Below are 56,431 nucleotides of genomic sequence, written 5' to 3'. Positions count from 1 at the left end.
CCGCCGCCTACACCACTCCCGCGCTCACCTCGGTGCGCAGTTCCATGGCCGACCAGGCCACCGCGACGGTGCGCCTGCTGCTGGCGCTGATCGAGGGCGGCCCCAGGAAGCCGGTGATCATGCCGAACGAACTCGTGGTCCGCGAGTCCACCTGAACTGCCGTACGGCGGTTACGTACAGCGCGCATGTCGTCGCGCAGGGTGAGACCCTGGATGTGGAGCCGAGCAGCGAAGTTACGCGCGACGTAGCGGCGACGAGACAGGGCCAGGGGCGGCGCATGGCCCCGCCCCTGTGGTTCCCACCTGCCTCTTCGGCCGGTTGGTGAGACGCCCCGGCTCTAGAAGAAATGCTTGCGTCCACCGACCGCGCGACCGGTCGCACCCAGAATCCACAGGATGGCGCCGACCAGAATGAGGATGCCACCGATCGTCGTCAGCAGACCCATGCCGACGAGCAGGCCGATGATCAGCAGAATCAGCCCAAGAATGATCATTTCAAAACCCCATCGTCATTTCCGGCTCAGGCACGTGCGCGTACTCGCTCCACGAGGGCCTGAGCACGTCCCTTCGTTGGCAGGTCCCGCCAGCTCTGGCTGCCAGGACCTCGGTGCGATAGCCCTTGTGCCCGGCCACACGACGTTCACGCACTCCATCGAAACTTCGTTCAGTACACCCTTCCCTCGACGGTACTCCCGGAGGCGCTGGGCGGCAGCCCCTACGGGGACGGGACCGCCCGTCAGTCCGTCTCCTGGGCGTGGGGGGTGGCCGCGGGCGGCTCGGCCGGGCGGTCCCGTCCGCCGTCCCGGCCGGACACCACCACGATGACCAGCCCGACGACGACGGCCCCGGCGATGACGCGCCCGACCGCGCGTGCCCACCAGGCCGGACGGGCCGCGCCCGTCGCCCCACTCGGCGGGCCCAGCCGTTCGACCCGGCGGGCGGGTCGCAGCAGACGGAGCAACAGCAGGGCGGCGACGGGCAGTTGCAGCAGCCACAGGACGGTGCGCGGCCACTGCCCGTACCAGACGTTGGTGCCGTAGAGCAGGGTGTGCCACACGCTGAGCACGTAGACGACGATCACGAAGCGGTGCAGCTTGCGCCAGGTGTTCGCGCCGATGCGGTGGCGGACGTAGAACAGCAGGCCGAGAGGGATCGCCAGGTAGAGGGCGCCCTGTCCGAGCGGGATGGCGATCCGGCCGGTGCCGGAGTCGTACCAGCCGGGCACGAAGGTGTCGGCGAAGCCCACCCACAGCCGCTCGGCCCAGTCCACCTTGGTCTCGTAGCGTACGAGTTCCGCGGCGAACATCAGCGCGTGCGCGAACATCAGCGCCATCGTCGTCAGGCTCGTGGTGCGGTGCCAGCGCTCCAGTACCTGCCGGGAGGCCGGCAGCCGGGCGGGGCGCGGCCCCGACAGCAGCAGGCCGAGCATGACCGTGCCCCACGCCCACAGCAGCCCCGACCAGCCGAAAGCCTGGCTGAGCAGATACATCCAGTAGGTGTGGGCATCGTCCATGAACGGCATGACCGCGACCGTGTCCGAAGCACCCGACTCCATGCGCGTCCACAGCAACGCGAACACCAGCGCCGTGACCACCACCGCCGCGGAGGCGTCGGGCAGGGCGGAGCGCAGATCGTCGCGCAGCGCGACGCGGTCACCGGGAGGCCGTCGCCGTCCGGGCGGGACCGCCGTCCCGTCCTCGTCCGGCCTGGTGTCTGACGGCATCGGTCGCCTCCCGGGCACGGGCCACCGCGGCAGGGGTGCGCGTGTGTCGTGGGGCGACAAGTCTGACTGATGCGGCGGCGGTCCCCAGAGGTGCTAACCGGCCAGACCCGCCCGTCACGGCAGTCGCGGGCGGGACACATCTGATTCCGCCTTCCCTCCACTTTCAGGACAACCGCCGAAGCCCCTCTGTCGCAGGAACCAGAGTGGCCTTACCCTGAGGCACGCAGTCGGTTCACGCCTCCCGTCCGCACGGACGGCCGACGGCGTGGCGCAAGAGGGAACCCGGTGCGAGTCCGGGACTGTCCCGCAGCGGTGAGTGGGAACGGAAGCCGTCGATGCCACCGGGCCCGCGTGCGGGCCGGGGAAGAGACGGCCGGTAGGTGTCCGCCCTCCCGGCGGACGTGCCCACGAGTCCGAAGACCCGCCACCGTCCCCGCGTCCCGCGTGGGCTGTGCACATGACCTCGTGGTCCGGGTCGGCGATGTGGGCGGTCGTACGTCGTGTGGGTGGCCGCGCCTCCCTCCCTGTCGGTGTTCAAGGCCCGGTACGGAGGAGGACGGTGTGCGGGACCCAGCCGCTTCGGGACGGCCCTTCAGACCCCGGGCCGGCGTGCCGTCCGACGGACCGGCGCGGACGGTCCCCGGGCCCGCCGCGGGCGTCGCATGGGCACGGTCCGTCCCCGGAGCCGCCGCGGGCGCCCCGCCGGAACACGACGTGTCCCGCGGCACCGTGTCCGGTGTCTGCCACGGCACCCTGGGCGAGCTGTACCAGGGCCCGCTGCGCGCGGGCCCCGACCCCGAGATCGCGGTGGTGTCCTTCCCCGTGGACCGTCACTCCTGGGTGTACTTCACTCCGGGCGCGGCGGCCGGTCCCGCACCGCCCGCGCCGCCGCTCGGGGAGAAGTCGGCGAAGGCGGCCCGGCTCTTCCTGGACCACTACGGCCTCGCCATGCCCCCGGGCGACTGGCACACCCACTCCGAACTGCCGGTGGGCGTGGGGATGGCCAGTTCGACGGCGGACATCGTGGCGACGCTGCGCTGCCTGTTCCGCGTCTTCCGCCTGCCGTACGACCGCCACGTGGTCCTCGGCATCCTGGCGGACATCGAGCGCGCCGACAGTGTCTTCCTCGACGAGTTCGCCCTGTACCTCAGCGGCCGGCACCGGGTGGTGCGGCGACTGGGCCCGGACATCGGATTCCACACCGCCTTCGTCACCGAACCCGGCACGGTGGACACCGCCGCCGTCACCCCCCTGCTGCTGGACCACTACCGGCGCCGCGGCGACGAGTACCAGCGGTGCCTGACCGACCTGGTGAAGGGCTTCGGGTCGGGTGACCCGGCCGCCGTCGCTCGCGCCTCGACGGTCAGCGCCGCACTGTCCCAGGAGGTGCTGCCCAAGGCGACCTTCGGCAGCCTGCGGGCCCACCGTGAACGGTTCGGCGCCGACGGTGTCTTCGTCGCCCACACCGGCTGCCTGGCCGGCTACCTCTTCGCCGCCCGCCCGCCCGCCCGCGTCAAGTCCGACCTCTCCGCGTTCTTCCACTCGCTCGGCCACCAGTGCACCTTCGCCCAAGGAGGTTACGGGTGATCCACCCCCACATCGCCGACGCCCTCAAAGCCCCGGACCTCGTCCGGCTCACCGGCGGCCTGGTCCTGCTGCGGTTCGAGTCGATGAAGATCTACTCGGCCCTGGCCGCCGTCCGCCATCTGCTGGAGCAGGGCACGGTCCGTCAGGGGCAGACCCTGATCGACAGCTCCAGCGGCATCTACGCCTTCGCCCTCGCACTGGCCTGCCACCGGTACGGCATGCGGTGCCACATCGTCGCCTCCACCACCGTCGACACCACCACCCTCGTCCAACTGGAGATCCTCGGCGCCACGGTGGAGCAGGTCGGACCGTCGCGGAGCCTCAAGCTGGACCAGGAACTGCGGGTACGGCGGGTGCGCGAGATACTCGCCGAGCGGCCCGGCCACCACTGGATGCGCCAGTACCACGACGACGTCCACTACCTCGGTTACCAAGAGGTCGCCGACCGCGTCGCGGCGGAGTTCCCCGCGACACCGCTGACCGTCGTCGGCGGGGTCGGTTCCGGGGCGTCCACCGGCGGCATCGTGGAACGCCTGCGCATCCGGGACCCTTCCGTGCGGCTGGTCGGCGTCCAGCCCTTCGGCAGCGTCACCTTCGGCAGCCAGGACCACCACGATCCCGAAGCGATCATCGCCGGCATCGGCTCCTCGATCGTCTTCGACAACGTCCGCCACCACCTCTACGACACCGTGCACTGGCTGGACTTCAGCCACGCCATGTCCGGCGCCGTCGCCCTGCTGCGCGAGCACGCGGTGTTCGCCGGACTGTCCACCGGTGCCGGCTACCTGACGGCGACGTACGAGGCCCGCCGCCACCCCGACCGGCTGCACCTGGTGATAGGGGCCGACACCGGACACCGCTACGTGGAGCGCGTGTTCGCCCGGCACGCGGAGGCCCTGGACCCGGTCGCGCTCAAGCCCGTCGAGGTCCGCGCCCCGCAGGAGATGACCATGCCCTGGTCGACGATGACGTGGCGGCGCACCCCCTGCCCGGCGGACCGGAAGGAGAGCGCCGCATGACCGTGGCCTGCCTGGAGTCACTGACCTTCGGCCTCGGCCACCTGGTCCGCGCCGCCGACCGGCTCGGCGAGCGCCTGCTGCTCCTCACCCGGGACCCCGCCTACTACGCCTACGAACTGGACCGGCTGCCCGCCGGCGCCCTCGACGTCGTCGTGACCGACACCTTCGACGTGGCGGGGACCGCGGCCCTGCTCCGGCGCACCCCGGGGCTGCGCGGCCTGATCAGTTCCACCGACACCTGGACCCTGGCCGGCGCCGCCCTCGCCGAACGCCTCGGTCTGCCCGGCCTCGATCCGGCCGTCCTGCGGCTGACCCGGGACAAGGCCGCCGTACGCAACCGGCTGCACGACGCCGGTCTCACCCGTGCCAGGGCCGTCGAGAGCGCCGGGCCGGACCGTGCGGCACGCGGGCCGCTGCTCAAGGAGGCGGGGCTGCCGCTCGTGCTCAAGGACACCGCGGGCACCGGGAGCCAGAACGTGTGGCTGGTCCGTGACGAGGCCGAACTCGACGCGGCGCTGGCGGAGGCGTCCGGCCGGGAGCTGAAGGGGCGGTTGTTCGCCGAGCCCTACTTCAGCGGCCCGGTGTACAGCGCCGAGACGCTCACCTGGGCCGGCCGCACCAGGCTGCTCGGCGTCTCCAGCCGGCTCATGTCGCCGGAACCGCACTTCCGGGAGGAGATCACCGCCTTCCCCGTCGCCTTCCCGGGCCCCCAGCGGACCTCGCTGGGGCGCTGGCTGGACCGGGTGCTCGCCGCCGTCGGTTACAGCGACCGGTTCGCACACGTGGAGTTCGTGCTGACCGCCGACGGCCCGGAAGTGGTGGAGGTCAACCCCCGCATCGGGGGCGCGCTGGTCGGGGAGGGCCTGTGCCGGGCGCTCGGCGTCAACGTGTACGAGGCGATGATCGAGGCCGCGCTCGGCCGCCGCCCCGGCCTGATGAGCGCGGACCTTCCCGGCGGTCCGGCCGTCGCCTTCGTACTCGGCTACCCGGCCGCCCCCGGCGTCTTCACCGGCGTGGCCGGCCTGGACCGGCTCACCGGCATGCCGGGAACGCCCGCCTGGTACCCGGTCAAGCGGACCGGCGACCTGATCGAGCACCTGGGCGACAGCCGCGGGTACGCGGGCATCGTGTACGCGGAGGCGGAGACCGCCGAACTCGCCACCCACCGCGCGGTGGCCGCGGCCGGCGCCCTGCGTGTGCTCACCGACCCGGCCGGCCCGGGGGCGTCCGGTGGGTGAGCGCGGCCCCCGGGGACCGGGACTGCGGGCCTCGCTGTTCCCGCTCACCGGCCCGCTGCGGTTCCTCCTGCTCAGCTCGTTCCTGATCCCGCTCGGCAGCTTCATGGTCCTGCCGTTCATGTCGGTGTTCCTGCACGAACGGCTCGGCATGGGGCTCGGCACGGTCGGCGCCGTCCTGGCCGTGGCCTCGCTCGTGCAGTTCTCCGGCGGCGTCGTCGGCGGAGCCCTCGCGGACCGGATCGGGCTGCGCCGCACGATGCTGTGGGCCCTCGTCGTACGCACCGCCGGTTTCGCCGGGCTGCTGGCGGCCCTGCGCTGGCCGCCCCTCGCGATCTGGGCGCTGGTGCTGACCTGCTGCGGTGCCGCGCTGTACCTGCCCGCGAACAAGGCGTACCTGGTGCACGGCGTCGACGACGAGCGCCGCCCGGCGTTCCTGTCGGCGGGCAACGCGGCCCTCAACGCCGGGATGGCCGTGGGCCCGCTGATCGCCGGGCCGTTCGTCCTGTCGTCGCCCGGCTGGCTGTTCGCGGCGGTCACGGCGCTGTTCCTCGCGGTCACCGCGGGACACGCGCGGCTGCCCGGAACCGACGGGGAACACCCCACCGCGCCCGCGGAGACGACTCCCCCGGGGCTGCTGTCCGGCGTGGCACTGCTGCCGTTCGCCGCCAACGCGCTGGCCTTCTACCTCTACTTCCACTTCCAGCACTTCCTGGCGGTGTACGCCGTCGAGCGTGCCTCCGGCGCGTTCTACAGCGTGGTGCTGCTGCTCTGCTTCACGCTGGTCATCGTCGTACAGCCGCTCGCGTCCGGCCTGATCCGGCGGATGCCGTACGCCCTCGCCCTCGCGGTCGGCTTCACGGGCCTGGCGGCGGGCCTGGCCGTGCTGGCGGCCGGCGACCGGGCGGCACTGCTGGCGGGCGGGGCGCTGATCACCCTCGGGGACATCGTGCTGTTCCTCAAGAACGACCTGGAGGCGCTGCGCCGCAGCTCCCGCTCCGACGCCGTGGTCTTCGGCCGGCAGCGGCTGGCCGCGGGGCTCGGCGCCTGCGCGAGCGGCGTGCTGGGCGGGCAGTTGTACGGCTTCGGCGAACGGGCCGGGAACACCGGCTGGTTCTGGCTGCTGGCCGCCGCCCAGTGTCTGCTGCTCCCCCCTCTGCTGCTCACGCTGCGCCGCCGCACCGCGCGGCGCCCCGCCCCCGGCGGCGACCACGAAGGAGCACTCGCGCGATGACACGTACGGGCGGATTCCAGGACGACGGCTTCTGGACCGAGTTCCATGACTTCCTCTTCTCCGAGCAGCGCTACCGGCAGGCCGAGGAACTGCTCGACACCTCTCCCCTGCTCGCCCTCCCCGACGGATCGCGCGTGCTGGACCTGTGCTGCGGGCCGGGGGTGTTCACCGTGCCGCTGGCCCGCCGCGGCCACCGGGTGACCGGAGTCGACCTGAGCCCGGCCATGCTGGACCGGGCACGCGAGCGGTCGGCCGACGCCGGTGCGGCGGTGACGTACGTACGGGCCGACGCGCGTCAATACGAGGCACCGGGCGGTTTCGACGTCGTCCTCAACATGTTCACCTCCTTCGGGTACTTCGAGGACCCCGCCGACAACGCCCGCGTGCTGCGCACCATGCACACCTGCCTGGTGCCCGGCGGCACGCTCGTCCTGGACCTCGCCGGGAAGGAACTGCTGGCCCGCAGGGTCACCCCGCCCAAGGTGGTGCGGCGGGGCGACGACGTGATGGTGCAGACCGACACCGTGCTGGACGACTGGGCGCGACTGCGCAGCGAGTGGGTGCTGGTCCGGGGCGAGCGGGTGACGCGGGCCACCCTGACGTGGTTCGTGTACAGCGCGGTGGAGCTGCGCCGGATGGCCGAGGAGGCGGGTTTCGGCCGCGTAGAGGTCTTCGGCGGGTTCGACGCACGGCCCTACGACGAGAACGCCGAGCGGCTCGTCCTGCGGGCGGTGCGCGAGACGTGACGGCGGCGCGGGGAACGCGGCACGGTCCCCGGACCCGGCCTGGTCGGAGTGACTCAGATGTCCCAGGCGGGGCTGGTGTTGGGGGGGTAGGAAGAGCTGGAGGCGTCGTTCACCCAGTCGTCCACGTCCCGGCCGTCCCATTCCAGCAGTGTCCCGGCGTGCCGGACGCACATGTCGTAGTCGAGGCTCCCGAAGAGGCGGCTGACGTCGATCTGCTGATTGAGCTGCTGGTACCCCTTGCCTGTCCGGTATTCCATCTGGATTCCGGTCCGGAGCAGCCCGAGGCGCAGATCCCCGTTCACCACGGTCAGGACGCCCTGCTGCATATTGCTGTCCTTCTCCTGCCGCCCCTCGTTCTGGACCGCCAGTTGGCCGATCTTCTTGACGGAGGTGACGATGCCGTCGAACGCGTCCATGGGCACCACTCCGTCGAATTCGATCGAGTAGTAGATCGCCTCGATGGCCGGCCACAGGGAGAGGGAGGAGATGGACGCGTACCTGCTGTCGTCGATGATGTCGGCGAGGAACGGCATGTCCGCGAACTGCCATCCGAGGCTGATCCACTCGCACAGGTCGAATTCCGTGGACGACTGATCGAAGCCGACGGAGTCCTCGGCCTTGCGCAGGATGGTGGAGGCCACGGACTGCCATGAGCCGAAGGACGCCAGCGGACCCAGGTCGGGCAGCTCACTGTCGTCCGCGCCATAGGAATTGCCCACCCCTTTCTCCTGGCCGCCGTAGTCGAGTCCGCGCTCGCCGGAGCCCGGCGGCCCGAGCTTCGCCAGCACCTCCCGTGGCGGCGCCTGCCCGCCCCGCGCCCACATGGCGATCCGCGACGCCTCCCGCCGCAACCGCTCTCCGGCCGGGGTGCTCACGGTCGTCCTTCGGCGCACCGGGTGCGGCCGGCGTACCGCTCGCGCGACTCGCAGATCAACCGCTCGATGTCCCGCACCGTGCGCACCTGGAGGATGGCCTCGAAGCCCAGGTTGACCCGGAAGGCCAGCTCGACCGCGCCCAGCAGCCGGAAGAGCTTCATGGAGTCGACCCCCGGCAGCTCCGTCACCATGGTGGTGTTCTCGATCTCCTCGGGACACTCCGCGCCGCCGAGGTCCAGCTTCTCGCGGATCAGGGAGTACAGATCCTGTTGCTCTCGCGGGGTCAGACGGGTGGTCATGGCCGCTCCTCATCGGGTGCGTACGGATGGTGTTCAGCTAGCCCGGGGCGCTACGCCGTGGAGGGCTCCCTGGAGATATCGCTGCCGTGTCGTGCTCCGCCTCACCTTGCCGCTGGAGGTCTTGGGCAGTTGCCCCGGTACCAGCAGGAGGACCTCCGCCACGGGCAGGGACAGCTTCGTCTGGACGTGGCCGCGGACCTGCCGCGCCACCGTGGCGGCGTCCCCGCCGCGGAACTCGGCGACGATCACCACCTCCTCGGTGGCCCGGCCCGGCCGGGTGAAGGCCACGATGCTGCCCTTGCGCAGACCAGGCACCTCGGCCGCGGCCCATTCCACCGTCTGGGGGTCGTGATTGCGCCCGTTGACGATCAGCAGGTCCTTCTTGCGGCTCGTCACGTGCAGGACGCCTTCCGCCAGGTATCCGCAGTCCCCCGTGCGCAGGCCGTGAGCCGTGAAGCTCCGCCGGGTCGCCTCCGCGTCGCCGTGGTAGCCCGCGGCCACGCTCGGCCCCTCGAAGACCACCTCGCCGATGTGCCGCTCCGGGAGCGGCTTCCCCTCGTCATCCACGATGAGGATTCGGTGACCCGCGACGGGACGTCCGCAGGGCACGAACGCCACCTGCGACCCGGGGTCCTCGGCCGCCGAGGCGGGCCGCGCGAGGCCGCACGTGAGGTAGGGCTCCTTCTGGATGACATCCAGGGCGTACGGGACTGCGGTATCGCCGACCGAGATCGCGAGCGTCGCCTCCGCCATGCCGTAGCACGGCACCAGTGCCCACGGCCTCAGCCCCGCCGCCGCGAAGTGCGCCGCGAAGGCGCGCAGCGTCTCCGGGTGGTTGGGCTCGGCGCCGCAGCCCACGACCCTCAGGCAGGACAGGTCCAGCCGCTTCGCCTCCCGCGCGGTGGTGTGCTCGACGGCCAGCGCCAGGCCGAAGTTGGGCGCGAAGGTCACGGTCGCGCGGTGGCGGCTCACCGTCTCCAGCCAGAGGCCCGGTGAGCGCGCGAAGCGCAGTGTCGGGAGGAAGCTCACCGGGCAGCGCGCGATCAGCGGCGCCAGCACGAAACCGACCAGTCCCATGTCGTGGTACATGGGCAACCAGCTCACGCCCCGGTCCCGCCCGCGCCGGAGGCGAAGGGCGCCGATGACGGCCGCGCAGTTGGCGAGCACGCAGGCGTGCGTGACCCGCACTCCCTTGGGGGTCCCCGTGCTGCCGGAGGTGAACTGCAAGAACATCACATCCTCCGGGAGGATCGCCTCGGGCTGGGGCGCACTCCCCACCAGGGGCCCGGCGAAGAACTCCTCCAGGACGACGGTCCGCAACCCCTCGACCGCCTGGAGGAGCGGGGCCAGCGGGTCCGCCAGGCTCCGGGGCATCACGACAGCGCGGGCTCCCGCCGCGCGGAGGATGCCGGCGGCGTCCTCGCGGTACGCCTCGAACCTGCCGAAGCTCATGGGCGGGTACATGGGGACCGGGACGACGCCCACCGAGACCGCGCCCAGGAAGGTGAGGACGAACTCCCGCTCCTCAGGGACGACGAGCGCGACGCGCTCTCCCTTGCGCAGGCCGTACCGGAGCATCCGGCGCCCCCGGCGCAGGGCCTCCCGCGACACCTCCGACCAGCTCATGAAGTGCTCGCGCCCATCCTCCTGGATGAAGGTGCAGCCACCGTCCGAGTGGCCGAGGTTGTCGGCGAGGATCTGGGTGAAGGTCGAGGCCGTCGCTCCCTCGGGAGGCAGCACCGCTTCGGAGCACATGGAACCTGCCTGGGGTAAGGGGCTGTCGGTGCGAGCGCCCGTGCGAACAGGCTGTCCGCCCGAGGGCTCACACCGGGAGTCCGGCGGATCACAAGGAGGTTCTGACGGGCTCAGTTGTCCCAGGCGGGGCTCTGGTTGGGCTGCTGCGAGGCGCTGGCCGTGTCGTTCGTCCAGTCGTCCACGTCCTTGCCGTCCCAGTCGCGCAGCTTGTCGGCGGAGCGCTTGCACTTGTCGAAGTCGAGCACGCCGTAGCCCCGGTAGACCTGAAGGGTCTGGGTCAACTGCTCGTACCCCTTGCCCTTCCTGTGCTCCATCGACACCGTGGTCCGGACGACTCCGAGGTAGAGATTGCTGGCGTGGACCGACAGGCACCCGATCTGCTGGTTGCTGTTCTTCTGCGCCCTGCCTTCGGTCGAGAGCGCCAACTGGCCGACCTTTTTGACGGATTCCACGATGCCCAGGTAATCCTCCGGCGACATGAAGCTCTTGACCAGGTCGTCCACCGCGTCGAGGGCGCTCTTGAGGGAGAGCGAGGAGATGTTCGCCTCGCGGTAGTCGTACGTGTACCGCAGGCACAACGGAACCGTGGCGAACTTCGTGAGGAATGTGTTCCAGGACTGCAGATCGAAGGTCGTGCTTCCCGGGTCGAAGCCACTGATGCTCTCGGCCTTGTGCACGATGGTGGCGGCGACGGACTCCCACGAGCCGAAGTCCGACAGCTCCCCCAGGTCGGGCAGCGTGCTGCCGTCTCCCACCGCGTTGTTGCCCACTCCCTGGTCGTCGCTCCCGGAGTCGAACTGCGAGAGCAGGGACATGGTGGCGGCGTCCCGCTGGGGGGAAGCCATCTCCCACAGGGCCAGTTCCGTGGCCGCTCGGCGCGACTGGAACTCACTGATCTCGGTCATGACTGCTCCTTGTGTACGGGTGAGGTGAGCTGGTCCGGCGCCGTGGGGCGGTCAGATGGGCCGTGGTCCGGGTCCGTCGCTGGATACGCCTGCCATCACTGCTTCTCCCGTCCGAGGGCGCGACACATCGGGCGCGGGGGTGAGCCGCGCCGGATGAGAGGGGGATGCACCGGAACAAGCGGGAGCCTAACCGCCGTACTCCGGTGACCCTGCACATCTCTTCCGGACAATGCAGCCAAGACGGAAATGGCACCCTTGCCCCGTTGCGGCAGATATCAACTGGCCCTCGGACCCCGGGCGGGGACCGGCACCGGTGCCGTGTCGCGGACCCCGTATGTCACAGGCATACACGGCGGGATACTCCCGGGGTCACGCCCACCCGGGTGACCGCCGGGGTCCGCTGCACGGAATCCGCCAGGAGCGGCCGAGCGGCGACACGGAGGTGCCCGGCCCGGTGGCGGGAACATGGTGTCACCCCGCCACCTCGCACTCGTAACGGTTCAGGACTCCTTCAGAGCCGCTGCCGCCCTCCGCAGTTCCTCCAGCACGGCCAAGATCCGGAAGAGTTCCCGGAAGGAGGCGATGATGCGCCTGGTGGGCCGGCGGAGCGCGCGGCTGGCGGAACCCAGCGTGCCGACCAGGGCGATGCCTTCCTGATAGGAGGCCGCCGAGGACTCCGCCTCCCAGTGGGCCGACACCATCTGGTCCAGCAGGTCCACCGCCCCGTCCGGCCAGTCGGAGCGCGGCATGCCGGCGGTCCACTCCAGGAACCCCCTGAGTGCTCCGACGCCGACCTCCAGATGCTCCGCGAGGCGCTCGGTCGCGGCCCCCAGTTCGTTCGCGGGCCCGTCGATGGCTTTGGCCAGGCGATTCAGCACGGCCATGTACGTACTCGGGGGCGCCCCCGGACGACTGGTGCGGTCCGCGTCCGCCAGGACCAGCGCGGTCACCTCGTTCAGTACTTCCAAGGCGGCTTCCACATCGGCCATGTCGGCTTCGAGGGCCTCCATATGGGCCTCGGCGTCGACGATCAGGTCGAAGAAGCCGGGGCCTTCCTCCGTGTCGTCGTCGGTGGAGTTCTCCGTGGCGGGCCGGAGAGGCGACGGCACCGGCGAGGGCGGCGGACCGCTCTCCCCCGGTGCCCCCTCCTCCGCCGCCAGCAACTCCGTCAGACGCTGCCGCGCGGCGACGGGATCGCCGTGCTGCGAGGGAAAAGGGACGCACGTCACCGGTCCGGCGGCCTGGGGTTCGTCGGCTGCTCCGGTGACGTGGACGGTGGGCCGGCCGAGCGCGTGCCGCATGCCGAGCCCGAAGGACAGGTCGCCGTCGGCTCCGCCGAGGTCCGCGACGACGAAGTCCGCCTCGGTGAGCAGCCGCAGCAACTGGTCCCTGGGCAGACCGGCGTCCGTGAGCCGGTCTGCCCGCAGGAAGTCGAGACCGAGCTGTTCGCACGCGGGGCGGACGATGTCCTCGTAGATGACGGTGGACCGGTGCCGTCGGTCCGGGAGGGCGGTGCCGGGCGGGTCGGCGCCGATCACGGGGGTACAGACGGCGAGGCACGTGGGCATCGCGGACTCCTTCACGGAGAGAGGTACGGGGGTGGCCCCGCCGGCGGACGGGGTGCCGGCCGGGGAAGCGGTCAGTCGAAGAGCGTGAGCGCCACTCCGTCGGCGACCTCGTCGGCGAAGACCGGCCGCTCCTCGATTCCCAGGGCGGCGAGCAGGTCCACGGTGCGGACCCGGTGGCGCCGCCCGACCCGGATCGTGTGGCAGGGGAACGCCTCTTCGCCGACGAGTCGGTAGGCGGTGGCCAGGCACATGCCGAAGGCCCTGGCCGCGGTGCGCAGGTCGACGCTCACGGGAAGGTCGAAGATCTCCCGGAAGGTGAGGGCGGTGTCGTCCCGGCCGGTCATCGGGTCCTCCCGGCGCGGCGCAGGGAGAGCGTGGCGACCTGGCGTCCCCGGCCCGAGTATCCGACGCCGGCCGCCGTGTCGGCCAGGCCCCAGGACCGCGCCAGCGCGCCGAGCCGTACGCCCTCGACCCGGTGGGCGGGGACGGTGATCCGCAGGGTCGCCGACAGGCCGTGAGCGCCGGGCGGCGGGTCGTAGTCCGCCTGCCAGAGGTGCTCGCGGTCCGCGGCGACGGGCGTGCCTCCGGCCCGGTCCACGTCCTCGACGGCCCTCTCCAGGTACGTGGTGCGCCAGACGGCCCAGGCCCGTGTGCACGCCGAGCGCAGCACCGTACGGCCGGGGTCGGCGTCGTGCGGGTCGACTGCCGAGAGGGCTTCGAGGTAGCAGGTGGCCAGTTCGGCTTCGACGTCCGCGCGTTCGGCACCGAAGCGCGAGGTGATCCTGAAGGCGGTGCGGCGGAGTCCGGGCAGTCCCAGCCAGAGCACCGTGGTGGGCCAGTCGTCCCGCCCGCCGGAGTCCAGGTGGACGCGCTCGGCGATCTGATGCCACAGGGCCGTCCGCGTCCCGGGGTGGGCGGAGCGGTCGTAGAGCAGGCGCCGGGCCTGTGCGGGAGTCAGGGGAGTGCCGGACGGCCGGGGTCCGTCGGACAGGCGCAGCGGGGGCGCCGGGTCGCCGTCGGCACACCGGTGTTCGACGGTGGCGAAGAGGCCGCCGGAAGACGGGAAGGTCATCGGTCCTCCTGTTCAGTCGGTGTTCGAGGCGGCGGTGTCGCCGCGCAGTTCCGCCAGGGCACGGGCCGCCAGGTCCTTGCCGGGCAGACCGTCGGGGCCCCGTCCCATGGCCAGCAGCCAGCGAAGGAAGCCGGGCCGCCGGGCGGCGACCAGTGCGTCGAGCAGTCGGCTCAGCGCCCGTGCGCGGTCCTCCGCGCCGTCCGCTTCGCAGGCCCAGCCGATGAGCGTGTCGCGCATGGCGGGGAAGGCGGCCGGTTCGTCGAGGGCGTGTCCCACCAGCTCCGCGGCACACGACGCCTGCTCGGCACCGGAGAGCACCTGTGCGCACCACCACGCGAGGTCGGCACCCGCCATGTTGGGGCAGACGAGGGCGGCCACCAGACCGAGGAGGCCGTCGGACCGGGCCCATTCGAGGGTCCGGCGCAGCACGTCCGTCCTGGTCGTGGAGTCACCGGTCTCGAAATGGCGTACCAGCGCCGCCATCACGACACCGATGAGCGACATGTCCGCGTCGTGGCGCTGCGTCTCGACGAGGTGACGCAGCAAGGGCACGGCCTGGGCGGCCGGGACCCGTCCGCAGTCGGGGTGGCAGGCGTGCGCGGCCGCGCCGCGCAGCGGTTCCTCGGCCGCGACGCTCCACCGGTCCAGCAGTTCGGCGGCCGGCCGCCCGGCCGCCGGGTCACCGGCGGCCGTGCCCAGGCACCACGCCGCCACGAGGGGCGCCGCCTGCGAGGCGGCCGACGCCAGGTCGGGCAGGTGCTCCAGTGATCGTCCCGCGGTGGCCGCCGCCATGGCCGCGGCGCCCCGGCCCGCCCGTTCGGCCTGTTCCGCTTCGTGGCCGGGGTGCGCGAGCCAGAGGTGCAGCAGGGGCAGCAGGTCGGGGCGGTCGCGGCAGAGGGCTTCCCAGACGGTCTGCGTCACCGCGGGCCAGAAGAAGGAGACCGTGTCCGCCTTCTCGGTGCCGGGGCGCCGGACCCGGTGCGCTCCGAGGGCGCGCAGTGTCCCGGCCGGCGAGGGACGGACGGGGTCGCCCGCGGCGAGGCCGCGCGGGTCGTGCGGGCCGGGTTCCGGTTGCTCCGACGGTGTCAGCAGCCGCAGCAGGTCCGCTGCCCGCTCCTGCACCACGCCCGCGGACATTCCTCCGTAGACGCAGAGGGCGAGCAGGTGGGCGAGGAGGGCGGGGTCCGTCTGGGCCCGTGCGAAGATCTCCGGGCCCTCGGTCCGGGCCAGGTGCCGCGCGACCTCGGCGCCGGAGACTCCGCTCGCGACGCCCAGACGCAGTACGGTCCGGGCCGCCCGCGCGGCCTGGCGCGGCGGCAGCCCGTCCGGCAGCAGTTCGCCGTGGTGCCCCTGCTCCAGCGACCGCAGCCACGCGGTGCACGCCCCGGCATCGGCACAGCCGTCCGACAGATGAGCGCCGAAGACCTGCCGCGGGTCCGGCGGCAGATGACGGACCACGGGCATGCCCAGGTTGTCCTCCAGGGCGGCGGCGAGCCCCGGAGCGTCCGCCAGGACGAGGACCAGGCGGGCTCCCACCTCGGCCAGGCGTCCTTCGAGGCGGGACATGTCCCATGCCCGCAGCGCGAGGGGGTCCGGGGGTTCCATCACGAGGTATCCGTGCACGCCGTGCCCCCGCGGTCCCCACCGGGAGATGTTGACCGCGCCGTCCACCTGGACGAGCACGGGCTCCTCGCTGCCGTGCGCCAGCAGGTTGAGGGCGTGTGTCTCCCGCCCGCTCCCCGGTTCCCCGACGAGCACCACGATGCCCGAGTCGAGCGCGGTCAGGGCCTCCTCGAAGCCGGGAGGCGGCACGAAGCACCGCCGGGCCGACTTCAGACGGCCGGCCCTGACGGGGCCTTGGCGCATCGGTGCCGCGGTCCCGCCGCCTTCGGCCGGGCCGGCGGTGGTCTGCCGCTGCCCGCCCGACACCACCCCCGTGTTGACGGTGCCGTGGGGAGCCACCACGACCATCTCCCGACCGGCCAGGGCCGCGAGGACGGCGGTCAGCTCGTCGCTGCGCAGCGGTTCACTCGTCATCGTCCGCTCCGGCGTCCGACGGGCCGGCGAACTCGACGGTGGTGACGTGCTGGCCGCCGTGGACGACGCCGGTGTTGATGATTCCGTGTTCGGCGTTCAGGACCGTCGCGGGCTCGGTCCCCGTCGCGCGACGGGCTCCCGGCGCCGTCGAACGGGGCGCCGGGGGCGCCACCGCTTCTCCTGGTGCACGAAAAGCAACGACATTGTTCGTGTTGCGGTCTTCTTCTGCTCGCATCTCGACCTTCGATGAACTGAGCGCCCTGGGAGATCGGGCGTTCGCCTCGTGGACATGTCGAGATTCCCGCACACCGGTCCGCCGGTCGGTTCCCGAGGACCGGAAAGGGAGTGAGCGCAGTCACATTCCTGAAGCGCTCCGGAAAGCACCGGAAAGCACACCGAAAGGCGAGGCGCCGCCTTGACGGCGGCGCCTCGCCTTTCCGGCCCATTCGCCGGTCGCGATCTCGGGGTCAGAATTCTCCGCCGGGGACCGGGCGGCCGAGCGATGCGATCCGATCGCGCAGGAGGCAGGAGAGCTCCTTGCGCTCCTGCTCGGTCAGCGCGCCCAGCAGCGCGGCCAGCTCCTCCTGCCAGTCCGTGCGCGGAGGGCTGAGCAGGTCCTGGTGGTCGACCGCCCAGTCGAGCACCTGGGGCACCTGGTCCGGGTGCCGCAGAAGCCAGAGCGCCGCCAAGGACACCGGTCCGGCGTGGAGCGCCTGGAGACAGAACTCGTACTCGCCCCGCCGGCTGGTCGTCCACGAGTAGCGGACGCCCGCGCCTTCGTCCTGGCCGAGGAGCAGTTCCTCCCCCGTTTCCCGGAGCCGGACGTCGAACACCCGGAAGCTCAGGCCCGTGTCCGTCAGACGCTGCGGGACTCCCAGGTGCTGCATGATCTCGGGGGCTCCGAGTCCGCTGCCGGCGACCGCCTGCATCTCCGCCAGCCGGTGCAGTGCGCCGGTGAGATGTCCGCGCACCACGTGCCAGCCGTGCACGGTCCTCGTACGGACCAGCCGCACGGGATCGTGGACCCACCAGGACACCCACAGGTCGACCGACTCCGTGCCGTAGACCGTGGGAAGGCCGACCGCTCGGGTGTCGACGTGTTCGGTCGTGTCCACCCGGTAAGCCTCCGCGTAGTCACCGCCCAGCCTGGGCGGCGCCGCCTCGTCCGGCACGGGCAGATCGGCGCCGCCGCCGTCGGGGTCGCCTCGGCGTCCGAGGAAGCAGTAGCTGCCGTCCGTGTCCCTCAGCACCAGCGACCACTCCTGTGCCGTGGACCAGCGATGGCTGAGGATCTCCCGCCAGGGCGGCCTGGCGACCCGGTGGTAGAGGGGTTCGGTCGTTCCGTCGCTCACGCTGCCTCCCGCCGTCCGCCGGAGCGCCATCCGTCCAGCGCGGTTCGTGCCGCGTACTGTCCGGCCCAGCCGTCCGCCCCTCTTTCCTGCAATTCGACGAAGAGCCGGAACTCACCCTTGCGCATAGCGCCGGCCAGGGCCGCGAACAGGTTTTCCACGGCCCGGCGCGGCAGGTCGTCCCACTGCCCCCGTTCGGCCCAGCCGAGCAATTCCGTGCACGTCGTTTCGAACACCTCCTCGGAATTCAGGGCGCGGCGGGTCATGTCGGCGATCGCGGTCGCGTCGGGACCCCATACGGCGAGCCGGCGTACGAACCACTGCGGGGACCGCAGCAGATGACCGAAGAGGGCGAGCACCTGGTCCGTGTCGCACCGCCCCTCTTCCAGCCAGGCGACGAGCCGGCCGAACACCTGGGCCTCGTGACCGGCCTGGAACAGGCTCATGACCGCGACCCGCACGGCGGCCAGGACCTGATCGTTCCCGTCCGTCCCCGCGCCCGCCGGCCGGTCCCGGACACCGAGCAGGAGGGTGCGCAGGAGCCGCAGCGCGAGGTCCGGCCGTGAGACGCCGAACTCCGAGCCGCAGGCGTAGGCCACGGTCGTCCGGCGCTGGGCGCCGGCAGCCCGGCTCCAGTTGTCGAGGCGGTAGCGCACCTCGGCGACGAGGACGGGGTCCTGAGCCGCGATGCCCAGCGCTTTCGCCGCGATGACACGGCTGTTCACGCGCTCCGACCCGGCGAGCGTCTGGATGTGGCGCAGCGCGCCCCGCCCGCCTCCCCACTTCGCCGCGTTGCCCATGAACCTGCCGGCCGCGGCGGTGAGTTCGTCGGTCCGGTCCACCTGCCGCAGCCACTCCACGAGCAGCTCCGACAGCCGTCCGTACTCGCGCCACACGTACCTGAGTACGGCCTCCGCCTGCCGGTGTCTGACGAACGCGATCGCTTCCACGCTGTGCGCGTACGCCCCCGCCGTGTGGATTCGGCGCTCCAGCCGGACCGCGCGGACGGCGTGCAGCAGTTCGGTGAGGGAGCGCCGGAAGGCGAACTCCGGGTTGGGGCGTCCGGTCGTCCCCTCCCCTTCGGCACCCGTTCCCGGCAGCATCGCGGCCAGACGGCCCCGCGACAGCGTCAGCAGCCTGTCGGCTTCCTCCTGGACGAGCCGGTGGTCCAGCCCTTCGAAGACACAGGCGGCGAGCAGGAACGCCAGGGTGTCCGGATCACCGCGCAACCTCGCCACCAGGTCGGGGACCTCCCGCTCGGCCCGGTAGCCCAGCCGCTCCCGCAGATCGCCGAGAGCCCCGGGGTCCCCGTCCGCCGCCACGACGGCCGTCACCAGTTCCACCACGTCGGCCGGGACCAGCTCGGGAGCCAGCAGGTCGCCCAGCGCGTGGCGTCCGTCCAGCGCCGACAGCAGACGCTCCCTCTCCCACCGGTCCGGCACGACCGCTTCGAAGTAGCTGCCGAACACCATGGCGGGCGGCGGCGGTACGCACATCATGGGTGTGACGTGCAGGTCCTGTTCGAGCCGGCGCAGCAGTTCCCGGTCGTCGGGCAGGACGATCACCATGCGCGCCCGGACGCCTTCCAGCAGCTCTCGCACATGCCCGAGCACACCGGGGCCCAGCGGCCGGGACGGGAACAGACCGTCCATGAGGTAACCGCGTGCCGACGCGTCGGTGGGCTGCCAGCGGTCCAGTTCGACGACGCTGTCCAGCGCCCGCAGCGGAGCCTCCTTCCCGCAGCTCTCGCGCAGCAGGTTCAGCGCTGTGGTGCGGCGGCCGGTCCCCGGGCGTCCGGCGAGGAAGAGCGGCCCCCGGTCCAGCATCCGCAGCGCCTCGCCGAACCAGCCGGGCCGTGCGAACCCGAACTCGGCCGCGCGCACCTCCGCCTGTGGAATGGGCCCTTCGCGCACCCGCCCTCGCCGGGGCGCCGGTCCGTCGTGCACGGACGCGTTGTGGATGCGCTGCCCGCCGTGCACGGAACCGGCGTTGACGTTGCCGTTCGGGGCGTACACGAACGGACCGCCCACCCGCGCGGCGCCTCCGATGGCGTCGATCAGCTCGGACAGCTTCCGTTCGCCCTCGTCGCCGCGGGACGGACCCTGCGACGGCAGGCCCGGGACGCCGGGCGCACCGCCTTCCGCCCCGACCGGCGGAGAGTCCTCTGCGGGGGTCATCGCCGCCCCTGGTTCTTGTCGCCGCGGACCTGGTCCCCTTGGAAGCCCCGGACCCGGCCGGCCTTGTTGCCCTCGACGTGATCGCCGGCGACGTGGTAGTTGCCCACGCTCTGCCCGCCGTGGACGGTGCCGGTGTTGATGTTCCCGTTGGGGGCGCTGTTCCGCACCTTCCGGTCCGCCTCTCCCCCGTTCACCGGTGCGGGCGCGGCGTCGGGCACCGCCGGCGCGGCGGCCCCGGCGCCGGCCGGCTCCTCGTACAGGGGCCCGGACGGCTGCGGTACGTAGATCCACGCCCGCTGGGAGAACGGCTTGCCCTCGACGGTCGCGGCCACCTCGACGAAGTGGTCGGGGTGGCGGCCGGTGTAACCGCCGGCGACCGCGTCCTCGTAGCAGCGGTCGGAGAGGATGGCCGCCACATGCGTGACGTTCTCCTTGTGGGAGGCGAGCACGGCCTTGACCGGGCGGGAGTCCAGCAGGCGGTGCGTGTCGTTGCGTGCCGTGCCGTTGCCGCCGAACTCGTCTCCGGTGTCCGGCAGCGGGCCGATGTGCAGGCTGGCCCGCAGCCTGATGGGCAACGCCCCGTGGGACAGCACGTTGTAGTCGGCGAGCACCTCCTGCAGCGTGAACAGCAGGGGGTGGACCACGAACGGCATCCGCGCGGGATCGAACCCGAAGACGTAGCCGTCGCCGGTCGAGGCGGGGAACCTGCGGTCGTCCCAGAGGTCGCGCAGCTCCGCCCTGGCCAAGGCCGTTTTGAGGAGTGCGGGTACGGCACGGCTGACGCCTTCGTGCTCGATCGCGGGGCGTCCCGTGAAGTCCTTCGCGTCCACGGCCAGGACGCCCCGGTAGGGCGGCAGCGGGCGACTGCGGGTGTAGGGACCGGCGGGCCGCTCGGGAAGGTCACTGCTGGATTCGCGCATGTCGCTCCTCGGTGAAGCCCGCCCGTTCCGCGAGGGTCCGGGCGGGGACGCTGATGCGTGCGATGGCGTGCACCAGGGAGCTTCACAGGGAGGGGACGGGCGTTCCGTTCCGCAGGCCCCGATGGAGAGTGACGCGCGTCACATTGCGGTCACGCGCTGTCCCGCTCTCGGACCAGCCGCCGCAGGTTGTCCTCGTCGACCACCGTGATACGGCTCTTGCCTGCCCGCACCGTGTCCGCGCCCAGTTCCTCCAGCGCCTTGGTGACGGCCTTGCGGCCCACGTTCAGATGCTGCGCCAGGTCGTCACGCGTCAGGGAGAAGGTGGGCGTCCGCCCGCCTGACGGGTCCGGCCCGCCGGAACTGTCCACGAGGCGCAGCAGGGCGAGAGCGAGGCGTTCGCTCACGGTTCCGTCGTGGATCTCCGTCTGCTCCCACAGCCGGTGCGAGGCCATCACGGCGAGACGGCCGGCCAGTTCGGGGCGTTGCACGAGCCGCCGGAAGTCCTCCGCGAGGACCACGGATGCTTTGCATATGCTCATGGCCCATACGCTGGCCGTCCGGATGCCGCCGCACTGGACCGCCATCTCGCCGAGGATCTCGCCCGCCCCCCGGAAGGCGAGCAGCCGCCGGCGCCCGTCCCGGTCGACCCGGACGACCTTGACCAACCCGCACTTCAGGGCGAGTACATGGGTTCCCGGGTCTCCCTGGGTCAGCAGGGCGGTACCCGGCAGGTAGGTCTGCAGCCGATACGCGGTCAGCCTGTCCCACTCCGCACTCGACACCAGCGCGCGAAACGGCAGCACCAAAGGGGTGCGATCTTCCCTCATGCGATCACGCTAAGCGCAGGGCGCGTCACCCAGGTACGGAATGCCGGATTCCGCACCAGTGGACGCCCAAAGCGGCCGGATTCTTACCACTCGGACGCCCCGCCCCCGACAGCGTCGGCCGGGCCGCGCCGGTCACCGGCTGCACGGACATGCCGGCCGGCGTCCCCCCGAACGAAAATGACGTCCGCCCCGTCCCAGTGGTCACGGGATCGACCGGGCCCTCGGCCAGGGGGACGTCCCGGCACTCCGCACCATCCACCAGGAGGAACGATGAACCGGTCGGGGCGAACCACGCTACTGCCTCTCGTGGCGGCCATGATGACGGTGCCGGCTGCGGCCTGCACGTCCGGAAGCATCAGCGGTGGAGGCGAGCGGGCGAGCGCCTGCGCCTACCGTGTCGTCTTCCAGGACCGCACGTACCAGGATGTCGCGAACGTGGAGTTCACGGCGGGAGACGAACTGGGTCCCGCCACCGTCCCGCCGTGCGACGACACCGGCGGCCAGGACGAGGCCGAGGAGTCCGAAGAGGCCACGACCGCCTACGCGGTGGACGGCATCTCTCCCGAGGTGGCCGTGGCCGTCGGTGACAGTCCCGACGACGTCGTCTTCGTGGCCGCCTACTCGGGTGACGAACTCCCGCCGGAGGTGCAGGACCTGGTCGACGGGTCCTGACGTCGGACCCGCCCCGACCTGGGAGATCTCGATCATGCATCTTTCATGGTCATGACATCCATCGGGGTGTGAAGATCCTCCTCGCGAAAACGATCTATCGATGGAGATGCGATGAGGACTGCCCGCTTCAAGAGGAAGACCGCCGCCTGCGCCGCGTCGTTCGCGGCGCTGGTGGGTGTGCTGGCGTCCGGCGGGCCCGCGGACGCCGCGGAGTACACCGTCATGGACAACTGCGACGTTCCGTGGATCACCTGCTCGTACGGTGACCTCTGGCTCTTCTACAACTCCAAGGACATCGCCGTCCAGGACGGCTACTACAAGTCGGCGTTCACGACCTTCTACAGCAATGTCTCCGACCACTGGGGCACCAGCCAGTACCAGGGGTCGTCCCTGTCGACGTACCGGTACGTCTTCGGCAACGGCGGCAACGGCAACGGCCAGTACATGAAGAACAACGCGGCGTCCGTGCAGAACTGCGCCCGGGACGACAACTACCGCGTGTACTTCAACTCCGGCTACGGCGGCACCTCCCAGTACTTCGCGAAGAACGGGCCGTACGGGGACTGCAACATCACCGACCTGATCACCGCGCTGAAGAACAACAACGCCTCCTCCCACTTCGCGTGATCCGCCCACTCGCACAAGGACACCTCCCCGTGACGCACATCAAGCGGACCGCCGCCGCGGTCGCCCTGGCCGCCTCCGCCCTCCTGCTCAGCGCCTGCTCCTCCGCACCGGCCCCGGACACCGCGGCCAACGCGGCCGACGGCAGACCGGTCGTCGACAAGGACAACTGGCCCGAGAAGGTCCCCACCCACGGCCTGACCAAGAACCTCACCCTGCCGCTGGAGGCGTACATGGCCTCCTACGAGGACCAGGTCACCGTCGAGCAGGCCGCCAACGACCTCCAGTCGTCCTGCATGAAGGATTACGGCATCGACCTGACGCTGCCGCGTGCGGGCGCCAACCCGCCGCCCAGCGACAACGACGCCAACATCGAACGCCGTTACGGTCTCACCGACCGGGCCGGCGCCGAGAAGTACGGCTACGAGCTGGCCCCCGCGCTGCGGGAGCACACCCGGCAGACCATGCGCGAGCTGTCCGGTGCCGAGGTGGAGGTCCTGACCGGCCACACCAAGCCCGAGCCGGTCAAGGCCGCGAAGATGGGCGAGGCGTTCGTCGGGCCCGGTCAGGGAACCGAGCCCGCCCGGACGGAGTTCAACGGGAAGAAGGTGAAGGCGGGCGGCTGTATCGGCTGGTCCAAGGCTCAACTCGGGGCGCCGGCGGCCGACCCGGTGCTCGTGGCGGAGCTGGCCGGGGAGAGCCTGACGCGATCGATGAAGGACGAGAAGGTCGTCGCGGCCATCGACGCGTGGTCCTCGTGCATGGCCGGCAAGGGACACGCGGGGCTCGCCGATCCGTACCGGGCGATGGACCAGGGTGTCACCCAGGACCAGCAGCCGACGCCGGAGTCCATCGCGCTCGCGGTCGACGACGTCGACTGCAAGCAGAAGACGGACCTGGTGAAGATCTGGTTCGGCGTGGAGTCGGCGATCCAGGACCGGCAGATCGCCGACAACCAGGACCGGCTCACCGGCATCAAGGAGCAGCACGGCAAGGAAGTCGCCGTCGCGCGCCGGCAGATGACGGCCTCCGCGCAGTGAGTGCCGGTCCGGTGAGGCGCCGGGGGCCGGCCGGTCCGGGGCCGCGTGGGGCGGCTCCGGCGCGGGTGGTGTGCCTGGTGGTGGCGGGGGTGCTGGCCGCCGGGTGTACGGCCGGGGCCGCCGACGGCGGGGCTTCCGGCGGCGGCGCGTCATCTCGGCGGCCGGCCGGCGTGAGCGCGAGCGCGAGCACGAACGCGAGTGCGAGCACGAGCGCGGCGCCGGGCGGTGCGCCGGCGCGGCCCTCACCGGTTCCTTCGGTGCACTCCGAGGGCCGCACACGCGTCCTGGAGTACGGCGACCTGGTCGTGCGGGCCACGCCGGACGGCGACGGGGTGCGCACCGAGATCGAGGTGGTGAACACCTATGAGCGCAAGGCGACGTACTCGGTCCAGATCACCATCGCCGACGGTGCGGGCTGGACCGCGTACGACCGGTTCTGGCTCCAGGGCGTCCCGCCGGGCGGGACCCGGCGGGACGAGGCGGTGATCGGCTCGGCGGAGATGGGTCCCGCTCCGCGGGTGCCGAAGATCTACGTCGACGAGTTCACCCCTCTCGTCGACCGGAAGTAGAAGGGCGGGCCGGCCGGGGGCGGGCCGGCCGGTGGTCCGGGCGGGGCGCCGGGAGCGGGTTCCCGGGCGCCGGGTCCGCCACGGGCTCGTGCGCGAGGGGCCCGTCCGCCGGGGGTCCGTGCGCAGCCGCCGGGGCGGGGGCTTCGCCGAGGAAGCCGCCCGACTGGTGCTGCCACAGCTTGGCGTAGGCACCGCCCGCGGTGAGCAGTTCGGCGTGGCTGCCCTGCTCGATGACGCGGCCGTGGTCGAGGACGACGAGGCGGTCCATGCCGGCGACGGTGCTCAGCCGGTGGGCGACCACGAGGGCCGTACGTCCCTCCATCAGCCGCCACAGGGCGTCCTGGACGAGGAGTTCGCTCTCCGAGTCCAGCGCGCTGGTCGCCTCGTCGAGCAGCAGGACCGGCGCGTCGCGCAGGATGGCGCGGGCGAGGGCGACGCGCTGGCGCTGGCCGCCCGAGAGTTTCACGCCCCGCTCCCCCACCAAGGTGGCGAAACCGTCGGGGAGTTGCTCGGCGAACTCGGTGACGTGCGCGGCCGCGGCCGCCGCGCGCACCTCCTCGTCGGTGGCCCCGGGCCGGGCGAAGGCGATGTTCTCCCGCAGGCTGCGGTGGAACATGGCGGGTTCCTGGGGCACGTAGGCGATCAGTGAGCGCAGGTCCCGCTGGCGCAGTCGGCTGATGTCCTGGCCGCCGATCAGGATGCGTCCGCCGTCGAGGTCCGACATCCGCAGCAGGAGCCGGGTGAGGGTGGTCTTGCCGCCGCCGGACCTGCCGACCAGGCCGAATCGGGCGCCCGCGGGCACGTCCAGGTCGAGTCCCCGGAAGATCGGCTCCGCCCCCGCGTGGGCGAAGGTCACGCCCTCGAAGCGGATGCCGGTGTCCTCGGGCCCGAGCGGTTCGGGGTCCGCCGGGTCGAGCACGGTGGGCGGGTCCAGCAGCAGCTCCGTGAACTGCGCCGCCTCGGTCATCGAGCTCTCCAGCCGCCGGTAGATCTGGTTGAACTCGAACATGATCTGGGTGGCGTTGGAGTAGTAGGTGAACGCGACGACGACCTCCTCCACGCCCTGACCCGAGCCGCCGAACGCGATCGCGACCAGCAGTCCCAGTACGTTGGTGAGTACGGACATGGGGGCGATCAGGGTGTCGACGCGCAGGTTGCCGTAGTCCCACGACCTGAGTGTCAGGCGCCGGGAGTCCGCGACCCGGCTGCGGTGTTCGTCGGCCTCCCGCCGCTCGGCCGCGAACGCCCGGATGGTCTCCATGTTCATCAGGCTGTCGGCGACATGGCCGGAGACCCTCGCGATCGCCGCCTCACGGTCGTCGACCAGCCGCTGCCGGCGCCGGATCAGCGGGGTGGCGACCGCCACGGTCAGCGCCATCATCGCCAACAGGCCGACGACGAGCATCGGTTCGTAGCCCCACAGCACCACCGCGCCGAACAGCAGCGGGACGAGACTGCCCACGATCCGGTACGTCACCGTGTCGACGAAGTCCTCGAAGCGCTTGCCGAAGCTCAGTACCCGCTTGGTCAGGGAGCCGGCGAAGTTGTCGTGGAAGAACGCCGCGTCCTTGGCGAGGAGTTCGTCCATGCCGCTCACGTACAGGTGTTCCATGCCGAGGGCGTCGACCCGGTTCAGGCAGTGCTGCCCGACCCGCCACACCGCCTCGGCGGCCAGCAGTGTCACGCCGAAGCCCAGGACGTACGGCAGGGCCGCGGCGAGGGTGAGGCCGCCGTCGCCCGCGGCCTGCCCCGCCAGTTTGGCGATCAGCAGCGGGGCGATGTAGCGGATGCCGATGTTGCCCACGGCCGGCAGCAGCAGCGCGGGCAGGGCCAGCCGTCGTAATCGCCTCAGTTCCCGGCCGTAGTGGCGCAGTGCCAGAACGACCGCGCTCCTGCCCGGCGTCGGTCCTCGTGTATCGGTTGCATCGGTTGTCCCCATCACGCTCCCGAAGGGTCTTTGGACATCTCCGTAGGTCGAGAAATCGGAAGTGTCCCGTCAGGGGGGATCGCCGGTCCAGGCATTTACGGCGGACCGGCGAGAACCGGGCATCCGGGCGCGGGGCATCCGGCCGCGGAGCATCCGGCCGCTGGTCAGGGGCGGGGCGTCCGGGGCTCCGGGGCAGAGGTGGGTGCCGGTGCCGTGCGGGGCGTTCACTCCTCCGCGGGTGCGCCCAGGCCGGTGAGGGCGCCCACCGGGTCGAGGTCGGGGGTGCCTCTGGGCCACCAGTCGTCGCGGCCGGGCTCGGACTCGTAGGCGTACCACAGGCCGTCCTGGCCGAGCCGGAGCTGGACGTGGCCGCGGGGGTGGGTGAGGCGGTTGCGCCAGGGGCGGAAGGCGGGGAGGTCGGCGGCGAGCAGCAGCGGGCGGGCGCGGTCGAACCGGCCGGCCGGCGGGTCCCACGGCTCCTCCAGGACGCCGAGTCCCTCCGGTCCGCCCTGGCGCCAGGCGGCCACCGCGCGGGCCAGGTCGGCCGGGGAGCGGCCGGCCGCCCCGGCGAGGGAGGAGTAGAGCGCGCGGGTGCCGGCGGTGAGGCCGGAACCGGGGCGGGCCGCGGCCAGCCGGACCGCGTCCTGCCACAGCGTCAGCCCGCCGACCGGATCGCGGCCCGTGGTGAGCAGGGCGTGGGCGCGGGCGGCGGCGTCCGTGGCGAGCTGGTCCAGGGCGAACGGGTCGGGGCCGCCCGGGGCCGCCGGATACGCCGGGGGCTGCTCGGGGTGCGGGGGCGCGGGCAGCGGCGGCGGAAGGGGCGGGAGGGTGCGCGGGGCCAGGGCGTCGGCGGCCCGTACGCCGGGCAGGGTGCCGGGGTCGCGGTCCTGGGCGGCGCGGGCCGCGCGGGCGGCGCTGAGCCGGGACAGCGCGTCGAGCAGCTCGCGCTCGCCCCGGCCGCGCAGCAGAAGCAGCACGAACGGGTCGGCGCCCAGCAGCCGGGCGGTCTGGTAGCAGAGCGCCGCGGCGTGCTTGCAGGGGTGGCCGGAGTCGGGGCAACTGCACTGCGGGGCGAGGTCGCCGGGGCCGGGGAGCAGCGGGACGCCGCAGTCGGCGAGGGAGTGCGGCAGCTCCTTGTCCAGCAGGGCGGCGATATGACCGGGGCGCTCGGCGGCGGCGTCGAGGAAACGCTCCCAGTCGGTGTCGTCCAGCGTGCGCAGCCGCACCTGCACGCGGTACGGCCGGGCGCGGCTGCCCTGGACGTAGGCGAGGACGAGTCCGGGCGTGACGGTGATGGCGTCGACGTGTCCCCGCTCGGCGTACCCGCGCCCCCGCGCCAGCCGCTTGGGGTCCAGCGCGCCTTCCTCCAGCGCGGCGACCCAGGCGTTTCCCCACCAGGTGTCGGCGAACGCCTCCCCCGCCGTCGCTCCCGCCGACGGTCCGGCCGGGAACGCGGGGAACGTCCGGCGCAGTTCGCCGTCGCGCTCGGGTGCGGCCATGGAACGGGGGGTGGTGGTGCGGGAGGGCCGGTCGGGGGCGGGCTCGGGAGCGGGGCGGGGCTTCGCCGGGGCCGGGCGGGGCCGGGGCGGCTGCTCGGCGGGGTCCTCGTCGGCGGGGAGGCGGAACGCGCCCGCGAGGAGGTCGCGCACGGCGGTGGCCCGAGCGGCGGGACTCCCGGGGCGGGCGGCGGTCGGCGCGGGGCGGACCGGGCGGCGGACGGCACCGGTGCGCTTCGCGGGCGCGTCCGGCCGGGCCCGCAGCGCGGCCCGCAACGCCTCACGCGCCCCGTCGCCGGGGCGGGGGGTGGCGTCGGGGCGAGGGGTGGCGCCGGGGCGAGGGGTGGCGCCGGGGGCGGGTTCGCTGCGAGGGCTGGAAGGCGGGGGCGGGTTCTCTTGGGCGGGGCGGTCTCCGGCGGGGGTGTCGGGGGCAGCGGGGGTGTCGGGGGCACTGGCGGCGCCGGGGCGCGTGGTGGGGGTGCCGGTGTCCTTGCCGGGGGCGTCGGTGGGCCTGGCGAGGGCATCGGCGGGCCCGGTCGGGAGGACATCGGCGCGCCTGATCGGGAGGGCATCGGTGGGTCCGGCCGGGAGGGCTTGGGCTTCGGTAGGCGTGGCCGAGAGCCCCGTGCCCTCCTCGGTCGGCGCGTCGGCCTCGCTTGGCGCGCCGGCGTCCGGAGGTGCGCCGGCGTCCGGAGGCGCGCCGGTCCGCCGGGCGGACATCGCGCGCCGCAGCGCCGCACGGGCGGCGTCGCCGGGGCGGGGCTCGGAACGGCGGTCGGACCCGGGGCCTTGCGGGGCGTCGTCCGGGAGGTGTTCGGACGCCGATCGCGCAGACGCGCCGGCGGGCACCTCGGGCGGGGGCGCCAAAGGGGCGCCCACGGACTCCGGCTCCCCGGGCGCCGACGACGCGGACGCGCCCGCGGACTCCCCGGGCGTGCCCGCGGGCTCCCCGGCCCTCGGCGGCGCACCCCCGTGCGGGGGCTCCCCGGCCGCCGACGGCGAAGGCCCGGCCTCCGTCGGCTCCTCCCCCGTCATCCCCCGTCGCTCCCGGGCCGCTCGCAGGGCGCGGCGGGCCTCGTCGGACGGGCGGGGGGTCATGCCGGCCTCCGGAGGGAGACGAGGTCGGACAGCTCGCGGTCGGTGAGTTCGGTGAGGGCCGCCTCGCCGGTGCCGAGGATCGCGTCGGCCAGGGCCCGCTTGGACCGGAGCATGTCGGCGATGCGGTCCTCGACCGTGCCCTCGGTGACGAGGCGGTGGACCTGGACGGGCTGGGTCTGGCCGATGCGGTAGGCGCGGTCGGTGGCCTGTTCCTCGACGGCCGGGTTCCACCAGCGGTCGAAGTGGACGACGTGTCCGGCGCGGGTGAGGTTGAGGCCGGTGCCCGCCGCCTTGAGGGAGAGCACCAGGACCGGGGTGGCGCCGTCCTGGAAGCGGTCCACCATGCGCTCGCGCTCCGCCACCGGCGTGCCGCCGTGCAGCAGTTCGACCGGGACGGCCCGGTCGGCGAGGTGGGCGGTGAGGATGCGGGCCATGCCGACGTACTGGGTGAAGACGAGCACCGAGCCGTCCTCGGCGAGGACGGTGTCCAGGAGTTCGTCGAGCAGGGCGAGTTTGCCGGAGCGGTCGGCGGCGGCGCGCGGTCGGCGGTGGTCCTCCTTGAGGTACAGCGCGGGGTGGTCGCAGATCTGCTTGAGGGCGGTGAGGAGCTTGAGGACCAGGCCCCGGCGGGCCATGCCCTCGGCCGTCTCGATGGCCAGCATCGACTCGCGGACCACGGCCTCGTACAGCGCGGCCTGTTCGCGGGTCAGCGGCACCGGGTGGTCGGTCTCGGTCTTCGGCGGCAGCTCGGGGACGATGCCGGGGTCGGACTTGCGGCGGCGCAGCAGGAAGGGGCGGACCAGCCGGGCGAGGCGGGCCGCCGCCTCGTCGTCCTCGCCGGACTCCACCGCGCGGGCGTGCCGGGCGCGGAAGGACTTCAGGGGGCCGAGGAGTCCGGGGGTGGTCCAGTCGAGGAGGGCCCACAGCTCGGAGAGGTTGTTCTCCACCGGGGTGCCGGTGAGGGCGACGCGGGCGGGGGCGGGGATGGTGCGCAGCGCCTTCGCGGTGGCCGAGTAGGGGTTCTTCACGTGCTGGGCCTCGTCGGCGACGACCATGCCCCAGGGCTGTCCGGCCAGGGTGGGGGCCGCCGAGCGCATGGTGCCGTAGGTGGTGAGGACGAAGCCGCCGGCGAGGCCGTCCAGGGTGCGGTCGGGGCCGTGGAAGCGGCGGACGGGGACGCCGGGCGCGAACCGGGTGATCTCCCGCTGCCAGTTGCCCAGCAGGGAGGCGGGGCAGACCACCAGCGTCGGTTCGCGGCGGGCCCGCTTCAGGTGGAGGGCGATGAGGGTGACCGTCTTGCCCAGGCCCATGTCGTCGGCGAGGCAGCCGCCGAGGCCGAGGGAGGTCATCAGGTCCAGCCAGGCCAGGCCCCGGAGCTGGTAGTCCCGGAGGGTGGCGGCGAGGCCGGGCGGCGGCTCGGCGGGGCGCGGACCGGCGGTGAGCCGGTCGCGCAGGGCGGCCAGCGCGCCCACGGGTACGGCCTCGACGCTCTCGCCGTCGACCTCGGCGGTGCCGGTGAGGGCGACGGACAGCGCGTCGACGGGGTCGAGGAGGCCCAGGTCGCGTCTGCGGGCGCGGCGGACGAGGGCCGGGTCGACCAGCACCCACCGGTCGCGGAGGCGGACGACGGGGCGGTGGGCCTCGGCGAGCAGGTCCATCTCGGCCTCGGTGAGCGGGTCGCCGCCGAGCGCGAGCTGCCAGCCGAACCGGAGCAGGTCCGCGCTCTCGAAGAAGCCGGTGCCGTCCGTGGCCGAACCGGGCGCGGGCCGGACCACGGCGGTCGCGGTGAGGTCCTGGGCGAGGTCGCGGGGCCAGTGCACGGCGACGCCGGCGGCGGCGAGGCGGGTGGCGGCGACGCCGAGCAGGTCGGTCACCTCGTCCTCGGACAGGGCCAGCACGTCGGGCACGTCCTGCTCGGTGAGCCGGTCCAGCGGGGGCCAGACCCGGGCCGCGCGGCGCACCGCGAGGGCGGTGTCGACGCGCGCCCGGGGGCCGAAGGCGGGGTCGGCCGTGCCCGACCAGAGGTCCGCGACGTCGGCGACCAGGGTGGGGTCGGCGAGGCTGTGCACCTGGACGACGGCGGCGCCCGCGCCGCGTCCGCGCCCGGCGTCGCCCTCGCCCGGGGCGTCGAACAGGGCGAACGCCGACAGGTCCAGGCGGAGCGAGATCCGTACGCCCGCGTCCATTCCGGCGGCGACCTCGGCGGCCCAGTCCTGGGCGGCGGGCAGGTGCTGGGCGGTCCGGGCGGCGAAGGGCCGCCCGGAGGCGTGGGGCGCGGCGGCGGTGCGCGGCAGGGTGTCGGCGACCGCGTCCAGGAAGGCGCGCATCAGCGCGCGGGGCTCGGGGAGCCGGACGGCGCCCGGTCCGTCCAGCGGGACGGCGTGGCCCTCGGGCGGCAGGGCGGCGGCGACGGCCCGCAGGTGGGCGATGTCGTCGGGGTCGAGGGGTCCGGCCCGCCAGGCGTCGTGGCCGGTGGCGGTGAGGCCGGGCAGCAACCGGCCCCGCGCGGCGAGCCGCAGGGCGTGCAGGGTGGCGGCGCCCCAGCAGGCGGTGGCGGGGTGGGCGGCCGGGTCGTGCCGGGCGGCGGTGAGGACGGGCAGCGCGTCGCCGAGGGGGAGGATCAGCGCGGGGACGCTGCGGCGGCGGACCCCGGCGCCGTGCCGCCGTACCACCGTCAGGGGTGCGGAGCCGGCGGGCGGCTCGCCGCCCTCGGGGTCCCAGAAGGCGACGCGTCCCTCGCGCGGGAGCGGGGCGGGCAGGAAGACGGCGGCGAGCCGGACCGGGACGGGCCCGGCGGGCTGCCCCTCTTCCGTCGTCCGCTCGGCCACCGCGGCCGTGTCACGCATACGTCCTGCCACCTCCCGCCCATGAGCCGGATCACTTGTCTTCGACTCTACGGGCGGGGTCTGACAATCGGCTCCGGCCGTCCGCCGGGGCCCGGTCAGGGGACCGTGCGCGAGACGACGTAGACCATCGGCAGGCCGGGGTTGGCCAGGTTGACGACGATGTCCTGGGTCGGGGCGGGGTTCTTCTGCGGGTGGGTGAGGCCCCACCAGGCGCCCGGTCCGGTGAACCGCCAGCCGGAGACGTCCTGGTCGCGGTCGCTGATGGTGATGCTGCCCCGCTCCAGGTCGCTCCGGTCGACGCCGACGCCGGCCAGGAAGGCGTCCAGGCCCGCGCCGGTGGTCTCGAACTGGGCGTAGAGCCTGCTGGTCTTCCAGTTGTTGGTCTCGTAGTACGCGACCTTGCCGGCGGGGTGCGGGATGGGCACCTGGAAGATGCGGCGCTGCACCTTGGAGGGCCAGGCCGCGCTCAGACCGGTCGCCGAGTACTTCATCTCCTTCTCCCGGCCGCTGCTGCGGCTCTGGTCGGCGGAGATCATCAGGTATCCGGCGGGGATGCCGATGAGCAGCACGATGGTCAGCAGGGTGAGGGTCCGGCGGCGGATCATGTGCCGCCGGTCCTCGGTCGGCCGCCTCGCCTCCCCGGGCGGCCCGACCTGGTGCGGGAGGGTCTCCGTCACAGCGCCTCCCGGTCGGTGCGGCGGGACTGGGTGTACCGCTCGTAGCGCTCGTGGCGCTCCACGCGGCGCCGGTTGGCGCGGCGGAAGCGGCGGGCGACCAGCCGGGCCAGGTCGGCGGCGCCGACCATGCCGGCCTCGGGGCCGAGCTGGGCGCGGACTATGCGGGCCTCGGGCCGGTAGCCGCGGCCGGTGAGCTGGCGTTTGAACGCGTCGCGGGCGGGTCCGATCAGCAGGTCGTCGGCGGCGCTGACCCCGCCGCCGATCACGAAGCAGGACGGGTCGAGGGCGGCGGCGAGGTTGGCGATGCCGACGCCCAGCCACTGCCCGATGTCCTGGAGCAGCTCGACGCACATCGCGTCGCCCTCCCGGGCCAGCTCGGTGATCATCGGCCCGGTGATGTCGCCGATGCTGCCCTTGACGTGCTCGATGATCCCGTACGCCACCGGCGAATCGGCCGCGGCCATCTCGCGGGCCTCTCTGACCAGCGCGTTGCCGGAGCTGTACTGCTCCCAGCAGCCGCGGTTGCCGCACGGGCAGCGGTGGCCGCCGGGCACCACCTGCATGTGTCCGAACTCGCCAGCGACGCCGTACTTGCCGCGCTTGACCTGGCCGTCCTCCAGGATCGCGCCGCCGATGCCGGTGCCGAGGGTGATCATGACGAGGTGGTCCTCGCCGCGGCCGGCGCCGAAGCGCCACTCGGCCCAGGCGGCGGTGTTGGCGTCGTTGTCCACCAGCACGGGGACCGCGAGGCGTGCGGCGATGCGGTCGCGCAGGGGTTCGTTGCGCCAGGACAGGTGGGGGGCGAACAGGACGCGGTTGCGGTCGGCGTCGACCCAGCCGGCCGCGCCGATGCCGACCGCGTGCACGTCGTGCCGGTCGGACAGGTCCAGGACCAGTTCGACGATGGTGTCCTCGACGACCTTGGGGCTCTTGGACTTGTCCGGGGTCTCCGTGCGGAGCTTCTCCAGGATGTTGCCGTCGGCGTCCACGACCCCCGCCATCACCTTGGTGCCGCCGATGTCGATGCCGACGGTCGGCACGCGGGGAGCCGTCAGGTGCGAGCGGCGTTCCCTCGTGCCGACGGTGCGCAGGACCGGGGCGCGGCGGGAGCCGATGGGGGCGGTGAGGTCGCGGTAGGTGCTCATCGGCGTCGATTGTGCCGCACGGCTCCGCCGGGTGCCGAACGGTGTCAGCGGTTCGTCGTCGGGTGCGGGTGTCAGGTGGCTGGTCGCGCCCACGCGGCGGAGCCGCAGACGACACGGCCCCCGCGCCCCCTTCGAGGGCGCTGCGGTTCGCGGAGCGGACCCTTCAGGGACGCTGGAGTTCGTGGCGCAGGTCGTCCAGTTCGTTTCCGCCCGCCATCTGCCTGGTCAGTTCGTCCAGGGTGATGTCGGCGCGTTCGTGGTTGCCGACCATCGTGCCGCGCTTGAGCAGGACGAAGCGGTCGCCGACCAGGTACGCGTGGTGCGGGTTGTGGGTGATCAAGATGACGCCCAGGCCCTGGTCGCGTGCCGCGGCCACATATTTCAGGACCACACCCGACTGCTTGACGCCCAGGGCCGCCGTCGGCTCGTCCAGGACCAGCACCTTCGCGCCGAAGTGCACCGCGCGGGCGATCGCCACGCACTGGCGTTCGCCGCCGGAGAGGGTGCCGATGGGCTGGTCGACGTCGCGCAGGTCGATGCCCATGCGCAGCAGTTCCGCGCGGGTGGTGCGGCGCATGAGGTCGACGTCCATGCGCTTGAAGGGGGCGACGCCCTTGCGCGGCTCGGAGCCGAGGAAGAAGTTGCGCCACACCGGCATCAGCGGGACGACCGCGAGGTCCTGGTAGACGGTGGCGATGCCGCGGTCCAGGGCGTCGCGGGGCGAGGAGAGCCGGGTCTCCTCGCCGTCGAGGGCGAGGGTGCCGCCGTCGTGCTGGTGCAGTCCGGAGACGATCTTGATGAGGGTGGACTTGCCGGCGCCGTTGTCACCCAGGACGCAGGTGATCTCGCCCGCGCGCACGGTCAGGGAGACGCCTTCGAGGGCGCGGACGTTGCCGTAGTGCTTGCTGACGCCGGACAGCTCGACGAGGGCCGTACGGTTCGGGGTCTCGGTCACTTGGTGGCCTCCGCGCGCTTGCGGACCCAGGCGTTGAGCAGGGTCGCGAGGAGCAGCATGGCTCCGAGGAAGAACTTGAACCAGTCGGGGTTCCACTCGGCGAAGACGATGCCCTTGCTGGTCATGCCGAAGATGAACGCGCCGACCGCCGAGCCGACGGCGCTGCCGTAGCCGCCGGTGATCAGGCAGCCGCCGATGACGGCGGCGATGATGTAGATCAGCTCGTTGCCCACGCCCTCGCCGGACTGGACGACGTCGTAGCTGAACAGCAGGTGCTGGCCGGCGATCCAGGCGCCGAAGGCGACGCCCATGTAGAGGCCGATCTTGGTCTTGGCGACCGGGACGCCCACCGCGCGGGCGGCGTCCTGGTTGCCGCCGACCGCGAAGATCCAGTTGCCCGCGCGGGTGCGCAGCAGGACCCAGCTCGCCACGGCGACCAGGGCGAGCCACCACAGGATGGTCACCTTGAACCCGACGCCGCCGACGGTGATCGTCGAGGCGAAGACGGCGCGGGCGGAGGGGAAGCCCTCCATGTCGGCGATGGTCTTGGTGGAGACGGTGCCGCCGATCAGCTTGGTGAAGCCGAGGTTCATGCCGGTCAGCATCAGGAAGGTGCCGAGCGTGATGATGAAGCTGGGCAGCCTGGTGCGGGTCAGCATGAAGCCGTTGAAGGCGCCGATGGCGAGGGTGACCAGCAGGGAGACGCCGACGCCGACCCAGACGTCGGCGGTCATCTGGTAGCTGAACATCGAGGAGATCAGCGCCGAGGAGGTGACCATCACGCCCGCGGACAGGTCGAACTCCCCGCCGATCATCAGCAGCGCCACGGGGACGGCCATGATGCCGATGGTCGAGGAGGCGTACAGGACCGTGCTGATGCTGGAGGCGCGCAGGAAGCTGTCGGCGGCCACGGCGAAGAAGACGAAGACGGCGACGGCGCCGACGACCGAGCCCAGTTCGGGGCGGCCGAGGAGCTTGCGCAGCGGGGAGGTGCGCAGCACCCTTTCGTCGGCGGTGGAGGCGTCGGTGGCGCTCATCGGGTGCCCCGCTCGGTGTAGTCCGCCAGTTCGCCGGCGTCGTCCTTGGTGATGATCTGCGGCCCGGTGAGCACCGGCCGGCCGCCGCCGAGGACATCGGCGTTGTACCTGTTCAGCCAGAGCAGGTCGACCGCCTCGTAGCCCTGGAGGTACGGCTGCTGGTCGACGGCGAACCCGAGGGTGCCGTCGGTCAGGCCGGCGGCCACCTTGGCGTTGAGGTCGAAGGTGTCGATCTCGGCCTTGCTGCCCGCGCCCTGCTTGGCCTTGACGGCGGTGTCCGCGTACGGCGCGCCGAGCGTGACCACCGCGTCCACCGACTTGTCGGTCTGGAGCTTGGCCTCGATGGCGGACTGCACGTCCGGCATGCTGGTGCCGTTCACGTAGAGCCGCTGGACCTTGCCGTCGAAGGTCTTCTCCACGCCGTCGCAGCGCTGCTCGTGGCCGACGTTGCCCTGTTCGTGCAGGACGCAGAGGGCCTTGTGGCGGCCCCGCTCGTTCAGTTCCTCGCCGACGGCCTCACCGGCGATGGTCTCGTCCTGGCCGATGTGGGTGAGCGCGCCGAACTCCTTGGACTCGGCCGAGCCGGAGTTCACGGTGATCACCGGGATGCCCGCCTTGACCGCGCGGGCGACGGCGGCCTTCATCGCGTCGGGCTTGGCCAGCGTGACGATGATCCCGTCGACCTTCTTGTCCACGGCCGCGTCGACGAGCTGCGCCTGCTGCTGGGCCTCGTCGTCGTGGGAGTACAGGAAGTTGATGTTGTCCTTGACGGCGGCCTGCTCGGCACCGCTCTGGACGATGTCCCAGAAGGTGTCGCCGTCACCCGAATGGGTGATCATCGCGAAGGTCCAGCGGGGCGTGTCCACCGCCGCCCTGCCCTGGGCCGCCGCGGCCTTGCGGGCGTCCTCGGCGCGCTTGCCGCCGGTGCTGCTGCATCCGGCGAGGGAGAGTGACAATGCCCCTGCCAGCGCGATGCCTGTCCAGGTCCGAAACCGTGCCACGAGGCGGTGCCCTTCTTGCTGTGTTCTGTGCTGGTTCTGTCCTGCGTCGGAGCCGGTGGCGTCACCGACTCAAACGCCCCATTGTCGGGCACGCGCGCCGGGCGCGCCGCGCGGGGGGCCGATGCCGGGCGTCATGTCCGGACATTACGACGTGGCGAGGCGCGATCTCAGGACCGTACGAGGAGCTGGAACTCGAACGAGTAGCGGGACGGCCGGTAGGTGTGGGTGCCGAACTCCACCGCGCGCCCGGTGTCGTCGTACGTGGTGCGCTCCATGGTGAGCAGCGGGGCGCCGGTCTCCTCGCCGAGCCGCTCGGCCTCGGCGGCGGTGGCGGCGCGGGCGCCGATGGCCTGGCGGGCGCTGTGCAGGGTGATGCCCGCGCCCCGCATCAGGCGGTACAGGCCGGTGGTCTCCAGGGGGCCGGTGTCCAGGTCGAGCAGGCCGGGCGGCAGGTAGTTGCACAGGCAGGCCATCGGCTCGCCGTGGGTCAGCCGCAGCCGTTCGATGTGGTGGACGTCACTGCCCTCGGGGACGGAGAGCGCGGCGGCGATCCCGGCGGTCGCCGGGACGACGGTGTTGACCAGGACCTTCGTGGCCGGGTGCTGCCCCGCGGCCGCCAGGTCGTCGTAGAGGCTGCTCAGCTCCAGGGGGCGCTTGACCTGGCTGTGCACGACCTGGGTGCCGACGCCGCGGCGGCGGACCAGCAGGCCCTTGTCGACCAGCGACTGGATGGCCTGGCGGACCGTGGGCCGGGACAGGCCGAGCCGGCCGGCCAGCTCGATCTCGTTGCCCAGCAGGCTGCCGGGGGTGAGGGCGCCGTGCTCGATGGCCGCCTCCAACTGCTGGGACAGTTGGAAGTACAGCGGCACCGGGCTGCTCCGGTCCACGCTGAGGTCGAGCGTCACGGTCGGGTCGGCTTCTGGTTTCGGCACGGGGCGAGCGTAGCTCCGTGCGCTGTTGACGGGAAGTCGTGTAGTCCGGTTGTCAGGACATACGGATTGACAGCGGGGTGCGGGGCGCTCACTTTGATTCCATGCGCATCGGAGTCATCGGTACGGGCCGGATCGGCACCGTCCACGCCCACACGCTCAGCCGCCACCGCGACGTCGGCTCCCTGATCCTCACGGACGCGGACGGGGCGCGGGCGCAGGAGCTGGCCCAGCGGCTCGGGGAGACGGCGGCGCCGGGCGTGGACGAGATCTTCCGGTGGGGGGTGGACGCCGTGGTGATCACGACGGCGACGCCGGCCCATGCCGAGCTGATCGGGCGGGCGGCGCGGTCGGGGCTGCCGGTGTTCTGCGAGAAGCCGATAGCGCTGGACCTGCCCGGCACGCTCCAGGCGATCGCCGAGGTGGAGTCCGCCGGGACGGTTCTGCAGATGGGGTTCCAGCGGCGCTTCGACCCGGGCTACGCGGGGGCCCGGGAGGCGGTGCGGTCCGGGCGGCTGGGGAGGCTGCACACCGTGCGGGCGGTGACCGGCGACCGGGAGCCGCCACCGGCCGCGTATCTGCCGCTGTCCGGGGGCCTGTACCGGGACACGCTGATCCACGACTTCGACCTGCTGCGCTGGGTGACCGGGCGGGAGGCCGCCGAGGTGTACGCCGCCGGGTCCGACGCCGGTCCGCCGCGGTTCCGCGCGGCGGGCGACGTCGACACGGGGGCGGCGCTGCTCACCCTGGACGACGGCACGCTGGCGACACTGACCGCGACCCGGCTGAACGGCGCGGGGTACGACGTCCGGATGGAGCTGGCCGGGGAACGGGACCAGATCGTCGTCGGCCTGGGCGACCGGACGCCGATCGCGTCCACCGAGCCGACCGGGCCGCCGGCCGCGGACAGCCCCTGGACCGGTTTCGTGGAACGCTTCGGGCCCGCCTACGAGGCGGAACTCTGCGCCTTCGTCGAGGTGGTGCGCGGTGAGCGCTCCAACCCGTGCGACGGCCGCGAGGCGCTCCAGGCCCTGCGGATCGCCGAAGCCTGCGAGGTCTCCCGGCGCGAACACCGGCCGGTGAGGCTGGCGGAGGTGCCGGGGGCGGTGGAGTTCTCGGCGGGGTGAGGGGTGGGGCCCGGCGCGCCGGGGGCGGGCGGAGGCCGGTGCCGGGCGGGCCGGAAGCGGAACCTCGGGGCCGGGGCGGGGCGCCCCCGGTCACCAGCGGATCGGCAGGCTGCGTACGCCCCGTACGAGGCGGCCCGGGAGCCAGTCGCCGGGCGGGCCGTCGAGAGCGAGGGCGGGGGCGCGCTCCAGCAGGGAGGCCAGGGCGGTGCGGGCCTCCAGGCGGGCCAGGGGGGCGCCCAGGCAGTAGTGGATACCGTGGCCGAAGGCGAGGTGGCCCCGGGTCTCGCGGCGGATGTCGAAGCGGTGCGGGTCGGGATGGCGGGCGGGGTCGCGGTCGGCGGCGGTGAGGCAGACCATCACCGTGTCGCCCTTCCCGACGGGGACGCCGTCGATCTCCAGGGGCTCGACGGCGTACCGGAACGTCGCGTTGCCCACCGGGCCCTCCCAGCGCAGCGCCTCCTCCACCGCCCCGTCGATCAGGCTCATGTCGGCGCGCAGGGCGTCGAGTTGGCCGGGGTGGGTGAGCAGGGCGAGGACGGCGTTGGTGAGCAGGTTGACCGTGGTCTCGTGGCCCGCGACGAGCAACAGGTAGGCCATGCCCCGCAGTTCCTCGGCGGAGAGCCGGTCGCCGTCCTCGGAGGTGGTGCGGATCAGGTCGCTCAGCAGATCGTCGGCGGGGCCGGCGCACCGCTTGTCCTCGATCAGGTCGGTGAGGTAGGCGGCGAGCCGGACGATGGCGTCGTGCTCGCTCTCGGCGTCGGACGGGGCGACCACCTCGGTGGACATCTCGCGGAACGCGGCGCGGTCCAGCTCGGGCACGCCCAGCAGTTCGCAGATCACGGTGATCGGCAGCGGATAGGCGAAGGACGCCACCAGATCGGCCCGGCCCAGCGGGAGCATCGCGTCGAGCAGTCCGTCGGTGATCCGGCCGATCCGGGGCCGCAGCGCCTCCACCCGGCGCGCGGTGAAGGCACGCGTGACCAGCGAGCGCAGCCGGGTGTGCTGCGGCGGGTCGGTGGTCAGCAGGTACTTCCCTATCAGCTCGTCGTCGAGGAAGGTCAGGCCGATCCCGGCGGGGTCCTTGGACAGGCGTGGGTCGGCGAGCGCCGCGCGGGCCGCCTCGTACCCCACCACGAGCCAGGTCTGGTGCCCGGGTTCCGATCCGAGCGGGCGCACCCGGTGCACCGGTCCGCGCTCCCGCAGTCGCGCGTAGACCGGGTGCGGGTCCCGGCTGAACCCCTCGCCCAGCTCCACCAGGTCGATCACGTCCGTCATGGTCCTCCCCCGTCGCGGCGAACGCCCCACACCCGTCACAACGGCCGGCCCCGCCGATCAGTGCCCGTCCTCACGGAGTTCGTCCAGGAGTCCGGCCTCGTGGGCCAGCAGGGCGATCTGCACCCGGTTGTCGAGGCCGAGGGCGGCCAGCACGCGGGAGACGTGGGCCTTGACGGTGGCGACGCTCAGGTACAGCTCCGCGGCGATCTCGGCGTTGGCCAGTCCCCGGCCGACCGCGACGGCCACCTCGCGTTCGCGTTCGCCGAGCCCGGCCATGCGGGCACGCGCGCCTGCCCGCCGGGCGTCGGCGGCGGACCCGGCCACGTGCTCCATCAGCCGGCGGGTCACGGCCGGCGACAGCACGGGGTCACCGGCCGCGACCCGGCGCACGGCGTCGACGATCTCCGCGGGCGGGGTGTCCTTCAGCAGGAACCCGGCGGCGCCCGCGCGCAGCGCCCGCAGGACCTGCTCGTCGGCGTGGAAGGTGGTCAGCACCACCACCTGCGGGGCGTCCGGGCGGCCGCGCAGGTGCTCGGTGGCCGTCAGCCCGTCCACCCCGGGCATCCGGATGTCCATCAGGACGACGTCCGGGCGGGTGCGGTCGACGAGCGCGGCGACCTCGCCGCCGTCGGCGGCCTCGCCGACGATCTCGATGTCGGCGGCGCCGCCCAGCATGAGCGACAGCCCGGCCCGCACCAGCGGGTCGTCGTCGACGAGGAGCACTCTGATCGCGGTCATGGGCTCACGTAATCATGCTCGGTACTACGGGCGGGAGTCGGCGGGCGGTCACCGGTTCAGCCCCACGGCAGCCAGGCCCGTACCTCGAAGCCGCCGTCCGCCGTGGGGCCGTGGGCCAGGGTGCCGCCCGCCAGGCCGGCGCGTTCGGCGAGGCCGATCAGACCCTGCCCGGAGCCGGGGACGGGCGGTGCCTCGCGGTCCGGCGGGGCGTTGCGCACGGTCACCGTGAGGCCGTCGCCGGGGGCGCCGGTGACGGACACGCGGACCTCCGCGCCGGGGGCGTGCTTGCGGGCGTTGGTCAGCGTCTCCTGGGCGATCCGGTAGGCGGTGCGCCCGGCGGAGGCGGGGACGGCGGCCGGGTCGGCGACCCGGCCGGCGAGGGTGACCCTCATGCCGGCCCGGCGGGACTCGGCGACCAGGGCGTCGAGTGCCGCGAGCGTCGGCTGCGGGCGGCCGGCGTCTTCGGAGTCGGCCGCGCGGAGCACGCCGATGATCTCCCTGAGGTCCTGGAGGGCCTCGTGGGCACTCTCCCTGATGACGCCGGCCGCCCGTGCCACCTCCGCGCGGGGCGCGTCCGGCCGGAATTCCAGGGCGCCCGCGTGCACGCTGAGCAGCGACAGCCGGTGCGCGAGGACATCGTGCATCTCACGGGCGATGGCCTCGCGGGCCAGCCGCTGCGCCTGCTCGGCGCGCAGCCTGGCCTCGGTCTCCGCGCGCCGGGCCCGGTCGCGGAGGCTGACCAGCAGTTGCCGTTTGGACCGGGCGAGCATGCCCCAGCTCGCCACCGCCCCGATGAGCAGCATGCCGAAGACGACGACGCCGGGGTACGGCAGGTCCGGGTCGGGGCGCAGCCAGAAGTACAGGGGCTGGAGCGCGATGGTGATGCCGCCCGCCCAGGCCACGTACCGGAAGGGCCGGTGGACGGCGAGGGTGAACAGGGAGACCAGCGCGGCGCCGCCGGCCGTGGCGGAGAGGAAAGACACGGGGACCATCGCCACGGCCAGTTCCACGGGCCGGCGGCGGCGCAGCCAGACCGCGGCGACGGCGGCGGCGCCGATCCACTGGTCGGCGGACGCCATGGCGTCCGACAGGCCCGGTTCGCTCTCCAGGCCCTCCGCGGCGAGCAGGCCGAGGGCGACCGCGCACAGGAAGCAGGCGAAGTCGACCAGCCAGTCCCGCGCGGTCCGCCGGGGCCGTCCGCGGGGGCGGGCCGGGTCCGGGTCGAGTTCCTCGGCGAGCGCGGACGGGAGCAGCCAGCGGCGCACCCGGAACGCCCCGGGCGCCGTAGTCGGAACGCTGTCGGTGGTCACGGTCGGCCAATCTACGCAGCGCCGGACCGTCCCCGCCCCGGTGCCGGTCACGCCGTCTACCTGAGTCGCGGCACCGCCGACTTTCGGCGCACCGGCCGGGCGGGGACGGGGACTTCGGTCGGTCCGGTCCGGCCGCATGGCCGATGCGGGCGCGCGGGCCGGGGGGTGAGGGTCGGTGCCATGAAGAAGGTGCTGGAGTTCCTGGGGTTCGTCGCCGTCGTGCAGGGCGCGGCCGGTCTGCTGAGCGAATTCACCGGCCGGCGCCTGGGGTTCGTGCACGGGCTCGCCCTCCTCGACGGCCGGGAGGGGTACGCGAGCGTCGCCCTGGTCGTCCTGGGGCTCGCCCTGTTCGTCGCCGCCGAGCGCCGCACGTCCGGCTGAGCGGGAGGCGACGGGCCGGTGGCGGCCGGTCGGCCGGGGAGCGACACGCCGGGCGCGCGGGTGAAAGTCGTGTGGTTGTCATTGACATGCCACCGTCTACGCGCGTCATCATGTGGAGTATGAGATTCCCCCCACGCGTCACCCGTCTCGGCGCCGCCGTCGCCGTCCTGGGCGCCGTACTGGCCGGCGGCACCGTCACGGCGAGCGCCGGCGAGGCGTCCGCCGCGGCCGTCGGGAGCGTCTGCTACGGCGACCTCCCGTCCCAGGCCCACGACACCCTGGACCTCATCGAACGGGGCGGGCCCTTCCCGTACGCCCAGGACGGCTCCGTCTTCCGGAACCGCGAGGGCGTCCTGCCCGGCCGGGCCACCGGCTACTACCACGAGTACACCGTGATCACGCCCGGCTCACCGACCCGCGGCGCCCGCCGCATCGTCACCGGCGAGGAGTACCGGGAGGACTACTACACCGCGGACCACTACGCGTCGTTCGACCTGGTCGACCGCACCTGCTGAGCCGACGCCCCGTCAGACCCCTCGCCCCGCGGACCCCCCACACCACCGGCCGCGGGGCGAGGCTCCGGGGCCGGGACGGGCCCCGGCACCGCCCGTGCGGGTGGCGACGGAGTGCCGCTCAGCCCGTGCGGGTGGAGAACAGGCCGCCGGTGGGGCCCTGCTTGTCGCCGCCCTGGGCCTTCTTGAGGGCGTTGGCGAGGCTCTCGATGGTCAGGGACTGAAGGATGACCCGGCCGCTGCCCTCCAGGGTGGCCAGGGACAGGCCCTCGCCGCCGAAGACGGCGTTCATCAGGCCCTGGCGGTCGAGGCCGCCGACACGCTGGACGCCGTAGCGGATGCCCTCCTCGAAGGCGACGACGCAGCCGGTGTCGACCTCGATGCGGCCGCCGAAGTCGGCGGGGTCCAGGTCGATGAAGTTGCCGGCGCCCGCGATGACGACCGTGCCGTGCCCGGTGAACTTCTCCAGCACGAAGCCCTCGCCGCCGCTCATGCCGGTGCGGCCGCCCTGGAAGGCGATGCCGAAGTCGACGGTGGACTCGGCGGCCACGAAGGCGTCCTTCTCCGCGAACCACGCACGTGTGCCGTCCAGCTCCAGGGCGCGCATCTCGCCGGGCAGCACGCCCGCGAAGCCGACGGTGCCCTCGCCGCCCTGGGAGGTGAAGTACTGGAACGCCGGCGATTCGCCGGCCAGGGCGCGCTGGCCGACCTGCATGGCGGTGCCCATGGCCTGCCGCAACAAGTGAACGAGCCGGACGGAAGAAAAGATTCCGGTTGTGCCGGTGACAGTGGCGGTGACGGTGATGTCGGGTGCGCCGGTCCGCGCGGACCGGCGCACCCGGTGGCGTCAGCCGCCCAGTTCCTGGTGGCGGGCGGACAGGTGGGCCGTGCCGTCCTCGGTCAGGGAGCCGAACAGACGCAGCCGGGAGATGCCGCCGTCGGGGTAGATGTCCACGCGTGCGTGCGTGCCGACGGCCTGTTCCGGCAGGACGAAGCGGTGGTTGGTGTCGGGCTGGAGACGGGTGCGGGGCAGCACCTCGCGCCAGTCGCCGTCCTCGCCGTCCTTGACGGAGACCGAGGCCCAGCCGGCCGAGTTGCCCTTGAGGTAGGCGGTGTCGATCTCGATCGCCCGGATCGCGGAGCGGTCGGCCAGGCGGTAGCGAATCCAGTCGTTGCCCTGGTCGCGGCGGCGCCGGGTCTCCCAGCCGTCGTCCATCTTGCGGGAGCGGCCCGGCTGGATGGTGTTGGTGGCGGGCGAGTAGAAGAGGTCGGAGGCGTCCTCGACCTGGCCGCCGTTCTCCAGCGCGACCACGTCGAAGGTGCCGAGCGCGGCGAGCCACTCGGGGTCCGGGACGACCTCGCCGTGGACGCGCAGGCGGGCGATGCCCCCGTCGGGGTGCTGGTTGACGCGGAGGTGGGTGAAGCGCTGCTCGGCGTCGACCGCGAAGCCGTTGGCCGCGTGGCCGCCGACGGCGGTACGGGGGACCAGCGTCGTCCACTTGACGTCCTCGGCGAGGAGTTCCTCGGGCGACGGGGAGCCCGGCACCGAGGCGGCCTCGACCGACACCGCCTGCGGGTAGTTGCCGCGGAAGTGGGCGGTGTCCACGACGATGCCGCGGATCACGCCGGGCGCGCCCAGACGGACCAGCGCCCAGTCGTGGTCGTCCTCGGTGGGCCACGGGTGGCCGGCCGAGACACCGCGGCGGCGGCGGGTCTCCCAGCCGTCCATGATCTTGCCCTTGTGCCCGAAGTGCTCGGGGTCGAACTCGGCGCGCTCGGGGATCAGCAGGTTCTCGCGCTGGGCGAAGAACTCGTCGTTGGCGGCGACGACACCGGCGCCGAGCCGCCGGTCGGCGAGGTTGGCGAGGTGGGTGAAGGGGAGATCGGCGGAGCGGTAGTCCGCGTACGGGTCGCCTCCCGAGTAGGGGTTCGCGTCGCCGGTGAAGGTCGGGATCGCCGTCACGATGATCAGTTCTGCCTTTCGGTCGTCGGGCGGTGTCGGTGTGGTCGGTGGGCCGGGCGGAGCGGCCTGTTCGCGTGGCTGTGCCGTCGCCGGGCGGGGTTCCGGCCGGTCCGGGTCTTCGAGGGCGCCGCTCCGTTCCGGCCGGTCCGGGCCTTCGAGGGTGCCGCTCCGGCGGACTGAGCCTCCGCCGGAGCGGCGCCCTCGGCCCGGTCGGGGCGTCCGGCTGGGGAGCCGGCCCCTGGGCTCGGCGGTCAGGACGTCCGGACCGGAACCCGGCCTCCCGTCGCCCCGTTCAGGGCGTCCGGACGAGGAGCTGTCCCTTCGGCTCGGTGAACTCGCCGTCCGCCACGATGCGCTGTCCGCGCAGCCAGGTGGACTTCACGACGCCGGTGAGGGTCCGGCCGGCGTACGCGGTGACGCGGTTGCGGTGGTGGAGGGCGGCCGGGTCCACGGTGAACGTCTCGTCGGGAGCGAGGACGGCGAAGTCGGCGTCCCGGCCCGCCACGATGGCGCCCTTCTGCCCGAGCCCGGCCAGGGCGGCGGTCCGGGCGGACATCCACTGGACGACGTCCTCCAGCGAGTGCCCGCGCGCTCGGGCGGCCGTCCAGACGGCGGAGAGGCTGAGCTGGAGGCCGGAGATGCCGCCCCAGGCGGTGGCGAAGTCGTCGGTCTTGAGGTCGGCGGTGGACGGCGAGTGGTCGGTGACCACGCAGTCGATCGTGCCGTCGGCCAGCGCCTGCCAGAGCAGGTCCTGGTTGGCGGCCTCGCGGATGGGCGGGCAGCACTTGAACTCGCTGGCGCCGTCCGGGACTTCCTCGGCCGTAAGGGTCAGATAGTGGGGGCAGGTCTCCACGGTGAGCCGGACGCCCTCCGCGCGGGCCTCGGCGATCAGCGGCAGGGCGTCGCTGGAGGAGAGGTGGAGCACGTGCACCCGCGCGTTGAAGCGCTTGGCCTGCGCTATCAGGCCGGCGATGGCCGTGTCCTCGGCGTCGCGCGGGCGGCTGGCCAGGAAGTCGCGGTAGGCGGGGCCGCCGTGCTGCGGGGCGGCGGCCAGGTGGTGGGGGTCCTCGGCGTGCACGATGAGCAGGCCGTCGAAGGAGGCGATCTCGGCGAGGGACCGGGCGAGCTGGTCCTGGTCGAGATGCGGGAACTCCTCCACGCCGGACGGCGACAGGAACGCCTTGAAACCGAACACGCCGGCCTCGTGCAGCGGGCGCAGGTCACCCACGTTGTCGGGCAGCGCGCCGCCCCAGAAGCCGACGTCGATGTGCGCCTTGTCGGCGGCCACCTTCCGCTTCACCCGCAGGTGGTCGACGGTGGTGGTCGGCGGGATGGAGTTGAGCGGCATGTCCACGAGGGTGGTGATGCCGCCGGCCGCGGCGGCGCGGGTGGCCGTCCAGAAGCCCTCCCACTCGGCCCGCCCGGGGTCGTTGACGTGCACGTGGGTGTCGACCAGGCCGGGCAGCACGACGTGGTCGCCGACGTCCTCCAGGCGGGCGCCCGGCGGGACGGGGGCGTCGTACGGCAGCACGGCCGTGATGGTCCCCCCGGTCACCGCGATCGACGCGGCGCGCGTCCCCTCGGGAGTGATGACGCGCGTCGAGCGCAGCACCAGTTCAGCTTCGGACACCCGAACCCCTCTCTCTTCTGCCGCTTCCGTCCTGCCGGTTCACCTCAGGGAAACGGGGTTTACCGCCACGTAACGGACTTCAACGTTCTGTTGAAGGAGTGTTCCCCCGCCGCTTCCGTGCCGTCAAGGGGCACACTGCCCGGGGACGGGCAGGACGGACCCTCTGGACGTTTCCACAAAGCGGAATTAGAATTCCAGCAAGCAGAACGTAGCTACGCACAACCGGGGAGTCAACCGGCCGCCGGGTAGGCTTCTGCCCTCCGTCCGCCCCGAAAGGAACGCGCCGTGCCGACGTCCAGCGCCAGCACCACCGACACCGCCAGGAACTCCGCCGGCGGGGGCGTCCAGTCCCTGGAGCGCGCCTTCGACCTGCTCGAACGGATGGCGGACGCGGGCGGCGAGGTCGGCCTGAGCGAGCTGTCCGCGAGCAGCGGCCTGCCGCTGCCCACCATCCACCGCCTGATGCGCACCCTGGTGGCCTGCGGATACGTCCGTCAGCAGCCCAACCGCCGGTACGCGCTCGGCCCGCGCCTGATCCGCCTCGGCGAGTCCGCGTCCCGGCTGCTGGGCACCTGGGCGCGTCCGCACCTGGCCCGCCTGGTCGAGGAGACCGGCGAGACGGCCAACATGGCGCTGCTGGACGGCGACGAGATCGTGTACGTGGCGCAGGTGCCGTCCAAGCACTCGATGCGGATGTTCACCGAGGTCGGCCGGCGGGTGCTGCCGCACTCCACCGGCGTGGGCAAGGCGCTGCTGGCCGGGTTCCCGCCGGAGGAGGTGCGGGCGCTGCTGGCCCGCACCGGGATGCCCGCCGCCACCGACAAGACGATCACCACGCCGGACGGCTTCCTCGCCGCGCTGGAGGAGGTGCGGGACAAGGGGTACGCCATCGACGACAACGAGCAGGAGATCGGCGTGCGGTGCCTCGCCGTCCCCGTGCCCGAGTCCCCCACCGCCGCCGCCATCTCGATCTCCGGTCCGGCCGGGCGGGTCACCGAGGCCGCCACCGACCGGATCGTGCCGGTGCTCCAGCAGGTCGCGGCGGAGCTGTCGAAGGCCCTGCTGGCCTCGGGCGGCAACCCGGCCGCCTGACCCCGCGCCCGCCGGCCCCGGCCGGCGACTCGGTCGCTTGCCCCTGCGCCCGCCTGACTCAGGGGCGGCGACCCGGCCGCCCGATCTCCGGCCCCCGCCGCTCCCCCGCCCACCCCCGCCCGCCCCCGGCTCAGGACCGCCGCGGCTCCCCGAACAGTTCCACGGCGTGGCGGACCTCCGTCAGCGCGTCCGACAGGGCGCTGACGGAACCGAGCGCGCCCGCGAGCAGCAGCAGGGAGCGGCGCAGCCGGGCACCGTCCGGGACCCCGTGGGCGATCACCTCGGCGAGGTCGGCGAGTTCGTCCTCGGCGATGACCCGGTCGGGGAACTCGGCCGGCAGCGCGGCGAGCCGCCGGCGCAGTGCCGACACGGCGGTCCGCAGTCCGGCCACCCGCACGTCCTCGTCGCCATCCGTCGCCCGTCCCTGCTGCCCCACGCTCCGCAACACAGCCCCTCCCCCTCGCACGCCGTCGTGCGCCCCTGCCCCGTGTCCGCGCTGGGCGCCCCCCTGATACCGGTCGGGCGCCCGGAACGCGGGCCAGTAAACGCCACCCGGGACCGGGCGCGCCACCGTCGGGGCCGAAATTCAGCCCCCCGAAACCCGGCGCTCGCCGGGGCGTCGGCAGCGCGGTCAGGTATGCAGGACACATGACGGTTGAGGACGATCAGGTCGCCGGGGTGCTGCTCGCGGCGGGCGGCGGACGACGGCTGGGCGGACGGCCCAAGGCACTGCTCACCCATCGCGGACGGCCCCTGGTGGAGCACGCGGTCGAAGTGCTGCGCGCGGGCGGGTGCGCCCGCGTGCACGTCGTACTGGGGGCGCGCGCACAGACGGTCCGGGAGCGGGCGGATCTCCAGGGGTGCGTCCTGGTGGACAACCCGGAGTGGGAGCGGGGCATGGGCACCTCCCTGCGCGCCGGACTGGACTCGTTGGCCGGAACAGGGGCGCGGGCGGCCCTGGTGGCGCTCGTGGATCAGCCCGGCATCGGGGCGGCGGCGGTGGCCCGGGTGCGCGGCGCGTTCCGGGACGAGGACTCCCTGGTGTCGGCCGGGTACGCGGGCGTGCGCGGCCATCCCGTGCTGCTCGGCGCCGCGCACTGGGCGGGCGTCGCCGAGAGTGCCGACGGGGACCGGGGGGCACGCGCGTATCTGAGGGAGCACGCGGCGGCGATCACCCTGATCGAGTGCGGGGACGTGGCCCGGCCGTACGACATCGACACCGAGGCCGACCTGGTCCACCTGGAGTGAGCGCCGTGGCACGGAGCGCCAGCTTGCCTCGACCCGGAGAATCTCGACATCAACAAACCATTGAAGTTCCACGATAAGGAAACTAGTATCCACTGACCAGAAGCATCCTTCCGCACAGAGGATGCGATCCGCCCCATTCGTGCCCGTTGGCACCCGGTGCCACCGCTGAAGGAAGTGACAGCTCATGTCCGCACCAGCGCCGTCCCCGCTGGCCATCGTCGACGCCGAGCCCCTGCCCCGGCAGGAAGAGGTCCTCACCGACGCGGCGCTCGCCTTCGTGGCCGAGCTGCACCGGCGGTTCACGCCGCGTCGTGACCAGCTCCTCGCCCGCCGTGCGGAGCGCCGCGCCGAGATCGCCCGCACCTCCACGCTCGACTTCCTCCCGGAGACCGCCGCGATCCGCGCGGACGACTCCTGGAAGGTGGCCCCGGCCCCGGCCGCGCTGAACGACCGCCGGGTGGAGATCACCGGTCCGACCGACCGGAAGATGACCATCAACGCGCTGAACTCCGGCGCCCGGGTCTGGCTCGCCGACTTCGAGGACGCCTCCGCGCCCACCTGGGAGAACGTCGTCCTCGGCCAGCTCAACCTGATCGACGCCTACACCCGGAACATCGACTTCACCGACCCGAGGTCCGGGAAGTCGTACGCCCTGAAGGCGGACGGGGAACTCGCCACCGTCGTCATGCGCCCGCGCGGCTGGCACCTGAACGAGCGCCACCTCCGGCTCGACGGTACCCCGGTCCCGGGCGCCCTGGTCGACTTCGGCCTCTACTTCTTCCACAACGCCCAGCGCCTGCTGGACCTGGGCAAGGGCCCGTACTTCTACCTCCCGAAAACGGAGTCGCACCTGGAGGCCCGCCTCTGGAACGACATCTTCGTCTTCGCGCAGGACTACGTCGGCATCCCCCAGGGCACCGTCCGCGCCACCGTCCTGATCGAGACGATCACGGCCGCGTACGAGATGGAGGAGATCCTCTACGAACTGCGCGACCACGCCTCGGGGCTGAACGCCGGCCGCTGGGACTACCTGTTCTCCATCGTCAAGAACTTCCGGGACGGCGGCGAGAAGTTCGTTCTGCCGGACCGCAACGCGGTGACGATGACCGCCCCGTTCATGCGCGCGTACACCGAACTCCTGGTGCGCACCTGCCACAAGCGCGGCGCACACGCGATCGGCGGCATGGCGGCGTTCATCCCCTCCCGCAAGGACCCCGAAGTCAACAAGGTGGCCTTCGAGAAGGTCCGCGCCGACAAGGACCGCGAGGCGAACGACGGCTTCGACGGCTCCTGGGTCGCCCACCCCGACCTGGTGCCGATCGCCATGGAGTCCTTCGACAAGGTCCTCGGCGACAGGCCGAACCAGAAGGACCGCCTGCGCGAGGACGTCCAGGTGGCGGCCGCCGACCTCATCGCCGTCGACTCGCTGGACGCCAAGCCCACCTACAACGGCCTGGTCAACGCCGTGCAGGTCGGCATCCGGTACATCGAGGCGTGGCTGCGCGGCCTCGGCGCGGTCGCCATCTTCAACCTGATGGAGGACGCGGCCACCGCCGAGATCTCCCGCTCCCAGATCTGGCAGTGGATCAACGCCGGGGTCGTCCTCGACAACGGCGAGCGGGTCACCGCCGAGCTGGCCCGCAAGGTCGCCGCCGAGGAACTGGCGAACGTCCGCGCGGAGATCGGCGACGAGGCGTTCGCGGCCGGCAACTGGCAGCAGGCCCACGACCTGCTGCTGACGGTCGCCCTCGACGAGGACTACGCCGACTTCCTGACCCTGCCGGCGTACGAGCGGCTGCGGGGCTGAGCCGTCAGCGGGACCGTTCCGAGTGGCCCAGGGTCTTTCCCGGGGCCACTCGGTCGCGTACGGCCCGCTTGACGGCGGTCGGCTCGGGAAAGCCCTGTTCGCGGCGGTCCCAGACGACCTCGCCGCCGGCCCGGACGACGAAGACGCCGCCGGTGCCCGGCTTGAGCGCCAGCTCGGTCAGCTCGGCCTCGAAGGTGGTGAGCAGCTCCTGCGCCAGCCAGGCCGCGCGGGGCAGCCAGCGGCACTGGGTGCAGTACTCGATCTCCACCCGCCGTACGTCCGTGGTGCTGTCCGTCGTGCTGTCCGTCATCCCAGATGCACCGACCAATCCTGTTCCGCCGCCGGCCGGCCGTGCAGGTCGGGGACCCGCTGCAGCCAGGCCGGCCGGCCCTTGCGGGTGCGGGCCGCCCGGCGGGCCTCCTCGGCGGCGAGTTCCTCCCGGCTGGGGAAGCCGGTGGGCAGCCACGCGGGGGACGCCGCCACACGCTCGTGAAGGTAGTCGACGTACGCCGTCCGCACGTCGTCGGGCCCGGCGAAGCCCTCCTCGCCGGTCAGCCAGGCGTCGGGGACGGCGGCCGTGACCTCGCGCAGCAGGTCCCGGGTGACCCGGGGGGCCAGTTCGGCGTCGGCGGCGCGCACGTCGGGCCCGTAGTGGCCGAGGGCGTGATGGCGGAAGTCGTACGCCTTGGCGGGGTCGGCGCCGTCCCAGCGGTGGTGGAAGACGAGGGCCGCGCCGTGGTCGATCAGCCACAGGCGGGGCGGCACGGTGCCCAGCGTCGGCCAGACCATCAGGTTGGAACTGTGCACCGTGCGGTCGACGTTGACGGTGAGAGCGTCGAGCCAGACGATCCGGCCGGCCTCCAGCGGGTCGACGGGGAAGTCCCGCGCGACCTCGGGGGTGAGGTCCACCGCGCCCGGCAGATGGTCCATGCCGAGGTTGACGCCGGCGCTGGCCCGATGCAGCTCGCGCACCTCCTGGTGCGGCTCGCTCTCGGCGATGGCCGGGTCGAAGCGGACCAGGACCAGTTCGGGGAAGCGCAGGCCCAGGGCGCGGGCCAGCTCGCCGACGATCACCTCGGCGACCAGCGCCTTGCGGCCCTGCGCGGAACCGGTGAACTTCACCACGTACGTCCCCAGGTCGTCGGCCTCGACGACGGCGGGGACGGAGCCGCCGGAGCGCAGGGGGGCGACGTAACGGGTCGCGGTGACGTGTCTCAGCATTTCCGCAGCCAATCTGCCCCCTCAGCCTTACTTTCCACGACCGCCTCCGAGACTGCTTCTGGAACGGGCCTCCCGGGATCAGCCGTGGGGAGAATCCGGGGAGTTCGGCTCGGCATGCTGCTCCCCGTCCTTCCCGGCAGTCCGTCGACGGCCGTGCGTCCCTTGCTCCCGGCCTCTGGCATGAAGTGTGCATAGTAACCGAGGGTGATCGCCGGTGAGGAGTGCCCCGGCCAGCGGGCCACGGTCACCACGGACTCCCCCGCCTCCAGCACGATCGAGGCGAAGGTGTGCCGCAGCACGTGGAAGCCGTCCTGCGGGGCAGCCTCCCACTGCCACTGCTTCGCTCCCTCGGCCCGGGGCTGGATGACACCGGCCTTGGCCAGCGCGGGCTTCCAGGTGTAGGTGTTCCGTGTGTTCACCGCGATGGCGTCGCCGTAGCGGGTGGTGAGCAGCAGGGAGTACTTCCTCCGTTGCGCGGCCTCCGGCTTCCCCCACGGCAACTCGACTCCCCCCGGCGGGAACGCCTCGATGTGGCGCTTGAGTTCTTCGGCCACCATGGGGGGCATGTCGAGGACCAGTGGTTCGCGCCGCCCGGACCGCTCGATGCCACCCCGCCGCATCCGTGCCTTGACGGACCAGAGGGGGGACCGTGCCCCGTCCCACCCGCCCCAACTTTCCTGCTGGCCCACGGCTCTACGGGCCATCCGTTCCTGGCTCGCCCCCGCCGTCACCCTCAACCGGTGGTGGCGAGCTTGGACGGACAAGGAACCACCCTCCGAGCTCCAGGCCCTGATCGACGCGGTCACCACCGGACACGGTCTTGATCTCTACTGCCGGATTTAACGAACTACCGGTAGTCGACGACGACCAGGCCGACTTCTCGCGTGCGTGCAGTGAGATCGAGCTGATTGCGGGGAAGGGGGAACCGCGATTCACATCATGCCGTCTCGGCCCCTGGCGGCGACCGCAGTACCCCTGCTCGCTCCCTCTATGAGCGAGCAGGCCCAGACATTATTCTTCGGTCACCCTTCTCCTGCTGCTAGGTAAACTGCACTGTGAATCGCTCGTCCCATCCCGCTTCAGCGTCCTGCGCCTCTACTCGCAGCAGTAGATCGCGAATCGAGTGGAATTCTTCATCCCCCATGGCGGCTTTGCTGATGCTGGAATTGATCCAAACTACATCGATTGGGCGCTCTACGTCCGTGGAGAGGATGTCCCAAAGGGCTGCCAGGTTAGGGCGATAATACGACCCCAAGCCCAATGCGTCTGCCATAATTGCATGGAATTCGCTGGCCGTACGAACACGCTTTCCGTCGATTTTAATATGCATCGCGCTCACTTCCAGTTCGGTAGTTGGTAGAACGATTCGTAGTGGTCACTGGTCACATACGCAAGCCCGTCGTTTGAGTACAGAAGGCGCGTTCCAGGTTGCTTGGAACGGGTCTTGCTGGAGTCGATGCCGATGTCGGCTTCGTACCAGCCGCGACCGTCGGCGGCGGGGAGTTTGACGCGGCCCGTATTCTCATACACGTCACCTCCGAGCTGAGCGCCCGGGACCCTGTATCCAAGCGCCTTTCCTGGCTTCCAGCCTCTTGCCATGGCCTCGGCCTTGGTCATGTAATTCTCAGGAAGATTCCCAGTGGTTCTGAGGCTTGTAACAGTGCCGTTAGCGAGCTCGGCTGTGGCCAAATTTCTCTTCAGGGCGGCAGCTCCCGCAGCAGACAGCGCTCCGCCACCTGCGATGACTGCGCTTCCGCCGGATGCCCCACCGGTTGCTATCTCGGCGAGCTCCGCGGCGCATACCGGGGCGGCGGCCAGGCATCCCTCCCCCACGGCAATGGCGACCGGGGCAACGACTACGGCTGCTGCCACGGCCGTGATGGCGCCCAACACCACTTTCTGCCAGGTTGCGAGCTTCGGCTTGTCTGGCAGGTCATGGGCACTCGGGTCGTAGTAGGGATTCGTGCCCATGGCATAGCAGGACCGGCATTGGGAGCCGTCTCGTCGCTTGGGCTCCGGGTCAGGACCCTTTTTGAACACGACCTTCGCCGTGACGTGTCCGCCCTCGGTATGGACGGTGGTGATCATGGTGCCGCTGCCGACACCGCCACCATTCTTTTGATACTGAAACGCTTGCGTGGATTTGCTGTCGGCCTCGTAAATCCAAGTTCCGTTGGCTCCCGGCCTCATGTGATCGCGATAGGTGCCGCCCTTGCCGTCGCTACAGCCGTGCTCGCACAGGGTGACGGGACGGAGGCCGGTGGGGTCGGACTTGGTGACGGGGGTGTTGTTGGCGTAGGCGTAGCCGTTGAGGGATTCGTGGTCGTCGGGGGCGAGGACGGGGTCTACGGAGAGGAAGCGTCCGGTGGCCGGGTCGTATTCGCGTGCGCCAACGTGGGTGAGGCCGGTGTTCTCGTCGGTGGGTTTGCCGAGGAAGCCCTTGTCGTCAGGCCAGACCGATGGCGTTTTGCCGCGGGTTTCGCCGAACGGCTTGGTGTAGCGGCGGGTGACCGCCTGGGTGGTGGCGTCGACCGTCATGGTCGCGGTTCCGTGGTGGTCGTCGACCATCCAGGACAGGCCGGACTCGGTGCGGACGGCGGTGGCGTCGCCGGAGGGGTAGTAGCGCTGTGCGGTGAACTTTTTGGTGGCCGTGTCGTAGTGGAGCTCTTGGCCGGCCAGGTAGAGGACGGTCTTGGCGGGGCCGCGTCGGATCAGCAACTCGCCGTTGGCGTCGTAGAGGTAGTCGGTGGTGTTCGCGCCTTCGGTGAGGCGGGTGAGTTCTCCTTCGATGTCCCAGACGAGGGTCTGTGCGGTGCCGGCAGGGCTGTAGCGCTTGGTGGTGTTGCCTTGCTCGTCGTACGTGTACGCCTTGGCAGTACCGCCGTTGACGCTGACGGACGTCAGCGTGTGCGGCTGGCCGGTGCCGGCGGTGTTGACGGCGGGATAGCCGTAAGAGGTCTTGGTGTCACCAGTGGTCTTGTGTTCGGTCTGGGTGTCACGCAGGCCGCCAGGCTTGTAGGTCCAGGTGGTCCAGTAGGGGGCCGGTCCGCCCAGTGCGCCTGACGAGCGGGTGGTGGTGCAGTCGTTGGAGGAGGGTGTCCAGGCTTCGGTCAGACGGCGGTAGCCGTCGTAGGCGAAGCACTGGGTGTCCTTGCCGCCCGCGTTGTCGGTGATCGACTTGACGTTGCCGGTGGCGTCGTAGACGTAGTCGATGTCGCTGGTGTATCCGGCGTTGGTCTGGTCGACCGTGTGAGTGTTGGTCAGTCGGCGGGTGCCGTCCTCATACCGGTTGAGGATCTGGAGTTGCTTGGCGGCGTCGCCGGACCCCGAGAATCCTTGGGACCTAAACCGCTAAACCTACTGTCCAGCGCCGCGAGGCACTCACGAGAGGCGGTTGCCGACAAGGAGGCGCTCTGCGCGATTGATTGACAGTCGAACAGCCTGATCCGGAAATCGGCGATCGGTACTATACCGGTTCAATAACAGGGGTCGGGAAACCCGTGGAATCCGTTCCGCTGCGGTTAACGTACGGCCGTGGATCTACTTCAACCGATCATCAAGCCGTACGCATGGGGTTCACGTGACGCACTGGCCCGGCTGCAAGGGAGGAACACCCCATCGGCCGGGCCGGAAGCGGAGCTGTGGATGGGCGCGCACCCGTCCGGCGCCGCGGGGACGGCCCGCGGCGGACAGGCCATGACACTCCTGGACGTCGTGGCCGAAGACCCGCACAGGGAACTGGGAGCCGCGTGCGTCCGGCAGTTCGGGGGCAGGCTGCCGTTCCTGCTCAAGGTGCTGGCCGCCGAGCAGCCCCTGTCCATACAGGTCCACCCGGACCGGGAACAGGCCCGCTCCGCGTTCACCGCCCAGCAGGCCGAGGGAGGAGGCGGGCCCTACGCGGACGACTGGCCCAAGCCCGAACTGCTCTACACACTGAGCCGCTTCGAGGTTCTGGCCGGTTTCCGTGACCGCGAGGAGGCCGCGCACCTCCTGGAGAACCTGGAGGTCGACGGCCTGCGTCCGGTGATCGGACTGCTGCGTGCGGGTACCGACGGGCAGGCCCTTTCCGAGGCACTGCGCGCTGTCCTGGAAAGGACGCCGGACGAGCGCGCCCCGCTGGTGTCGGCCGTCGTGGCCGCGTGCCGGCGCCTGGCGGGGACGACGGGCTCGGGCTCCCACGCGGCCGCGTACGCGGCGGTGGAGCGCATGTCGCGACATCACCCCGAGGATCTCGGTCTCGTGGCTTCCCTGCTGCTGAACCACCGCGTTCTGGAACCCGGCACGGCCCTGTTCATGCCGGCCGGCGCACTGCACGCCTATCTGCACGGTGTCGGCCTGGAACTGCTCGCCAACTCGGACAACGTGCTGCGCGCGGGGCTGACGGCCAAGGAGGTGAACGTGGCCGAACTGCTGCGGACCACCGACCCGACGGTGCGCGTGCCCGTGGTCACACCCACAGAGGTCGCGGGGCCGGGACCCACGTGGCTGTACGACTGCCCGGCGAGGGAGTTCGCCCTCTACCGAACCGAACTCGACGGCTCCGGTGGGCCTCTCGTCCCCACGGCCGGCCCTCGCATCGCCTTCTGCGCGCAGGGATCGGCCCGGCTGTCCACGGGGGACGCCGAGCAACTGCGGCTCGGAGCCGGCGATTCCTGCTTCCTCCCCGCCTCGGACGAGGACGTCCTGGTGGAAGGCAGGGGCACCCTGTTCGTGGCCGCCGTCGGCCTGAGCCCGGACGAGCCCGCCTCGCTCGTGCGGGGCTCTCTTCCTCATTGACTGACAAC

52 protein-coding genes, 1 pseudogene and 1 riboswitch (1 of these 54 only partly in view) are annotated in these 56,431 nt (G+C 72.4%); of the genes and pseudogenes, 17 read left to right on the top strand and 36 right to left on the bottom strand.

Going from position 1 to position 56,431, the window contains the following annotated elements:
* Positions 1-155, top strand: partial view of a LacI family DNA-binding transcriptional regulator gene (locus ACFY32_RS18760; protein ID WP_390674750.1) — the final stretch only. Its footprint begins 838 nt before the window's first position; only the last 155 of its 993 coding nucleotides appear in the window; its start codon lies off the left edge, out of view; it ends in the stop codon at positions 153-155.
* A gap of 182 nt (positions 156-337) precedes the next feature.
* Here the strand turns inward: ACFY32_RS18760 and ACFY32_RS18755 are convergent, their stop codons facing one another.
* Entirely contained in the window at positions 338-493 is a 156-nt protein-coding gene (locus ACFY32_RS18755; protein ID WP_010059700.1) for a hypothetical protein, read from the bottom strand.
* Positions 494-735: 242 nt separating this feature from the next.
* The gene (locus tag ACFY32_RS18750; RefSeq protein ID WP_390674749.1) at positions 736-1,722 is read right to left on the bottom strand and encodes a ferric reductase-like transmembrane domain-containing protein; all 987 of its coding nucleotides are present in this window, start codon (positions 1,720-1,722) and stop codon (positions 736-738) included.
* Positions 1,723-1,994: 272 nt separating this feature from the next.
* Positions 1,995-2,145, top strand: a riboswitch (cobalamin riboswitch).
* Positions 2,146-2,436: 291 nt separating this feature from the next.
* Between ACFY32_RS18750 and ACFY32_RS18745 the strand changes: the two genes are divergently transcribed.
* From ACFY32_RS18745 to ACFY32_RS18725, 5 genes are read left to right on the top strand one after another with little or no spacing between them, the layout of a single operon-like run.
* The gene (locus ACFY32_RS18745; RefSeq protein WP_359200960.1) at positions 2,437-3,309 is read left to right on the top strand and encodes a hypothetical protein; all 873 of its coding nucleotides are present in this window, start codon (positions 2,437-2,439) and stop codon (positions 3,307-3,309) included.
* On the top strand, positions 3,306-4,328 hold the full coding sequence (locus ACFY32_RS18740) for a cysteine synthase family protein (RefSeq protein ID WP_390674748.1): 1,023 nt from the start codon (positions 3,306-3,308) through the stop codon (positions 4,326-4,328). The genes ACFY32_RS18745 and ACFY32_RS18740 overlap by 4 nt, the downstream gene beginning before the upstream one ends.
* A complete protein-coding gene (locus ACFY32_RS18735) occupies positions 4,325-5,566 on the top strand; it encodes an ATP-grasp domain-containing protein (protein WP_390674747.1) in 1,242 nt (413 codons plus the stop codon). The genes ACFY32_RS18740 and ACFY32_RS18735 overlap by 4 nt, the downstream gene beginning before the upstream one ends.
* Positions 5,559-6,797 (top strand): MFS transporter, encoded by a 1,239-nt coding sequence (locus tag ACFY32_RS18730; protein WP_390674746.1) that lies wholly within the window; start codon positions 5,559-5,561, stop codon positions 6,795-6,797. Before ACFY32_RS18735 ends, ACFY32_RS18730 begins: the two co-directional genes overlap by 8 nt.
* Positions 6,794-7,543, top strand: a complete 750-nt coding sequence (locus tag ACFY32_RS18725; RefSeq protein WP_359200952.1) for a class I SAM-dependent methyltransferase — start codon at positions 6,794-6,796, stop codon at positions 7,541-7,543. Before ACFY32_RS18730 ends, ACFY32_RS18725 begins: the two co-directional genes overlap by 4 nt.
* Before the next feature lie 53 nt (positions 7,544-7,596).
* Here the strand turns inward: ACFY32_RS18725 and ACFY32_RS18720 are convergent, their stop codons facing one another.
* The 13 genes from ACFY32_RS18720 to ACFY32_RS18660 form a co-directional block, all read right to left on the bottom strand.
* Positions 7,597-8,418: a hypothetical protein gene (locus ACFY32_RS18720; protein ID WP_390674745.1), complete on the bottom strand. Its 822-nt coding sequence runs from the start codon at positions 8,416-8,418 to the stop codon at positions 7,597-7,599.
* The gene (locus ACFY32_RS18715; RefSeq protein WP_359200947.1) at positions 8,415-8,717 is read right to left on the bottom strand and encodes an acyl carrier protein; all 303 of its coding nucleotides are present in this window, start codon (positions 8,715-8,717) and stop codon (positions 8,415-8,417) included. The genes ACFY32_RS18720 and ACFY32_RS18715 overlap by 4 nt, the downstream gene beginning before the upstream one ends.
* Before the next feature lie 33 nt (positions 8,718-8,750).
* Positions 8,751-10,472, bottom strand: a complete 1,722-nt coding sequence (locus ACFY32_RS18710) for an AMP-binding protein (RefSeq protein WP_390674744.1) — start codon at positions 10,470-10,472, stop codon at positions 8,751-8,753.
* Between the two features lie 110 nt (positions 10,473-10,582).
* A complete protein-coding gene (locus ACFY32_RS18705) occupies positions 10,583-11,377 on the bottom strand; it encodes a hypothetical protein (RefSeq protein WP_359200943.1) in 795 nt (264 codons plus the stop codon).
* Positions 11,378-11,877: 500 nt separating this feature from the next.
* The gene (locus tag ACFY32_RS18700; protein ID WP_390674743.1) at positions 11,878-12,945 is read right to left on the bottom strand and encodes a hypothetical protein; all 1,068 of its coding nucleotides are present in this window, start codon (positions 12,943-12,945) and stop codon (positions 11,878-11,880) included.
* A gap of 71 nt (positions 12,946-13,016) precedes the next feature.
* Positions 13,017-13,289: a DNA-binding protein gene (locus tag ACFY32_RS18695; protein WP_359200939.1), complete on the bottom strand. Its 273-nt coding sequence runs from the start codon at positions 13,287-13,289 to the stop codon at positions 13,017-13,019.
* Positions 13,286-14,017: a hypothetical protein gene (locus ACFY32_RS18690; RefSeq protein ID WP_359200937.1), complete on the bottom strand. Its 732-nt coding sequence runs from the start codon at positions 14,015-14,017 to the stop codon at positions 13,286-13,288. Before ACFY32_RS18690 ends, ACFY32_RS18695 begins: the two co-directional genes overlap by 4 nt.
* A gap of 12 nt (positions 14,018-14,029) precedes the next feature.
* Positions 14,030-16,054: a hypothetical protein gene (locus tag ACFY32_RS18685; protein WP_390674742.1), complete on the bottom strand. Its 2,025-nt coding sequence runs from the start codon at positions 16,052-16,054 to the stop codon at positions 14,030-14,032.
* Complete coding sequence (locus ACFY32_RS18680) at positions 16,044-16,226, bottom strand: S-type pyocin domain-containing protein (protein ID WP_359200933.1); 183 nt, start codon at positions 16,224-16,226, stop codon at positions 16,044-16,046. The genes ACFY32_RS18685 and ACFY32_RS18680 overlap by 11 nt, the downstream gene beginning before the upstream one ends.
* Positions 16,227-16,521: 295 nt before the next feature.
* The gene (locus ACFY32_RS18675) at positions 16,522-17,406 is read right to left on the bottom strand and encodes a hypothetical protein (RefSeq protein ID WP_359200931.1); all 885 of its coding nucleotides are present in this window, start codon (positions 17,404-17,406) and stop codon (positions 16,522-16,524) included.
* Positions 17,403-19,580, bottom strand: a complete 2,178-nt coding sequence (locus tag ACFY32_RS18670; protein WP_390674741.1) for a hypothetical protein — start codon at positions 19,578-19,580, stop codon at positions 17,403-17,405. Before ACFY32_RS18670 ends, ACFY32_RS18675 begins: the two co-directional genes overlap by 4 nt.
* A complete protein-coding gene (locus ACFY32_RS18665) occupies positions 19,577-20,500 on the bottom strand; it encodes a hypothetical protein (protein ID WP_390674740.1) in 924 nt (307 codons plus the stop codon). Before ACFY32_RS18665 ends, ACFY32_RS18670 begins: the two co-directional genes overlap by 4 nt.
* Before the next feature lie 149 nt (positions 20,501-20,649).
* The gene (locus ACFY32_RS18660; RefSeq protein WP_359200925.1) at positions 20,650-21,327 is read right to left on the bottom strand and encodes a Crp/Fnr family transcriptional regulator; all 678 of its coding nucleotides are present in this window, start codon (positions 21,325-21,327) and stop codon (positions 20,650-20,652) included.
* 315 nt (positions 21,328-21,642) lie between these two features.
* Here ACFY32_RS18660 and ACFY32_RS18655 point away from each other — a divergent pair, with 315 nt between their 5' ends.
* The 4 genes from ACFY32_RS18655 to ACFY32_RS18640 all read left to right on the top strand — a co-directional run bounded on the left by ACFY32_RS18655 (position 21,643) and on the right by ACFY32_RS18640 (position 24,232).
* Entirely contained in the window at positions 21,643-21,999 is a 357-nt protein-coding gene (locus tag ACFY32_RS18655; protein WP_390674739.1) for a DUF6281 family protein, read from the top strand.
* Positions 22,000-22,110: 111 nt separating this feature from the next.
* Complete coding sequence (locus ACFY32_RS18650) at positions 22,111-22,626, top strand: hypothetical protein (protein ID WP_359200921.1); 516 nt, start codon at positions 22,111-22,113, stop codon at positions 22,624-22,626.
* Between the two features lie 29 nt (positions 22,627-22,655).
* On the top strand, positions 22,656-23,663 hold the full coding sequence (locus ACFY32_RS18645; RefSeq protein WP_390674738.1) for a hypothetical protein: 1,008 nt from the start codon (positions 22,656-22,658) through the stop codon (positions 23,661-23,663).
* Between the two features lie 257 nt (positions 23,664-23,920).
* The gene (locus tag ACFY32_RS18640) at positions 23,921-24,232 is read left to right on the top strand and encodes a hypothetical protein (RefSeq protein ID WP_359200917.1); all 312 of its coding nucleotides are present in this window, start codon (positions 23,921-23,923) and stop codon (positions 24,230-24,232) included.
* Here the strand turns inward: ACFY32_RS18640 and ACFY32_RS18635 are convergent.
* The 9 genes from ACFY32_RS18635 to ACFY32_RS18595 all read right to left on the bottom strand — a co-directional run bounded on the left by ACFY32_RS18635 (position 24,207) and on the right by ACFY32_RS18595 (position 37,319).
* A complete protein-coding gene (locus tag ACFY32_RS18635; protein ID WP_390674737.1) occupies positions 24,207-26,171 on the bottom strand; it encodes an ABC transporter ATP-binding protein in 1,965 nt (654 codons plus the stop codon). The two genes, ACFY32_RS18640 and ACFY32_RS18635, sit on opposite strands and share 26 nt — an antisense overlap.
* Before the next feature lie 212 nt (positions 26,172-26,383).
* Positions 26,384-28,534: an SWIM zinc finger family protein gene (locus ACFY32_RS18630; RefSeq protein WP_390674736.1), complete on the bottom strand. Its 2,151-nt coding sequence runs from the start codon at positions 28,532-28,534 to the stop codon at positions 26,384-26,386.
* Between the two features lie 215 nt (positions 28,535-28,749).
* The gene (locus ACFY32_RS18625; RefSeq protein WP_390674735.1) at positions 28,750-31,599 is read right to left on the bottom strand and encodes an SNF2-related protein; all 2,850 of its coding nucleotides are present in this window, start codon (positions 31,597-31,599) and stop codon (positions 28,750-28,752) included.
* A gap of 95 nt (positions 31,600-31,694) precedes the next feature.
* Positions 31,695-32,276: a sugar kinase gene (locus ACFY32_RS18620; RefSeq protein ID WP_390674734.1), complete on the bottom strand. Its 582-nt coding sequence runs from the start codon at positions 32,274-32,276 to the stop codon at positions 31,695-31,697.
* Entirely contained in the window at positions 32,273-33,421 is a 1,149-nt protein-coding gene (locus ACFY32_RS18615; RefSeq protein ID WP_359200909.1) for an ROK family glucokinase, read from the bottom strand. Before ACFY32_RS18615 ends, ACFY32_RS18620 begins: the two co-directional genes overlap by 4 nt.
* Positions 33,422-33,584: 163 nt before the next feature.
* Positions 33,585-34,376 carry an ATP-binding cassette domain-containing protein gene (locus tag ACFY32_RS18610; protein ID WP_359200907.1) on the bottom strand — a complete coding sequence of 264 codons (792 nt, stop codon included), beginning with the start codon at positions 34,374-34,376 and terminating at the stop codon, positions 33,585-33,587.
* A complete protein-coding gene (locus ACFY32_RS18605; RefSeq protein WP_359200905.1) occupies positions 34,373-35,413 on the bottom strand; it encodes an ABC transporter permease in 1,041 nt (346 codons plus the stop codon). Before ACFY32_RS18605 ends, ACFY32_RS18610 begins: the two co-directional genes overlap by 4 nt.
* Positions 35,410-36,414, bottom strand: coding sequence for a sugar ABC transporter substrate-binding protein (locus tag ACFY32_RS18600; RefSeq protein WP_390674733.1), 1,005 nt, complete (start codon positions 36,412-36,414; stop codon positions 35,410-35,412). The genes ACFY32_RS18605 and ACFY32_RS18600 overlap by 4 nt, the downstream gene beginning before the upstream one ends.
* 167 nt (positions 36,415-36,581) lie before the next feature.
* Positions 36,582-37,319 (bottom strand): GntR family transcriptional regulator, encoded by a 738-nt coding sequence (locus ACFY32_RS18595; protein WP_359201081.1) that lies wholly within the window; start codon positions 37,317-37,319, stop codon positions 36,582-36,584.
* A 128-nt stretch (positions 37,320-37,447) separates the two neighbouring features.
* On the opposite strand from ACFY32_RS18595, the gene ACFY32_RS18590 reads away from it, so the two are divergent.
* A complete protein-coding gene (locus tag ACFY32_RS18590; RefSeq protein ID WP_359200901.1) occupies positions 37,448-38,470 on the top strand; it encodes a Gfo/Idh/MocA family oxidoreductase in 1,023 nt (340 codons plus the stop codon).
* A gap of 90 nt (positions 38,471-38,560) precedes the next feature.
* Here the strand turns inward: ACFY32_RS18590 and ACFY32_RS18585 are convergent, their stop codons facing one another.
* The 3 genes from ACFY32_RS18585 to ACFY32_RS18575 are packed head-to-tail and all read right to left on the bottom strand — an operon-like array spanning position 38,561 to position 41,793.
* Positions 38,561-39,745, bottom strand: a complete 1,185-nt coding sequence (locus tag ACFY32_RS18585; RefSeq protein ID WP_390674732.1) for a cytochrome P450 — start codon at positions 39,743-39,745, stop codon at positions 38,561-38,563.
* Between the two features lie 57 nt (positions 39,746-39,802).
* Entirely contained in the window at positions 39,803-40,483 is a 681-nt protein-coding gene (locus ACFY32_RS18580; protein ID WP_390674731.1) for a response regulator, read from the bottom strand.
* Positions 40,484-40,539: 56 nt separating this feature from the next.
* Entirely contained in the window at positions 40,540-41,793 is a 1,254-nt protein-coding gene (locus ACFY32_RS18575; protein ID WP_390674730.1) for a sensor histidine kinase, read from the bottom strand.
* Positions 41,794-41,973: 180 nt separating this feature from the next.
* Between ACFY32_RS18575 and ACFY32_RS18570 the strand changes: the two genes are divergently transcribed.
* Together ACFY32_RS18570 and ACFY32_RS18565 are read left to right on the top strand one after the other, a co-directional pair.
* The gene (locus ACFY32_RS18570; RefSeq protein WP_359200892.1) at positions 41,974-42,174 is read left to right on the top strand and encodes a hypothetical protein; all 201 of its coding nucleotides are present in this window, start codon (positions 41,974-41,976) and stop codon (positions 42,172-42,174) included.
* Positions 42,175-42,293: 119 nt separating this feature from the next.
* The gene (locus tag ACFY32_RS18565) at positions 42,294-42,689 is read left to right on the top strand and encodes a ribonuclease domain-containing protein (RefSeq protein ID WP_359200890.1); all 396 of its coding nucleotides are present in this window, start codon (positions 42,294-42,296) and stop codon (positions 42,687-42,689) included.
* A gap of 118 nt (positions 42,690-42,807) precedes the next feature.
* Here ACFY32_RS18565 and ACFY32_RS18560 read toward each other — a convergent pair.
* The 3 genes and pseudogenes from ACFY32_RS18560 to allB form a co-directional block, all read right to left on the bottom strand.
* Positions 42,808-43,428, bottom strand: a pseudogene (locus ACFY32_RS18560) (AIM24 family protein); the annotation flags it as partial.
* A gap of 105 nt (positions 43,429-43,533) precedes the next feature.
* The gene (alc, locus tag ACFY32_RS18555) at positions 43,534-44,649 is read right to left on the bottom strand and encodes an allantoicase (protein WP_390674729.1); all 1,116 of its coding nucleotides are present in this window, start codon (positions 44,647-44,649) and stop codon (positions 43,534-43,536) included.
* Positions 44,650-44,941: 292 nt separating this feature from the next.
* On the bottom strand, positions 44,942-46,279 hold the full coding sequence (gene allB, locus ACFY32_RS18550) for an allantoinase AllB (protein WP_390674728.1): 1,338 nt from the start codon (positions 46,277-46,279) through the stop codon (positions 44,942-44,944).
* Between the two features lie 285 nt (positions 46,280-46,564).
* Here allB and ACFY32_RS18545 point away from each other — a divergent pair, with 285 nt between their 5' ends.
* Positions 46,565-47,371, top strand: coding sequence for an IclR family transcriptional regulator (locus ACFY32_RS18545; protein ID WP_359198636.1), 807 nt, complete (start codon positions 46,565-46,567; stop codon positions 47,369-47,371).
* A gap of 130 nt (positions 47,372-47,501) precedes the next feature.
* Here the strand turns inward: ACFY32_RS18545 and ACFY32_RS18540 are convergent, their stop codons facing one another.
* A complete protein-coding gene (locus ACFY32_RS18540; RefSeq protein ID WP_359198633.1) occupies positions 47,502-47,819 on the bottom strand; it encodes a DUF5955 family protein in 318 nt (105 codons plus the stop codon).
* Between the two features lie 200 nt (positions 47,820-48,019).
* Here ACFY32_RS18540 and ACFY32_RS18535 point away from each other — a divergent pair, with 200 nt between their 5' ends.
* Entirely contained in the window at positions 48,020-48,619 is a 600-nt protein-coding gene (locus ACFY32_RS18535) for a nucleotidyltransferase family protein (protein WP_359198630.1), read from the top strand.
* Positions 48,620-48,803: 184 nt separating this feature from the next.
* Positions 48,804-50,426: a malate synthase A gene (gene aceB / locus ACFY32_RS18530; protein WP_359198627.1), complete on the top strand. Its 1,623-nt coding sequence runs from the start codon at positions 48,804-48,806 to the stop codon at positions 50,424-50,426.
* A gap of 4 nt (positions 50,427-50,430) precedes the next feature.
* On the opposite strand, the gene ACFY32_RS18525 is transcribed toward aceB, so the two are convergent.
* The 5 genes from ACFY32_RS18525 to ACFY32_RS18505 form a co-directional block, all read right to left on the bottom strand.
* On the bottom strand, positions 50,431-50,736 hold the full coding sequence (locus tag ACFY32_RS18525) for a SelT/SelW/SelH family protein (protein WP_390674727.1): 306 nt from the start codon (positions 50,734-50,736) through the stop codon (positions 50,431-50,433).
* Entirely contained in the window at positions 50,733-51,647 is a 915-nt protein-coding gene (locus ACFY32_RS18520; RefSeq protein ID WP_359198621.1) for a HipA family kinase, read from the bottom strand. Before ACFY32_RS18520 ends, ACFY32_RS18525 begins: the two co-directional genes overlap by 4 nt.
* Complete coding sequence (locus ACFY32_RS18515) at positions 51,641-52,213, bottom strand: integrase (protein ID WP_390674726.1); 573 nt, start codon at positions 52,211-52,213, stop codon at positions 51,641-51,643. Before ACFY32_RS18515 ends, ACFY32_RS18520 begins: the two co-directional genes overlap by 7 nt.
* 473 nt (positions 52,214-52,686) lie before the next feature.
* Complete coding sequence (locus tag ACFY32_RS18510; RefSeq protein ID WP_359198656.1) at positions 52,687-52,977, bottom strand: barstar family protein; 291 nt, start codon at positions 52,975-52,977, stop codon at positions 52,687-52,689.
* Positions 52,978-52,982: 5 nt separating this feature from the next.
* Positions 52,983-54,365: an RHS repeat-associated core domain-containing protein gene (locus ACFY32_RS18505; RefSeq protein WP_390674725.1), complete on the bottom strand. Its 1,383-nt coding sequence runs from the start codon at positions 54,363-54,365 to the stop codon at positions 52,983-52,985.
* An 816-nt stretch (positions 54,366-55,181) separates the two neighbouring features.
* Between ACFY32_RS18505 and manA the strand changes: the two genes are divergently transcribed.
* Entirely contained in the window at positions 55,182-56,423 is a 1,242-nt protein-coding gene (manA, locus tag ACFY32_RS18500; RefSeq protein ID WP_390674724.1) for a mannose-6-phosphate isomerase, class I, read from the top strand.
* Positions 56,424-56,431 lie beyond the last annotated feature (8 nt).

It is taken from the genome of Streptomyces sp. NPDC000134, assembly GCF_042899225.1.
Taxonomy (GTDB): domain Bacteria; phylum Actinomycetota; class Actinomycetes; order Streptomycetales; family Streptomycetaceae; genus Streptomyces.
The sequence above is the reverse complement of the archived record's forward strand: the minus strand, read 5'-3'. Positions and strand labels throughout refer to the sequence as shown.

What these genes read in the sequence shown, in the direction of transcription:
- ACFY32_RS18655 (WP_390674739.1), top strand. Translation starts at nt 21,643, where the DNA reads ATGATGACGGTGCCGGCTGCGGCCTGCACGTCCGGAAGCATCAGCGGT.
- ACFY32_RS18660 (WP_359200925.1), bottom strand. Translation starts at nt 21,327, where the DNA reads ATGAGGGAAGATCGCACCCCTTTGGTGCTGCCGTTTCGCGCGCTGGTG.
- ACFY32_RS18570 (WP_359200892.1), top strand. Translation starts at nt 41,974, where the DNA reads ATGAAGAAGGTGCTGGAGTTCCTGGGGTTCGTCGCCGTCGTGCAGGGC.
- ACFY32_RS18755 (WP_010059700.1), bottom strand. Translation starts at nt 493, where the DNA reads ATGATCATTCTTGGGCTGATTCTGCTGATCATCGGCCTGCTCGTCGGC.
- ACFY32_RS18710 (WP_390674744.1), bottom strand. Translation starts at nt 10,472, where the DNA reads ATGTGCTCCGAAGCGGTGCTGCCTCCCGAGGGAGCGACGGCCTCGACC.
- ACFY32_RS18605 (WP_359200905.1), bottom strand. Translation starts at nt 35,413, where the DNA reads ATGAGCGCCACCGACGCCTCCACCGCCGACGAAAGGGTGCTGCGCACC.
- ACFY32_RS18750 (WP_390674749.1), bottom strand. Translation starts at nt 1,722, where the DNA reads ATGCCGTCAGACACCAGGCCGGACGAGGACGGGACGGCGGTCCCGCCC.
- ACFY32_RS18715 (WP_359200947.1), bottom strand. Translation starts at nt 8,717, where the DNA reads ATGACCACCCGTCTGACCCCGCGAGAGCAACAGGATCTGTACTCCCTG.
- ACFY32_RS18590 (WP_359200901.1), top strand. Translation starts at nt 37,448, where the DNA reads ATGCGCATCGGAGTCATCGGTACGGGCCGGATCGGCACCGTCCACGCC.
- ACFY32_RS18580 (WP_390674731.1), bottom strand. Translation starts at nt 40,483, where the DNA reads ATGACCGCGATCAGAGTGCTCCTCGTCGACGACGACCCGCTGGTGCGG.
- ACFY32_RS18625 (WP_390674735.1), bottom strand. Translation starts at nt 31,599, where the DNA reads ATGCGTGACACGGCCGCGGTGGCCGAGCGGACGACGGAAGAGGGGCAG.
- ACFY32_RS18700 (WP_390674743.1), bottom strand. Translation starts at nt 12,945, where the DNA reads ATGCCCACGTGCCTCGCCGTCTGTACCCCCGTGATCGGCGCCGACCCG.
- ACFY32_RS18510 (WP_359198656.1), bottom strand. Translation starts at nt 52,977, where the DNA reads ATGCATATTAAAATCGACGGAAAGCGTGTTCGTACGGCCAGCGAATTC.
- aceB (WP_359198627.1), top strand. Translation starts at nt 48,804, where the DNA reads ATGTCCGCACCAGCGCCGTCCCCGCTGGCCATCGTCGACGCCGAGCCC.
- ACFY32_RS18535 (WP_359198630.1), top strand. Translation starts at nt 48,020, where the DNA reads ATGACGGTTGAGGACGATCAGGTCGCCGGGGTGCTGCTCGCGGCGGGC.
- ACFY32_RS18585 (WP_390674732.1), bottom strand. Translation starts at nt 39,745, where the DNA reads ATGACGGACGTGATCGACCTGGTGGAGCTGGGCGAGGGGTTCAGCCGG.
- ACFY32_RS18520 (WP_359198621.1), bottom strand. Translation starts at nt 51,647, where the DNA reads ATGCTGAGACACGTCACCGCGACCCGTTACGTCGCCCCCCTGCGCTCC.
- ACFY32_RS18515 (WP_390674726.1), bottom strand. Translation starts at nt 52,213, where the DNA reads ATGCCCCCCATGGTGGCCGAAGAACTCAAGCGCCACATCGAGGCGTTC.
- ACFY32_RS18725 (WP_359200952.1), top strand. Translation starts at nt 6,794, where the DNA reads ATGACACGTACGGGCGGATTCCAGGACGACGGCTTCTGGACCGAGTTC.
- ACFY32_RS18685 (WP_390674742.1), bottom strand. Translation starts at nt 16,054, where the DNA reads ATGACGAGTGAACCGCTGCGCAGCGACGAGCTGACCGCCGTCCTCGCG.
- ACFY32_RS18565 (WP_359200890.1), top strand. Translation starts at nt 42,294, where the DNA reads ATGAGATTCCCCCCACGCGTCACCCGTCTCGGCGCCGCCGTCGCCGTC.
- ACFY32_RS18635 (WP_390674737.1), bottom strand. Translation starts at nt 26,171, where the DNA reads ATGGGGACAACCGATGCAACCGATACACGAGGACCGACGCCGGGCAGG.
- ACFY32_RS18735 (WP_390674747.1), top strand. Translation starts at nt 4,325, where the DNA reads ATGACCGTGGCCTGCCTGGAGTCACTGACCTTCGGCCTCGGCCACCTG.
- ACFY32_RS18670 (WP_390674741.1), bottom strand. Translation starts at nt 19,580, where the DNA reads ATGACCCCCGCAGAGGACTCTCCGCCGGTCGGGGCGGAAGGCGGTGCG.
- ACFY32_RS18665 (WP_390674740.1), bottom strand. Translation starts at nt 20,500, where the DNA reads ATGCGCGAATCCAGCAGTGACCTTCCCGAGCGGCCCGCCGGTCCCTAC.
- ACFY32_RS18525 (WP_390674727.1), bottom strand. Translation starts at nt 50,736, where the DNA reads ATGACGGACAGCACGACGGACAGCACCACGGACGTACGGCGGGTGGAG.
- ACFY32_RS18650 (WP_359200921.1), top strand. Translation starts at nt 22,111, where the DNA reads ATGAGGACTGCCCGCTTCAAGAGGAAGACCGCCGCCTGCGCCGCGTCG.
- ACFY32_RS18695 (WP_359200939.1), bottom strand. Translation starts at nt 13,289, where the DNA reads ATGACCGGCCGGGACGACACCGCCCTCACCTTCCGGGAGATCTTCGAC.
- ACFY32_RS18705 (WP_359200943.1), bottom strand. Translation starts at nt 11,377, where the DNA reads ATGACCGAGATCAGTGAGTTCCAGTCGCGCCGAGCGGCCACGGAACTG.
- ACFY32_RS18615 (WP_359200909.1), bottom strand. Translation starts at nt 33,421, where the DNA reads ATGAGCACCTACCGCGACCTCACCGCCCCCATCGGCTCCCGCCGCGCC.
- ACFY32_RS18690 (WP_359200937.1), bottom strand. Translation starts at nt 14,017, where the DNA reads ATGACCTTCCCGTCTTCCGGCGGCCTCTTCGCCACCGTCGAACACCGG.